This is a genomic window from Asticcacaulis aquaticus, from assembly GCF_028550415.1.
Taxonomy (GTDB): Bacteria; Pseudomonadota; Alphaproteobacteria; order Caulobacterales; family Caulobacteraceae; genus Asticcacaulis; species Asticcacaulis aquaticus.
Map to the genome: position 1 here is coordinate 1 of NZ_JAQQKX010000018.1, position 57,354 is coordinate 57,354.

Sequence of the window (57,354 nt, forward strand, 5' to 3'; positions counted from 1 at the left end):
TCGTCGCCGTCATGCGTAAGCTTATTGAAGCCGCAAACATCGTGCTTAAGCGACAATCACTCTGGATACAGCGCGCTTAACTCACATGGTTGCTCCCCATCAGAGATGGGGAGGAATGATAATGCGAAGATTTACCCCAATTTCCGCACTTCCAGATTTTCATATTCGGCCACCAGCGGGGCCATCTGGCGGAAGCCGATGCTGCCCCTGGTCGGCCATTGACGCTCCGGTCCGCCGGTCCAGTTAACCACCGGCAGGTCGTTGATCGTAAAGGCGACCGTCGCACCGGACTTGCGGATTTTCACGCGGTAGGGCGGCTTGGCGTCCTCGACATCAGGCAGGGGATCGGCACCCTGCGCCAGCATTTCGAACCCCGGCGCGTAACGCAGATTAGCGAGGTGGAAGGCGCGCTCCTCTTCCCAGCGGCGGCGGAAATAGGAGATTTGCAGGGCCTGCACGTCGCTCTTGGTATATTGGTCGTAGATCCCCGCGCGTGGTTTGAGTTTAGGGTCGAGGATATGCTCGCCATTGATGCCGCCCGCCGCGAAAAACAGGATGCACAGGCCGGGCTCCTTGAGGACGCGGAAGTCCCAGCTAATTTCGATATCGTCGGGGAAGACCTCAGGGCACCAGAAGACGAAGTTCGACGCCTGACCCTCGGCGGCGTCGCGCAACGCGCTCATCTGCATCCGGCCATTGGGGAAATCGACCTTCGCCTCGCCTTCCATTTTGAACTGCGCCACATCGGCGGGTGTTTTCAAAGGGTTGGCGTAGACCAGATCGCCCGTATCCTTGGCAAACAGCGGTGAGGCGGCACCGGTAGCGGCCAGCCCGGTCATAAATATCCGGCGGTCGAGTTTCATGGCCGATCTCCGTTTCGAGTTTTTGTGGCAATAAGACTTTTACGCGTGGATCAGCAAATCCCGCCGCGTTCGGCCCGGCGCGGCTGGCGTGCGCGGGCCTTTTCGGCGCGGTAACCCGTCGCCCGGAAAGCGGCCATAGGGTCGATGGCCCCGCCCTTGCGCCGCCGCGCCTCGGCCAGGGCCGGACGTACATCGGTTTCGAACGCCAGCCGCAGGCAGTTATGGCCCATCATGACATCGTTGGCGTCCTGATACGCCGCCATGGCCGCGCGGTCGACGATCAGGGCCTTGGCATAGGCGCCACCGATGGCACGCGCCGAGTTGAGGATGCTCTCCATCGGGTCGGTGACGTTGTGCGACTGATCCATCATGTAGGACGGGTCGAAGGCCGCCCCGCGCTTCGCCGCGCGCTCTTCGGCATGGACCAGTTCGTTGAAGATCAGGAACAGCTGGAACGGGTTGATCGACCCGGCATCCAGATCGTCGTCGCCGTATTTCGAGTCGTTGAAATGGAAGCCGCCCAGCTTGCCGAACTGCGCCAGCCGCGCGACGATCATTTCGATATTCACGTTCGGCGCATGGTGGCCCATATCGACCAGACACTGCGCCTTGGGGCCCAGTTGCTGGGCGCAGAGGATCGAGGTGCCCCAGTCCTGAATGACCGTCGAATAGAAGGCGGGCTCGTAGAGTTTATGCTCAAGGAAGACGCGCCAGTCGTCGGGCAGGGCGGCGTAGATTTCCGTCATGCTGTCGAGATAGCGCTCCAGCGTCTCGGCGAACTGGGCCTGACCGGCGAAGTTGGTGCCGTCCGAGAGCCAGACGGTCAGGGCATTCGACCCTAGCTTCTGCCCGATCTCGATACATTCGAGATTGTGCTCGATGGCCTGCTGGCGCGTGGCGCGGTCGGTGTGGCTGAGGGAGCCGTACTTGTACGACAGGGTCTGACCCGGCTGGTCCTGAAACGTGTTGGAATTGACCGCGTCGAAGCCGATGCCGTAGGCCTCGGCATATTGACGCACCTCGGTATAGTCGTAGGTCACGTCCCACGGAAAGTGCAGCGAGATACGCGGGGTCATGCCGGCGATCTGATGGACGGCGGCGCAGTCCTCGATCTTCTCGAAGATGTTGTTAGGCTCACCCGGCATGGGGAAGCGGGCAAAGCGCGTGCCGCCGGAAATCATGCCCCAGCTCGGCAAACCCACTTCCAGCGTCATAAGACGGCGGACGACCGTCTCGATATCGACATCGGAGCGCTCAAGCCGCACGCGCAGGCTCTCATAGTCGTACAGGTGCGCGGCCATGAGCTTGTCGTTTTCGGCGTCGATCACGTCCTGCGGCAGGGCCGACAGGTGTCTCTTGACGGCGATATCGTCCATGCGGGGGTCCCAGAAACTGACTTTGACCCGCTCAATAGGACCCAAAGCGGGAAGGTGTCAAATCAACAGCGCTGTGTGTGCTGTCGAGTGAAGATAACTGATGCGCAAATGCCAGACATGGCGGGTTTTTCATCCGTGCGCCTTTGCACAGCCATAGTTTTCCCCTAGGGTCGAATTCAACGAAGCCGGTGAAAAATAAGCGATCTTTGCCGATAGGTTTCGATCAGAAACGATCCGGAACCGAATGTCTTCGATCAGGGAGTGTGGTGACCTTGGCTGACCTTTGGCGTGACATAAGCTCTGTGGACGGGACGGCGGACGTTGTGCGCCCGGCCGCCGAGGTCGTGTCCCTGCGCGACGTGTCCGACGAGGTTCAGCGTCGCCGCACGGCGGGGACGGTCTGCGTCGTCTTCGATGTCGGCAAGACCAATGCCAAGGTCAGCGTCATCGATGCCGAGGGCCGCATCCTCAGCCAGTCGGCGATCCGCACACCGCACCTGCATACCCGTCTTTATGCGGCCTTTGACGTCGAGGCTTTGCACGACTGGTTCGTGAGCGAACTGAAACGCCTCGGCGCGCGCTATCGCATCGATCGCATCATTCCGGTGGCGCACGGCGCGGGTTGCGCGTTTCTCGGGGCCGACGGCGCGCTTCTGCAACCGGTGCAGGACTACGAAGCGGCGATCCCTCAGGCCTATGCGCAGGCCTATCAGGCCATTCGCCCGCCGTTCGAAGAAACCCTGTCGCCGCTGCTGCCCAACGGGCTGAATCTGGGCGCGCAAATCTTCTGGCACGCCCGGCGCGATCCGAAATTCATCGAGCGCGTCCACCACATCCTGTCCTATGCGCAATACTGGACGTGGCGGTTGTCGGGGGTGATGTGTTCGGAAATCACATCGCTGGGCTGCCATACCGACCTGTGGAACCCGACGATGGGCAGCTTTTCGTCGCTGGCTGTGCGCGAAGGCTGGGCGTCGAAGTTCGCGCCCCTGCGTCCGGCATGGGAGCGCGCCGGGCCATTGCGCACCGAAATTGCGCAGGCGGCGGGTATCGCGCACGACTGCCATATCCATGTCGGACTGCACGATTCCAATGCGGCCCTGGCGCTGGTCATTGCCCGTCACGCGCCCGACGACCGCGCCACCTTGCCGGTCATCCTGACGACCGGGACGTGGTATGTCGCTATGGCGCCGGGCGTGACTCCCGCCAGCGTCAAGGACGATTTGCAGCCCGATCGTGACTGCCTCGTCAATATCGACGTTCATGGTCAGGCCGTGCCGTGTGCGCGCTTCATGGGCGGTCGGGCGCTGGAGCTGATCACTAATGGCCGGGTCGATGTGCCGGTTAGTCTGGCGACCGCGCAGCGCGTACTGGCGTCGGGCGCGATGGCCCTGCCCAGCTTCGTCGGTGCGGGCGGGCCGTTTCCGGGACGGCAGGGTGAGATTCGCGGCCTTGACGACGACACGCCGGAAACGCGTCTGGCGCTGGGCCTGATCTATATCGCGCTGATCGCCGTCTCGTCGCTGGATATGATCGCGCCGACCGACCGGCCCTTGCTGATCGAAGGTCCGGCGGCGCATAATCCGGTCTTCTGCACGCTTCTGGCGGCCCTGCGCGACGGCGAGGTGTGGGTCTGCGATGCCTCGTCCGGGGTGACGCGCGGCGCAGGGGCCATGGCCTTTTTCGGTCAGCACACGCCGCCAGCGCCGGCCTATAAGTCCGTGACGCCGCAACTGGTTGCGGAAATGCGCGCCTATCGGGCCGCATGGGTGGCGGCGATGGATGCGGATTGATTGGTATCGCTAACATTTTGAATTTAACGTGTTCGACAAATCCAAAAAACCTGACTATAAGAATCAATCATAATCGATCACGACTTGCGCGGCAGACGCGGGCGTGGTCCACTCGCAAAAATATTCAGGGCGGATTTAACCTATGCACTTACAGGATCGCTGGAAGCTGATCATCGACGAACTCAATCCGGATCGGGTCACCTCGGTCGACGAATTGACCAGCCGTTTGGGGGTGTCGCCCGCCACGATCCGCCGCGATCTCAACGAATTGCATGAACTGGGGCACCTGCTGCGGGTGCGCGGCGGGGCCATGCGCGTCGAAGGCAAGCATTTCAACGGCAAGGCCGTCGCCGAAGCCGAGCCGCAGAAACATCGCCTCGACAGCCTGACGGGGCAGTCGAGCTTCCTCGATTCCACCATCGTCAACGCACCGGTCAAACGGGCCATTGCCCGCGCGGCGCTGGATTATCTGCGGCCGGGCATATCGATGATCATCGATGGCGGCACGACGACCTACACTATGGCCAACATGATGGCCAATGAGCCGTACCACGTGCTCACGACCTCAATCCCCATCCTGCAGTGCCTGCTCGACCGTTCGAAGGTCAAGGTGACCCTGCCGGGCGGCGAACTGTTCCGCGAACAGCGCATCATCCTCAATCCGTATGAGGACGGCATGTTGCAGAACTTCTCGGCCGCCAAGATATTCATCGGCTGTCAGGCCCTGACCAAGAACGGCCTGATGCAGTCCGACACGCTCCTGGTGCAGTCCGAGCGCCGCCTGATGGAGCGCGCCGATCAGGTGATCCTGCTGGCGGATTCGTCCAAGATCGATGCCCCGGCGTCCCTGTCGGTCTGTCCCCTGACGGCGATCGACGTGGTGGTGACGGACGAGGGGATCACGCCCGCGGCCCGCGGCTGGCTGGAAAACGCGGGCATCGAGGTGCGCATCGCGCGCGTGACGGCGGATGATCTGAAGGCGTTCGAGGTGGTTTGAACTCATCCTATACCTCCCTGCACTTTAGTGCGGGGAGGGGGACCGCGCCTGAAAGGCGTGGTGGTGGGGTGTCTTACTTTGTTGCCATCGTACGGCTTGATTTAAGTAAGCGAGAACCCCCACCACCACATCTCACTCACTGCGTTCGTTCGTGCGGTCCCCCTCCCCAACAAGTTGGGGAGGTATAAATTACGCCATATAAAACACGTGCTTCAGGTCCGTGGCGACCGGTGAATTGTCCGGATTGGTGTCCATGATATCGGCCATATAGGCCCACCACTTTTTCATCAGCGCCGTCGCGGGCAGGTCGGCCATGGTGTGATCGTCGGTGCGCTTCAGCACGCCGAACAGGGTCAGGGTCTCGGTATCGAGGAAGATCGAATAGTCCGACACGCCCGCCTCGTGCAGCAGGTCGGCCAGTTCCGGCCAGATTTCGTCGTGGCGCTTCTGGTACTCGGCCTCGAAGCCGGGTTTCAGTTGCATCTTGAAGCCGTGGATTTGGGTCATGGTGTGGTGCTTTCCTCTTAACATCCTCCCCTGTTTACGGGGGAGGTGGTTGCGAATGAAATGAGCAGACGGAGGGGGCAAAACAGTCGGTAAGGCCCCCACCACCGCATCTAGCGCTTCGCGCGTCGTGCGGTCCCCCTCCCCGGTACACCGGGGAGGTATTAAGTCAGTTCCCCGAGACTTTCGCCACGACTTCGCGCATCAGCGGCCAGTCGGCGGGTTGAATCTCAAAGGCTTTGGGATCGACCGGCTTGGCCGGGTCGAGCGCCACGAAATCGGCGGAGGCCCGAAGGTCGAGGCTATTGGCCGGATCGGTGATCGCCTGCGCCACGTAGTTGGCGATGGTGAAGGCCCCATAGGCGTTATGATGCGTGCCGTCCTTACCGGAATTGGCGAAGGCCAGCGGGCTGATCTCCGGCCCAAGGGCCTCATACAGCGTCTTCGTCTTCGCCGTGAGGTCGATAAACGGGATGCCCAGGTCCTTCGCGGTGTTGCGTACCGCATCGTCGTACCCAGCCAGCGTATTGTTGATCTTGCCGTCCTTGAACGAGCGGCGCGAGACAGGCGAAATCAGCACGACCTGCACGCCGTGGTCCTGCGCATCGGCGACCAGGGCCTTCAGATAGGCGGGATAGCCGCGCGCGGCGGCGACATAGGTGCGCGGCCACTGTTTTTTCTGGTCGTTATGGCCGAACTGGATGAGCAGGATGTCGCCGGGGCGGACCTCGCTCATCACCTTGTCCCAGCGTAAGCTCGTGATGAACGACTTCATCGTCTCGCCCGACCGCGCGTGGTTGGCCACCGAAAGCTCGCTCGACAGGAAGCGCGGCAGCATCTGCCCCCACGAGGCGTAGTCGGCGCCGCCCTGATCGGCAACCGTCGAGTCGCCGACGATAAAGACGCGGCGGGCGGGCGTTGCCTTTTGGATCTCTATGGCCTGAATGGCGAGGGCCGAGCCTGAAAAAGCGATGGTTAGCTTGTCGTCCCAGTCACGGCTCTGAGTCGGCTCATCACCGCGCAGCAGGACTTTCGGCGTCTTGATGACGTCCTGTTCGGAAACAACGAGGTTGGGATCACGGACATTGACGAAGAACTCAACGGTTCTAGATTCGCCTTTTTTCAGCACGACCGGGGCAAGCATCAGGCGGCGATCTTCGGCCCAGACCGAGGTGCGACTGCCGGTCTTCGATTTCGTCTTCTTGTCCTGCCCCAGCGTGACGCGGACGCGGTAATCGCCCGGCGCAGCCTTGAGGGCCAGCGCGATTTCGTTACCGCCCTTGGTATTGGTGAAGCCGTACCCTTTCGTCTCGTCATAGGCCTGATCGGGTGTGAGAGCGATGGCGTCCGGCGCCGCCTTATAGGCCGGGTCGAGGACGAAGCGGTAGGTGGGTGCAGGGGCGGTCACGGTTTTGGTGGCCTCCTGAGCCATCGATGGCGTGGTGAAACCGACGGCCATGATCACGGCCAGTCCAAACGCCGTCAGGCCGCCGTGAATCTCATTTTTTTGATTATTTTTGATCATATCAGCGGTTTCCCTGCTCAAATCTGGCATTTATATGCTCGCTTATGATATTTTTTCATTGATATGAGCAATAGTCAATGTCATCTTAACGCGCGACAAAAGGCGGCCATCGGCGTGCATACGGGCAAACAGGGCCTGTGTGGGTAAGTCCACCGACGGCAGGCCGGACAGAGGAAGCCCAGAAGAGGACCCCGGATGCCCTATTCCAAGACGCTGCGCGGCCGTGCAGCCTTTTCGCGTGTTTCGCAAATCGGCCTGATCGCCGCCCTGGGTGGGGCTCTGGCTTTCGGCAGTTTCGCTCAGGAACTGGGCATCCCGCAAGGATCGGACGTCAATAAGCAAAACGTGCAAAAGGCCGATGCGCAAAAAGACGCACCCGTCTTCCTTATGTCGAGCTTCATGGCCACGTCGCAAAACACGATGAGCCTGTTCACCTCGTCCGACGGCGTCACTTTCCATACTCTGGCGTCCGAAGCCTATACGCCTTCCAGCCGTCTGCTGCGCGATCCGTCGATCATCCGTCATACGGACGGCTATTATTACGTCGTCTATACGACCAACTGGGACGGGGCCGATTTCGGCGTTACGCGCTCGAAAGATCTGCGGAACTGGGAGTTCGTGCGGGAGGTCAAGATCGACCTGCCGGACGTGACCAATACCTGGGCGCCGGAATGGTTCCGCGACAAGGACGGCTCGCTCAAGGTCGTCGTCTCCCTGTCGAAAGGTGGCACCAAGGGGCCGTTCGGGGCCTATGTGATCGAGGCGAATGCCGACCTGACGCAGTGGTCGGCGCCCAAGGCGCTCAAGGGGCTTGAGGGCAATTTCATCGACACCTTCGTCGTGTCGACGGATAAGGGTTATACCGCTTTCGTCAAGAACGAGACGACCAAGTTCATCGAGCTGGCCACCGCCAAATCGCTCTACGGTCCGTGGACAATCGAGAAAAAGGGTGACTGGGCAGGCTGGGGCAACTGGCGCGAAGGTCAGGCGCTCGTGAAACTGCCTAATGGCGGCTGGCGCATCTATTTCGACGACTACCTGACCAAGCACTACTGGTATTCGGACAGCCTCGACGGCTTCAAGACCTGGACGCCGAAAAAGGAAATCGACGGCGTGTCGGGCGTGGTGCGCCACTTCACCGTCATGGCCGAAGACCCCAAGCTTTACGCCGAAGCGACCAAGCCCAAGGGCGCACCTAAGAAGGTGACCTGGGACGAGCATTCGATGATGGTCGACGGCAAGCGGATCATGGTGTGGTCCGGCGAGGTCCATCCGTTCCGCCTGCCCAATCCGTCGCTGTGGCGCGACGTCCTGCAAAAGATGAAAGCCGCCGGGTTCAACGGCGTCGCCTTCTATTTCGACTGGGGCTACCATTCGCCTGCACCGGGCGTCTATGACTTCTCGGGCGTGCGCAACGTCGAGCGGGCGCTGGAAATCGCCGAAGAAGAGGGCATGTACGTTATTGCCCGCACCGGCCCCTATGTGAACGCCGAACTGACCGGCGGTGGCTTCCCCGGCTGGATGCTACGTTCGCGCGCCGAGGCGCGTACCGACGACCCGGTCTATCTGGCCGCGACGGATGAATGGATGACCCAGATCAACGCCATCATTGCCCGCCATCAGATCACCGACGGCGGCGGCACGGTCATCGCCTATCAGCTGGAAAACGAACTGGGTAAGGTCGAGCCGAAGCACGTCCGTCAGATGGAGCATCTGGCGAAAAAGGCGCGCGAAGACGGCATCACCGTGCCCTTCTTCCACAATGCCGCCGGTCGTCTGCCGGACTGGACGCCGAAGAATTCGACCGCGCCGTGGGCCAATTCCGGCCCGACCGACATGTACGCCTTCGACGGCTATCCGGGCGGCACCTGCAACGTCCACGCCGACCCGTCGGGTCCGAACAAGGCCCCCGACTGGGGCATCTACGGCAAGAACGTGCCCAAGATCGGCTCGCTGTCTTCGCCGAAAACGCCCGGTTTCGCGGCGGAGCTGGGGGCGGGCTGGTTCGACTACTGGGGCTCGAACGGCACCTATAACTGCACCGCCGAGCGTCAGGGCAAGGGTTATCAGCGGGTCTTCTACGGCACCAACCTGATCAACCGCATCACCATCCATAATATCTACATGACCTTCGGCGGCACGTCGTGGGGCTGGCTGGCCGGTCCGGTGGTCTATACCTCCTACGACTACGGCGCGCCGATTTCCGAAGACCGCGGCCTGCGCCCGAAGGGTCTGGCGCTCAAGCAGCAGGGCATGTTCGTTCAGGCCGCCGAACAGGTGCTGGCCGAGATGGACAAGGGGCCGGAGATCAAGAGCTCGAACGAGAAGATCAAGGTCTATCACAACATCAATCCGACGCTGAAGACGCACATCCTGTTCGCGGTCCACAGCCCGTCGGATCAACTTACCGACGACAGCGCCACCTTTGAGGTCACCACGACCGACGGCACCTACAAGATCCCGGTGCGCGTCAACGGTCAGGACGCCAAGATGCTGCTGGCCGGGTACGACATGGAGCGTCAGCGCCTCGTCTATTCCAACTCGGAAATCCAGACGCACTTTAAAAACGGCGATCAGGATCTGGTTCTGCTGCAAGGCCGCACCAACGAGACCGGTGAGACCGTCCTGCGTTACGCTTCGGCGCCGAAGGTCGAGGTCCTGTCGGGCGTCGCGACCTCGAAATACGATGCGAAAACCGGCGACCTGAAGATCAGCTATACGCACAACGGTTTGATCCGCCTGCGTATCACCGACGGCGGCCGCGCGCCGCTGCTGCTGCTGATCGCCGATGAGCCGACCAGCTACAATTTCTGGAAGCAGGACACCGCCGAAGGGCCGGTCCTGCAACTGACCGCCGCTCTGGTGCGCGGGGCCAAGCTGTCGGGCGGCAAGCTCGATCTGACGGGCGATATCGCGACGGACAGCGCCCTGACCATCTGGGGGCCGAAGTCGATTCAGTCGGTGACCTTCAATGGCGAGGCCCTGAGCCTCGTGCCGCAGGCCGACGGCAGCGTCATGAGCGCCCAGCCCCTGCCGCGTCCGGCGACCGTTACCCTGCCGGACCTCGAAGCCCAGCAATGGATGCGCCGCACGGACAGCCCCGAAGCCCAGCCGGGTTTCGACGACTCCAAATGGGTCAAGGCCGATACCCGTCCGACCGCCGCCCAGACCTGGACGACGACCGAGCGGGGCCAGCCGACGCTCAGCATGAGCGACTACGGCTTCCACCACGGTGACGTCTGGTATCGCGGCCACGTCAAGATCACCGACCAGACCGCCGATCAGCTTGAGCTGTTCTACGGCGCGGGCGGTGCGGGTCTGATTCAGGTGTGGGTCGACGGCAAATATATCGGCCACGATGAGCTCGATACGGGCCGTCAGTTCCCCGAAACCACCGACAGCATCAAGTTCAAGCTCGACAAGCTGACCCCCGGCGATCACGTCATCTCGGTCATGGTGCGCAACAATTCGCACAACTGGGATCTGATGGCCGACGACGCGCATCGTGAAGCGCGCGGCCTGATCGCCGCCTCCCTGACCACGAAGGCGGGCCGTCGCTTCGCCGTGCCGATCGAGTGGCGCATCCAGGGTAATAAGGGCGGCGAGGAAATCGCCGATCTGGTCCGCGGGCCGATGAACAATGGCGGTCTCTACGGCGAACGCGAAGGCTGGTATCTGCCGGGCAAACAGGACGGCTGGGAAAACGCCAGCCCGACCGCGGCCCCGCCGGCGGCGGGCACCTACTGGCTGCGCACGCAGTTCAAGCTCGACCTGCCCAAGGGCCACGACGTGCAACTGGGCCTCAGCTTCGGCGACACCACCGTGCCGCGCTCGGAGCGTGAAAACCGCGTCTTGATCTTCGTCAATGGCTGGAATATGGGGCAGTTCATCGCCCATATCGGGCCGCAGCGCACCTTCGTCATTCCGCCGGGCATTCTCAATCCCAATGGCGACAACACCATCACTTTGGCGGTCACCACCGACGGCAAGCCTGAAAATGCCCTCGAACCCGTCAAACTCGTCAACCTGCGCACCGTGCGCGGCGGCGTGCCACTTGAAATCGTGGCCGCTCCCAACAAACTGCAAAGATAGTTCTTCCCCATGGCCGTCAATACCAAGAACCAGATCCTCACGCCGACCGATCCGTTCAACATCCACCCGCTGCTGCAGCATCAGTCGGCAGCGCTGGGGGCGGATCGTAACGACTACCTCGCCGCCATCGACGGCCTGATCGACAACCTCGTCAATATCGAGGACACCTCGGGCGAGTTCCTGCTGCGTCTGACCGACGGTCGCGTGATCGACACCAAGGCCTGGCACGGCTTCGAATGGACGCAGGGCATCGGCCTGTACGGCATGTACAAGGTGTGGGAGATGACCGGCGACAAAAAAGCCTGGGACATCATGATCAACTGGTTCGAGGACCGGTTCAAGGAAGGCTCGCCGTCGCGCAATATCAACACCGTCGCGCCGTTCCTGACGCTGGCCTACCTCTATGAGCGCACCGGCGACCGTCGTTACCTGCCGTACCTCGATGTGTGGGCCGAGTGGGTCTATAACGAGCTGCCGCGTACCGAAGAGGGCGGCTTCCAGCACATCGTCTATAACAGCGTCAACAATCAGCAGATGTGGGACGACACCCTGATGATGTCGGTCGTGCCGCTGGCCAAGATCGGCCTGCTGCTCAACCGTCCGCATTATGTCGAAGAGGCCAAGCGTCAGTTCCTCATCCACATCAAGTACCTGACCGACCGCAAGACCGGCCTGTGGTTCCACGGCTGGACCTTCGACGGGCGTCACAACTTCGCCGACGCCCTGTGGGGCCGCGGCAATTCGTGGGTCACGATCGTGATCCCGGAATTCATCGAGCTGCTCGACCTGCCGAAGGACGACGCCTTCCGCATGTTCCTCATCGAGACGCTGGAAGCGCAGGTCAAGGCGCTGGCCAAGGTTCAGGCCCCGTCGGGCCTGTGGCGCACCATCCTCGACGACGAGACGTCGTACGAAGAAGCCGCCGCGTCCGCGGGCTTCGCCTACGGCATCCTCAAGGCCGTGCGTAAGGGCTATATCTCGAAAGAGTATGAGGCCATCGGCATCAAGGGCGCCAAGGCCGTCCGCGCACACATCAACGAGGCGGGCGAACTGACTCAGGTGTCGTTCGGTACGCCGGTGTTCAACTCGATTCAGGAATACAAGGACATTCCGCTGACCTCCATGCCGTTCGGTCAGGCCATGGCCTTGCTGACCATGGGTGAGTTCCTGTATCGGTTTATCTAATGCATCCCCTCTCCCCTGCGGGGAGAGGGTGGTCCGTCAGGACCGGGTGAGGGGGAAAGGACAGAGTTTCAGGACTCCCCCTCACCCCGGCCCTCTCCCCACAGGGAGAGGGGGTATTTTACGGGGAGTGAAACGACATGGCCGAAGCGCCGACTGTACGTAAACCAAGCTGGATCAACTACTGGGGCTGGGGCTCCGGCGACATGCTGGGCGCGGGCGCTCAAGCGGTCATCACCGGCTGGCTGTTCTATTTCTTCACGACCTTCTGCGGCCTGACCGCCGTCGAAGCGGGCCTGATCCTCGGCCTGCCGCGTCTGCTGGAGGCGATCACCTGCCCGCTGATCGGCTATATCTCGGACAATCTGCGTCATACGTGGGTGGGCCGCAAGATCGGTCGACGCAAGATATTCCTGATGATCACCATACCGCTGCTGCCGTGTTTCGCCCTGATCTTCGTGTCGGGCCAGACCTTCTGGTACTACCTGATCACCTTTATCTTCTTCGAATTCCTCTACACCATGTTCCTGATCCCGTGGGAAACCTTGGCAGCTGAAATGACCAAGGATTACAAGGAGAAGGCCAAGTTTGCCGGGGCGCGGATGATCATCGCGCAGTCCTCGGCCATCCTCGCCTCCTACCTGCCGAAGTTCATCATCGACAATTTCGGCGGCAAGGGTTCGGCGGATACCTTCCTGATCATGGCGTCGATCTTCGGCGTTCTGTTCTCGCTGGTCGTCATTCTGGTCGTCATCTTCTCGTGGGAGCGCCCCTATACCGAGGAAGAAAAGCTGATCAAGCCGCAGCCGCTCAACCTCGGTGCGGCGCTGATGATCCCGGTCAATATGTTCCGCGACCTGTTCTCGACGCTTAAGCTCAAGGCCTTCCGTCAGCATCTGTCGGTCTATCTGGGCGGTTACCTGTCGCAGGACATCTTCAACACGGCCTTCCCGATCTTCGTGGCGACCGTTCTGGCGGCGGGTACGGTCCTGACCAAGGACGGCACGACCAGCCTGATCGCCGGGATGATGACGATGATGTACGTCGCCCAGCTCATCTCGGTCATGGTGGCCATTCAGGTCGTCATCAAGACGGGTCCGGTTCTGGCCTATCGCATCGCCATCAGCTTCGTCGCGGCATCGCTGATCCTGTTCCTCGCCTTCTACCTGACCCAGCCTGCCGGTTTCGCCGCCGGTCTGAACGGCATCAATGGCGACCTGTTCGCGGCGTTCAGCCAGTCGAACTTCGGCGTCGTCTTCTGGCTGTTCGTGCCGATCATCCTGGCGGGTCTGGGGCGCGGGACGCTGAACTTCGTGCCGTGGTCGGTCTATAACTACCTGCCCGATATCGACGAAGCTGTCACCGGTCAACGCCGCGAAGGTATCTTCGCCGGGGTCATGACGCTGGTGCGCAAGGTGGCTCAGTCGGGCGCCATCGTCGTCACCGGCTGGATCATCAATGCGGGTGGCTATGTGCCGCAACCGAAGGATCAGGCCGAACTGATCACCCAGACGCCGGAAGCCATCCACACCATCGTCCTGCTGCTCATCGGCGGTCCGATCGTGGTCATGGTGCTGGGGATGATCCTGTCGTGGAGCTTCGGGCTCAATGTGAAGAGCCACGCCGTTCTGGTGCACGAGGTCGAACGTCTGCGCGCCGGTGAAACCGAAGCGGAATCGGAAGAAAGCCGCAAGATCGTCGAAGGTCTCACCGGCTGGAAGTTCGAACACCTGTGGAACCGCAAGCCGAAGAAGCGTTAATCGCGCTTGTCCCAGCCAATAAAAAAGCCGCTCCTCACGGGGCGGCTTTTTTTGTGGTGCATGTCTAAAAATCATACCTCCCTGCACTTTAGTGCGGGGAGGTATGATTTTTGTCAGAGCTCAATCCCCAGCCGATATAGCCGGTTGGCATTGCCTGCGAACATGGCCAGACGCTCGGCCTCGCTGAAATCAGCCGTGACCGTGTCGAAGCTGTTCATGATCGTCGCATAGTCCGAGAACAGCTTGTCGGTCGGCACGTCCGACGCGAACATCACGCGGTCGACGCCGAAAATCTCGATGGTCTTCAGCACGATCGGGCGGATGCTCTCGGTGGTCCATTTGCGGTCAGCGAAGCCCATGCCGGAAATCTTGACCGAGACGTGCGGCATGGCGGCCAGACGGCGCATACCGGCTTCCCAGCGGTCCATATGGCCCTCGCCGTCATTGACCGGCATCCCGGCATGATTGAGCATGACGGGGATGTTCGGATGCTTGGCCGCCAGATCGGCCGCCGCCGCCATCTGGTTGGTATAGATTTGCAGGTCGAAGGACAGGTTATATTTGGCCAGCAGCGCATAACCGGCCTGCCACTGCGGGTCGTCGAGCAGGTTCTTCGGCGTGTAGCTGAAATAGCTGTCGGGGTGCCAGTTGAGGATATGGCGGATGCCGCGCACCGCCGGGTAACGTGAGTGCGCCGCCAGAAGTGTTTCGACCTCCGGATCGTTGAGCGCCGCAAAGGCCACGATGCCCGTCGGGATACCGGTCTCGTCCGACAGGCGCTGCAGCCACTGGGTTTCAGTCAGGGCGTCGTCGCCGTGCGCGCCCGCGTCGATATGGACCGTGCCGCGCACGTCAAAGCCCGTGGCGTCGGCCTGATAATGGGCGGGGAGGTAGGTCGAGGCGATGGCCTCGGTCGAGCCATTGACGCCTGAGTCGTCGAACGGGGCGCTGAGCCAGCCGTAACGGAGCAGGTCAAGGTCCCACAGGTGGATATGGGCGTCGATGAAGGGTGTTTTCACAGGGTATCCTCCGTATTCATCCTCCCCTGTGAAACGGGGGAGGTGTCAGCGCGAAGTCGCTGACGGAGGGGGCAATATCGGGTGGGGTGGCCCCCTCCGTCATCCGCTTCACTTTGTTTCGCGGATGCCACCTCCCCCGTTCGCAGCGCTCACAGGGGAGGATGTTAGCATTTAGAACGTCGTGCGGCCGCCCGAGGTGTCGAAGGTCGAGGCCGTGGTGAACGAGCACTCTTCCGACGCCATGAAGGTCACCATGGCCGCCGATTCGTCGACGATGCCCAGACGACCCATCGGGATCTTCGAGCGCATGTAGTCGACCTGCGACTGCGGCAACTGAGCCAGGATCGGCGACTCGAACGTCGCCGGGGTCAGGGCGTTGACGATGACGCCCTTGGTGGCCAGTTCCTTGCCGAGCGACTTGGTGAAGCCGATCACGCCCGCCTTGGAGGCCGAATAGGCCGAAGCGTTCGGATTGCCTTCCTTGCCCGCGACCGAGGCCACGTTGACGATACGGCCATAGCCGTTTTCCAGCATGTAGGGGATGATCTCACGGTTGCAGTAGAACAGGCCGTTGAGATTGATATCCATGACCTTAAGCCACGAATCGACGGGGAATTCCCACACCGGTACGGTGGCGCCGGTGATGCCCGCCGAAGCGATCAGGATGTCGATCTTACCCAGGATCTCAGCCGACTTTTTGGCGGCGGCGGTGACTTCCTCAAGCTTCGAGACGTCCAGCGCCACGAAACCGGCGGCGCCGATTTCCTTGGCGGTGGCTTCGAGCATTTCGGCGTTCAGATCCCACAGGACGACCTTACCACCTTCGGCGATGATGCGGGCGGCGGCGGCCTTACCCAAACCACCAGCAGCGCCGGTGATGACGGCGCAACGGCCTTTGTAACGATCAGCGTAAGCCATTACTCAATGATCTCCAGGCCTTCGAGGGTGAACGGCACGACGGTCTGGCGCTGTTCGCCGAGGCCGGTGATGCCGAGGTGCATGGTGTCGCCCGCGTTCAGATAGATCGCGGTCGGCTTCTGGCCTTCGCCGACGCCCGGCGGGGTGCCGGTGATGACGAGGTCGCCCGGTTGCAGGGTGATGAACTGCGAGATGTAGCTGATGCAGTGGGCAACGTTGAAGATCAGGGTCTTGGTGTTGCCGGTCTGACGGCGGACGCCGTTGACGTCGAGGAACATGTCGAGGTTGTGCACGTCGCCGATTTCGTCCGGCGTGACCAGCCACGGGCCGGTCGGGCAGAAGGTGTCGGCGCCCTTGCCCTTGACCCACTGCGTGCCGCGTTCCTTCTGGAAGGCGCGCTCGGAGATGTCGTTGACCAGCACGTAACCGGCGACGTGATCGAGCGCGGTGGCTTCGTCCACGTAACGGCAGGTCTTGCCGATGATCAGGCCCAGTTCGACTTCCCAGTCCAGCTTGGTCGCGTCACGCGGCTTGATGACCACGTCGTTCGGGCCGGTCAGCGAGGTGATGGCCTTGGTGAAGAAGATCGGCTCCGGCGGCACGGGCAGGCCGGCTTCGGCGGCGTGGTCGGCATAGTTCAGGCCGACGGCAATGATCTTGTTGATCTTGTTGACCGGCACGCCGTAACGGACGTCGCCTTCGACAACCGGCAGGGCCGACACGTCGGTGGCCTTCAGGCCGGCCAGCTTCGACAGGCGGACCTCTTCGGGGGTGATGTCGGCGACGACCGAGGACAGGTCGCGCAGCTTGCCGTCGGCATCGATAACGCCGGGCTTTTCCTGACCCTGCGGGCCAAAACGGACGAGTTTCATTAAATTTTCCTTCAAAATTAAAGCCAACTCAAAGCGAAGAAGCGCTTCGAGCTTTGGGTTGACCATATGGACCACCCCTGAATGCAAAGCATTCAGGGGTGAGTTTCACTCAGTGTTCGTAGGGACGATAAAGCTTTACTTCGGGGTTCAATTCGACGCCAAAGCCCGGCTTGTCAAGCGCCGTGACCTTCATGCGGCCCTTTTCCGGAATCGGCTCACCCAGCAGCTGTGGGTGGAACATTGGCGCGACGTGATCGGCCTTAGGCGCCATCATCAGGAACTCGGCGAAGGGCGAGTTGTGGCGCGTGATGACGAAGTGGTAGCTATACACCGACGAGCCGTGCGGCACGACCAGCGTGCCCTTGGCATCGGCCAGGGCCGAGATCTTCAGCAGTTCGGTGACGCCGCCGCACCAGCCGACGTCCGGCTGGATGATGTCGCAGCAGTCCATGTCGAGCAGCATACGGAAGCCCCAGCGGGTCGATTCGTGCTCGCCCGTGGTGACCAGCATGCCCGGAGGGGCGTTTTTCTTGAGCTGCTGATAGCCCCAGTAGTCGTCCGGGTTGATGGCTTCTTCGATCCACTTGAGGCCGTATTCGTGGCACTTGTGCGCCAGCTTGGTCGCGTAGTTGACGTCGAGCGCCATCCAGCAGTCGTACATCAGCCAGAAGTCTTCGCCGACCTTCGAGCGCATGTCAGCGATCAGTTCGACGTTCTTCTTGAGGCCTTCGTCGCCTTCGACCGGACCGTGGTACAGCGGCAGCTTGCCGCCGATGAAGCCCATTTCCTTGGCCAGGTCCGGACGTGCGCCGGTGGCGTAGAATTGCAGTTCGTCGCGCACCGCGCCGCCCAGCATGTGATAGACTGGCTCCTGACGCAGCTTGCCCATCAGGTCCCACAGGGCGAGGTCGACGCCGGAAATGGCGTTCACGACGATGCCCTTACGGCCGTAATATTGCGAGCCGAAGTACATCTGATCCCAGATGCGCTCGTATTCGAACGGGTTACGGCCTTCGAGGAAGCGCGCGAAGTGCTTTTCGACGAGGTAGCAGGCGGGCTCACCACCGGTGGTCACGGCGAAACCGACCGTGCCGTCATCGGCTTCGATTTCGACGACCAGCGTGCCCAGCACGTTGATGCCGAACGACTTGCGCGACTGACGGTATTCGGGATAGCGCCCCATCGAGGTGGCGATGTGATTGTCGATCCAGTGGCCTTCGCCCTGGTCGTGATAGTCGGCGCCACCGCCGCCCTCGCCACCTTTGATGACGAACGCGCGCACGTGCTTGATCTTGGGGTAACCCATCTTAGAAGCCTTTTTAACCCTGCATGTCGAAAGCGGAGCCGGAAGTCCGGCAATGATCGATTTGTGGCAGTTATGCTCATTTGTGAGCGCAAAAACCGTTGCCAATCGCTATATTCCAATATATGAAATTAACCCATAGCTTATCAAGCAAAAAACGTCAGCCGCGAACGTCAAAACGTCAAATCACGGGCCTTAACGCACAATGATCAAAGACACGGATGTTCAGGCGAAATCAGTCAGCGGCAGCCAGACCCTGGTGCGCGGCCTGATGATCGTCGAGGCCGTGGCGTCGGGGCTTGTGACGCTCAACGATATCGCCGAACGGGCCGGTCTGGCGCGGTCGACGGCGTACCGGCTGGCCTCGACTCTGGTCGAGCAGGGCTATCTCAGCGTCGCGCCGCGTGAGGCGGGCGGCGGCGGGTATCGTCTGGGGCAAAAGTTTTTGCGTCTGTCGCAACAGGCGAACGGCGTAAATTAAGTACATACAATCGATTGGAAACGCGGGGGTGGGGTTCAACGCTTCCCGGCAATACAGAGAGAAAAGACATGCTACTCAAAGACAAGGTTTTGCTGGTTACCGGCGGTTCCAAGGGCATCGGTCGCGGCATCGCGGTCGCCGCTGCGCGTCATGGCGCGAAGATCGGCATCAACTTCGCCGGTGACGAGGCCTCGGCCCAGTCCGCCGTCGAGGAAATCAAGGCCGCCGGCGGGCAGGCCTTTGCCCTGCGCGGCGATGTGTCGAAGCCCGAGTCGGCCACGGCCTTTGTCGCCGCCGCCGTCGAAGCCTATGGCCGCCTCGACGTGTTCGTGAACAATGCCGGCATCTGCCCCTTCCACGGCTTCCTCGACATGCCGGTCGAAACGGTGGACCGCACCATCGCCGTCAACCTGAACGGTGCCTATTATATGTGTCAGGCCGCCGCCAACCAGATGGTCAAGCAGGGCAAGGGCGCGAACGGCTTCGCCGGTTCGATCGTCGCCGTCTCGTCGATCTCGGCGCTGGTCGGCGGTGAGTACCAGACGCACTATACGCCGACCAAGGCGGGCGTCCTGTCGCTGATGCAATCGACCGCCATCGCGCTGGGCAAACACGGCATCCGCTGCAACGCCGTCCTGCCGGGCACGATCCTGACCGACATCAACAAGGACGACCTCGCCGACCTCAAGAAGCGCGAATATATGGAAGCGCGCATCCCGCTCGGTCGTCTGGGTCAGCCGGAAGATCTGGCCGGACCGGTCATCTTCCTCGCGTCCGACGAACTGGCCGGTTACGTCACCGGTGCGTCGCTGCTGGTTGACGGCGGCATGTTCGTAAACTTGCAGTAGTCTCTGGTTTTATCAGACAAATTGCTGCGTGAATGGAGGGCCGGTAGCGATACCGGCCCTTTGCCATGAGCGGTTAAAATATCGCCGCGAATGTCTCATTACGTGGTGACACGTCCCCTAAACCGGGATATGTCGCTTGACCAAAGGTTCAGACCTCTTCGCACAAAATTCGACCCTTCAAAGGACGTGATATTATGAAAATCGCTCTGATTAACGAGAACAGCCAGGCCGCCAAGAACAGCATCATCTTCGACGCGCTGAAGACGGTTGCCGAGCCGCTGGGCCACACCGTGTTCAACTACGGCATGTACGGCGCCGAAGACAAGGCCTCGCTGACCTACATCATGAACGGTCTTCTGGCCGGTATCCTGCTGAATTCCAAGGCCGCCGACTTCGTCGTCACCGGCTGTGGCACAGGTATGGGCGCCATGCTGGCCGCTAACTCGATGCCGGGCGTCTTCTGCGGTCTGGTCGTCGATCCGACCGACGCCTTCCTGTTCGGTCAGATCAATGACGGCAACGCCATCTCCATGCCGTACGCCAAGGGCTTCGGCTGGGCCGCCGAGCTGAACCTGCAGGACGTCTACCGCAAGCTGTTCGACGGCGAGCGCGGTCTGGGCTACCCCAAGGAGCGCGCCGAAATCATGGCCAAAAACCGCGGCATCCTGAAGACCGTGAAGAGCGTCACCTGCCACGACATGCTGACGGTCCTCAAGAGTATCGATCAGGACCTGCTGAAGGCCACCGTCGCCGGTGAAAAGTTCCAGGAATACTTCTTCGCCAACGCACAAGACGAAGGCATCAAGGCCTACATCAAGGGCGTTGTGGCGCTGGAAAACGCCTAAGCTGACCGAAGCCGGATTTTCGAATCCGGCTTCTTTCTTACCAGAGCCTTTACGCCAGAGCCTTCATAAACGGAGCGCGGCCATGTGCCAGAATTCCCTGTATCAGAAGATTTATCACGCGACCCATCCCGATATGATGGACTTCGCCGATACCGAAGACCTGCGCGACAAGTACCTGATGCAGGGCCTGTTCGTACCTGACTCGGTCATTCTGAACTACACGCATTTTGAGCGCTTCGTCGTCGGCGGTGCGGCCCCGGTGTCGGGCGAGCTTCGCCTGCCGGACCAGACCGAACCGGCCTCGGCCGCCGGTCACCCCTTCCTTGAGCGCCGCGAACTGGGCGTCATCAATGTCGGCGGCGGCACCGGTAAAGTGTCGGTCGACGGCGTAGTCTACGATCTGGCGCAAAAGGATGGCCTGTACATCCCGATGGGCACCAGGGACGTGGTTTTCTCTTCGGACGACGCGGCCAATCCGGCGCTCTATTACCTGACCTCGACGCCCGCCCACGCGCGCTACGAGACGGTCAAGATATCGATCGATCAGGCCGTGCCGCTGGCGCGCGGCTCGCTGGAGCAATCCAACGAGCGCGTCATCTATCAGTACATCGTGCCGACGACCGCCAAGTCGTGCCAGTTGCTGCTCGGCCTGACCATCCTGTCGCCGGGCTCGGTATGGAACACCATGCCGCCGCACCTGCACGACCGCCGCTCGGAGGTCTATTTCTACTTCAACCTCGGCGAAAACGACCGGGTGTTCCACTTCATGGGACAGCCGGACGCCGCGCGCCATATCGTCATCCAGAACAACGAAGCCGTCGTCTCGCCGCCGTGGTCGATCCACATGGGGGCCGGGACGTCGAACTATGCGTTCATCTGGGCCATGGGCGGGGAAAACCTCGACTATACCGATATGAACGTGCTGGATATCTGCCAGCTGGCTTAAAGAGCGCTCCCTACTCCCCCGGTGTACCGGGGGAGGTGGCGCGAAGCGCCGGAGGGGGGCTCGCGAAAGTTTAACGGGCGCAGTGCGTGTTGCGACACCACGAGCCCCCACCACCGCATCTAGCGCTTTGCGCGTCGTGCGGTCCCCCTCCCCGGTACACCGGGGAGGTATGAAGATAACGGGAGACTAATTATGACAAACGCATTCGATCTGTCGGGCAAGGTTGCCCTCGTTACCGGCGCCAACACCGGTCTGGGTCAGGGCATCGCGCTCGCCCTCGCCGAAGCCGGTGCCGATATCGCCGCCGTCGGCATCGTTCCGGCGGACGAGACCGGTGAGAAGGTCAAGGCGCTGGGCCGCCGCTTCATCAATATCGACGCCAATCTCGGCTCGGTCGAGCCCATCGAACGCGTCATCAAGACGACGATCGACGAACTGGGCGGTCTGCACATCCTCGTCAACAATGCCGGTCTGATCCGTCGCGCCGACGCCGTCGATTTCTCGGAAAAAGACTGGGACGACGTGATGAACGTCAACATCAAGGGCGCCTTCTTCGTCGCTCAGGCCGCCGGTCGTCACTTCATCGCTCAGGGTTACGGCAAGATCATCAATATCGCTTCGATGCTGTCGTTCCAGGGCGGTATCCGCGTCCCGTCCTACACCGCCTCGAAGTCGGGCATCGCCGGGATCACGCGCCTGCTGGCCAACGAATGGGCCAATAAGGGCATCACGGTGAACGCGATTGCGCCGGGCTATATGGCGACCGACAACACGGCGCAGCTGCGCGCCGATGCCGACCGTAACAAGTCGATCCTCGACCGCATCCCGGCGGGTCGCTGGGGTGAGCCGTCGGACCTCGGCGGTGCTGCGGTGTTCCTCGCCGCACCGGCGTCCGACTACGTCAACGGCGCGATCATTCCGGTGGATGGCGGCTGGCTGGCGCGCTAAACGTCAGACATACCAAAACAATAGGCGCGGCTCGAAAGGGCCGCGCTTTTTTGTTGAGGTTTTTCTCACGAGTTTTAGGTTGTTCGGAACGAGGTGGGGGCATGATTAAACGCTATCCGAAAAACGTTCCGGGCGATTTCTATGTCGAAGACGGCTGCTGCATGAGTTGCGGTGTGCCGGAAAGCGAAGCGGGCGATATGTTCGAATGGGATGAGTTGGAGACATACGTTCACTGTTACGTCAGGCGGCAACCTGAAACGCCTTCCGACACCGAGAAGATGCTGAATGTCGTATGGAATGCTGAGGTTGAGTGTATCCGGTATGCCGGGTCGGACCCGGAGATTATCCGCCGTCTGGTACAATCCGGTGAGGGTAGCGTCTGCGATGATAATTTGCGGCATCAATACCGGGCGGAAGCACGCGATGAGGTCTTATTCGTTCGTGACAACGCGACACCTGGTACGCTGGCCGCAGAGTTTCACGCTTACCTTTTCGGTATTCCGGGCTTCGACGAACGCCCACGCTACGCTGTCAGGATGGGGGCCGCATCGGAGCGTGAGGCGATCATACGGTTGTCGTGGTTTGCGCCGCATTTCCATCGGTTGCGATTTCGTCGTGGCAGTACGGAAAGCGAGTGGCGGGTTCAGATAGAGCCCGAAATCAAGGAGGCTGGTCGAGCTGTTTGCCGCATCCTACAGGGCTGGCTCGATAGCAACGCCAACATCAGGGATCAAAGATGGTCTTCGCGCGCCGAACGCATGGCCGGTATTGCTCAGCCATTTGCTTATTGACGCAGTGAAAGCCCCACCGTTGCCAGCGGGGCTCTTTTGTTCCGAGGTGCAGGAGGCGAGCCTCCTGCAATTACTCCGCCGGAGCCGCGCCGACGGGCATAACCCGCTTCTTTTCGGCGCGCAGTTGCCACCATATCCCCGCGATCAGCAGAAGCAGCAACACCCCGCGTACGGGGGCCAGTTCAGGCGCTTCGGGCGACGGCGAGAACGGTTTGCCGGCGGGGAGCCGGGTCAGGCCTTCGGTGGTCGTGAAGAACCACAGGAAGAAATAGGTGATCGACAGCCCGACGATTTCGATGGTGCGCGGCTTGAGGCGGGTGAAGGCGAGGTATTTCGCGCCGATGGCCGCCAGCAGCAGGACGATGAACAGGGCGCTGACGACGTGCGGGATGCCCGGACCACCATGATGGAAGATGGTGATGCCAGTCACGGCGCCGATGAGCGCGGTCCAGAAATAGAGCTTGCCCAGTTCGGTATCGAGGCGGATCGTGCCTTTGGTCAGGTAGAGATAGCCGCCCAGAAACAGCGGTACGCAACTGAGCGCCGTATGTGCGGCGCCGTACAGGGTGATGGTACTCGGCACAAAAGCTGCGACGGACATGGTAACCCCCTTTGGTTGAGCCCGTAACGAGCCTGTGCCGGAAAGTGGATTTTGTCAAACGGCGTTACACGAATATTCGGCGCGGTTATGCGAAAGCCAGAACCCCCACCACCACATCTCACCACTTCGTGGTTCGTGCGGTCCCCCTCCCCGGTACACCGGGGAGGTATAAGAAACAAAAAGCCTCGCCGTTGCCAGCAAGGCTCTTAAGTTATGAGGTGCAGGAGGCGAGCCTCCTGCATTCTTTCTTATAACTACTCCGCCGCGACCGTGCTGGCGACGTCGGCATATTCCTCGATCTGATCGAAGTTCATGTAGCGATAGACCTCCGCGCCCTTGGCGTTCAGCACGCCCATGTCGGCGTGGTATTCCTCAACCGTCGGCAGGCGGCCCAGTTTCGAGGCGATGGCGGAGAGTTCCGCCGACGCCAGGAAGACGTTCGAGTTCTTGCCAAGACGGTTGGGGAAGTTACGCGTCGAGGTCGAAACGACGGTCGCGCCTTCGCGAACCTGCGCCTGATTGCCCATGCACAGCGAGCAGCCCGGCATTTCCATGCGCGCCCCGGCAGACCCGAGGACGCCGTAATGGCCTTCCTTGGTCAGTTCGGCGGCGTCCATCTTGGTCGGCGGCGCAACCCACAGACGGGTCGGGATGTCACGCTTGCCGTTGAGCAGCAGCGAGGCGGCGCGGAAGTGACCGATATTGGTCATGCACGAGCCGATGAAGACTTCGTCGATGGCGGTGCCCTGAACGGTGGAGAGCAGGCGCGCGTCGTCCGGATCGTTCGGCGCGCACAGGATCGGCTCCTTGATATCGTTCAGGTCGATATCGATGACGTGGGCGTATTCGGCGTCGGCATCGGCTTCCATGAGGACCGGGTTGGCTAGCCAGTCTTCCATCGCCTTGATGCGGCGTTGCAGGGTACGGGCGTCGGCATAACCGTCGGCGATCATGTTCTTCATGAGCACGATGTTCGAGGTCATGTACTCGATGATCGGCTCCTTGTTGAGCTTCACGGTGCAGCCCGCCGCCGAACGTTCAGCCGAGGCGTCGGTCAGTTCGAAGGCTTGCTCGACCTTGAGGTCCGGCAGGCCCTCGATTTCAAGAATGCGGCCCGAGAACTCGTTGATCTTACCGGCCTTGGCGACCGTCAGCAGACCCTGCTTGATGGCGTAGTAGGGGATGGCGTGGACGAGGTCACGCAGCGTGATGCCCGGCTGCATTTCGCCCTTGAAGCGGACGAGGACCGATTCCGGCATGTCGAGCGGCATGACGCCGGTCGCCGCGCCGAAGGCCACGAGGCCCGAACCGGCGGGGAAGGAAATCCCGATCGGGAAGCGGGTATGCGAGTCGCCGCCGGTGCCGACGGTGTCCGGCAGCAGCAGGCGGTTCAGCCACGAGTGGATGACCCCGTCGCCCGGACGCAGGGCGACGCCGCCGCGGTTCGAGATGAAGGCAGGCAGTTCGCGGTGGGTCTTGACGTCGACCGGCTTCGGATAGGCGGCGGTGTGGCAGAAGGACTGCATGACCAGGTCCGCCGAGAAGCCGAGGCAGGCGAGATCTTTCAGTTCGTCGCGGGTCATCGGGCCCGTGGTGTCCTGAGAGCCGACCGTGGTCATCTTGGGCTCGCAATAGGTGCCCGGACGGATGCCCTGCCCCTCAGCCAGACCGCAGGCCTTGCCGACCATCTTCTGGGCCAGCGTATAGCCCGCGGTCGAACCGGCGGGCGGCACGGGCAGGCGGAACTCGGTCGAGGCGGCGATGCCGAGGAATTCACGCGCCTTGGCGGTCAGCGAGCGACCGATGATCAGGTTGATGCGGCCACCGGCCTGAACCTCGTCGAGGATGACGTGCGATTTCAGGGCGAATTCGGCGACGGTGGCGCCGTCCTTCTCGATCTTGCCCTCGTAAGGGTAGATGTCGATGACGTCGCCCATATTGAGGTTCGAGACATCGACCTCGATGGGGAGCGCGCCGGAATCTTCCTGCGTGTTGAAGAAGATGGGGGCGATCTTTCCGCCCAGAGTCACGCCACCGAAGCGCTTGTTCGGCACGAACGGGATGTCTTCACCGGTGGCCCAGATGACCGAGTTGGTCGCCGACTTACGCGACGAACCGGTGCCGACGACGTCGCCGACATAGGCGACGAGGTGGCCCTTGGCTTTGAGGTCGTCGATGAACTGCATTGGCCCGCGCTTGCCGTCTTCCTCAGGCGTGATGCCGGGGCGCGCGTTCTTCAGCATAGCGAGGTAGTGCAGGGGGATGTCCGGGCGCGACCAGGCGTCCGGTGCGGGCGACAGGTCGTCGGTATTGGTTTCGCCGGTGACCTTGAACACGGTGACGGTGATCTTGTCGGCGACCTTGGGGCGCGAGGTGAACCATTCGGCGTCGGCCCACGACTGGATGACACCCTTGGCGTTGTCGTTACCGGCCTTGGCCAGTTCCGCCACGTCGTGGAAGAAGTCGAACATCAGCAGCGTCTTTTTCAGCGCGGCAGCAGCGATCTGGCCCACGACCGCGTCGGTCAGCAGGTCGATCAGCGGCTTGACATTATAGCCACCGACCATGGTGCCGAGCAGTTCGGTCGCCTTTTCGCGGCTGATCAGGGCGACGGGGAAGTCGCCGTGTGCCACCGCCGACAGGAAGGAGGCCTTGACCTTGGCCGCGTCGTCCACACCAGGGGGGACGCGATAGGTCAGGAGGTCGAGCAGGAAGTCCTCTTCGCCCGCCGGCGGGTTCTTGATCAGTTCGATGACATCGGCGGTTTGCGGGGCCGACAGCGGCAGGGGCGGGATGCCCAGGGCGGCGCGCTCGGCGACGTGGGCACGATAGGCTTCAAGCATGGAAATGCACCTCGGAAAGGTCTGGGATATTTAGAGACGGCTAGGTTGTCTCTTCTTTTCCTCCGCATATCGCAGACGCGAACATTTGACCAGAGGACGGGGGTAAAATCACCGTGTCAGGGCGCAGATTTTTGCATGGGTGAAGTTTGTTTTTCACTCATGAATAATGCTTTTGGCCATGACGTTATCTTTACGAATGCGACTGATCCGCAGACAGATGATGCCAGATTTCATCGCGGATGTCGTTGGGCCAGTCGGCCATGTGCTTGGTCAGCGTCGTGTGGTCGTGGGCAAACAAGGCGCGGGAGGCCTCCTCGAAGCCCGGACTATCCCCTGCAAGCGCAAACATTACATTATAGGCGGCGGTGGTGCGCGCCTTGAGGTCCGGGCCGTCCTTGCGCGCGGCGTCGATCAGCTTGCGCAGCGTCACCGAGGCCCCGCCGGGCTGTTGGGCCAGCCAGTCCCAGTGGCGGGGCAGGAGGGTCACTTCGCGCGCCACGACCCCCAGCTTCGGACGTCCGCGTCTGGCGGTCTCCGGCTCCGGCGTGTAGCGGGCGCGGATCGCTTCATCGTCGCCGCGCAGGTCGAGGTCGATGACCTTGCCGGTGGTGCGGTCAAAGATAAGCACCGGATCGCCCACATGACGCGCGGCGACGGCGACCTCGGCCAGCGGTCCGATGGCGATACGCTGCGCCACCTGAAACACGACATAGGTGGTCTCGGAATCCATCATATCCTCGAATTATATTTACCCGGGTAAAAATATATGGCATGAGCGCATCTGTCAAAGGAGAATGTCATGGATAGCCATGAAAAGAAGGCCGCCATCGCGGCCTATAAGGAACGCAAATCGATCAGCGGCATCTATGCGGTGATCTGCAACGCGACGGGCGAGGTGTGGGTGGGCGCTAGCCGGAACCTTGAGTCGCAACAGAACGGGCTGTGGTTTACGCTCAGGCTGGGCCATCACATCCATAAGCCGTTGCAGGCGGCGTTCAGCGAACACGGTGCGGCGGCGTTCCGTTACGAGGAGCTGGATCGCATACCCGACGACTATTCGGATATGGCGCGCAAGGACGAACTGAAACGCCGCAAGGCCCTGTGGCAGGCGCGGTTGCAGGCAGACGGATTGTTGTGAAGCGCGAGTAAGGCTTACCCGCCCTTGAGCGAGTTCCACGAGCGATCGGTGCCGCCCGCCGGGGTGACCACCGGCTTCAACTGCGCCTGAAACCAGGCGAGGTTCTGATCGACCAGCTCCGGCGGCAGGTCCTGACGCAGCAGGGTTTCGGCCTCGCCCAGCTTGCCCTGCATCCCCAGGACGAGCGCCAGATTCTGACGGACGCGGATATCGGCGCCCGGACGCACCGCGGCCCGACGCAGCAGGGTTTCCGCCCCGGCCAGATCGCCATTGGCGGCCAGCGACATGGCCTTGTTGGTCAGGAGCGACGGGTTTTCCGGCGACAGGCCGAGCGCCTTGTCCCACATCGCTTGCGCTTCGTCACCGCGCTTGATCTGGTCGTAGGCGACGCCGAGCAGGGAATAGGCGCGCCAGTCCTTCGCATTGAGTTCGATGGCGTGTTTCAGCGGTTCGACGGCGTAGAAGGCATTGTTCTGACCGATAAAGGACTTCCCGGCGGCGAGCAGGGCATCGTAGTGGTTCGGTGCGAACATCAGGATGCGCTGGGCGGCCTCGGCGGCTTCCTTGTACTGGCCCAGTGCCCGCAGCGATTCCGACAGGGCCAGTCCGGCCTCGATATCGGTGGGGTCGCGCTCGAATTCGCGGTTGAAGAAGGCGGCGCGGGCCAGCGGCTCCATGCGCATGGCGGCGGCGCGGGCCTCGGCGGAGGCTTTCTGAACGGCGGGTGCAGCGGCCTTTTCCGTCGCCTTGACCTCCGTCTTTTCAGCCTCAGGCTTTTTCTTGCCCCACGCGGCGGCGGGACCGGCAACCGTCAGAAGGGCGGCGGCGATCAGAAGAAAACGGGACATGGGGTGGGCCTTGTGAACAAACCGGAGGCGTTCTGACCTCGAAAAAGCAAATGGGCGGTTTTAAGCTTTGGTTCACAGGCCTAAATATATGGTTAAACCTTGAGGCCTATCGTGGCCCGGCTGTCTGACATTCGAGTGATCCCCATGCCCAAGCCCCTGCCCAATACCGGCGTCAAACGCACCGAACATATCGTTTTCGGCGTTTTCGAAGACGAGGCGGAGGGTGTCATCGCGGCCCTGAAACCCGCCCATGCCGGGTTCCTGACGGCGCGCGGATTTACGGGCAAGGCCGGATCGATCATCGTGCTGCCGAGCGGTTTGGGGTCTAACGAGACCGGTGCCCTGTGGGTGTGGTTCGGTCTGGGGGCGCGCAAGGCCTATAACCCGCTGATCTTTCGCGCCCTGCCATCGCAGTTGCCGACGGGCGAGTGGCGGCTGAAGGTCGACGAGGCTTTGGATCGCAAGGCCATTCACGTGGCGTTCCAGTTAGGGTCATACGCCTTCGATCGCTATAAATCGGGCAAGAACCTGCGCGCCGAGGTGACGCTGGAAAGCGCCGACCTCAGCGAAGAGACCCGCACCGAGATCGCTCGCGAAGTGGCCGCGCACGACCTTGTCCGCGATCTGGTCAATACCCCGGCCAACGATATGGGCCCGGCGGAGATCGAAGCCGCCGCGCGCGGTATCGCCGACCGCTTCGGGGCCAAACTGACCGTCATCACCGGCGACGAATTGCTGACCGAGAACTTCCCCGCCGTGCATGCGGTGGGCCGCGGAGCCGTGGAAGCCCGCGGGCCGCGCTTTATCGAGATCGACTGGACGCCGCATGTGGAAGACATTTCCGCCGAACCGAAGCCGGTCATCGCTCTGGTCGGCAAGGGCGTGGCCTTCGACACCGGCGGCCTGAATATCAAGGGCGGCGCGGGCATGGCCCTGATGAAAAAGGACATGGGCGGTGCCGCCCACGCCCTGGCGCTGGCGCAATGGATCATGGAGTCGAACCTGCGCGTGCGGCTGCACGTCCTGATCAGCGCGGTGGAAAACGCCATTTCCGGTGATGCCTTCCGTCCGGGCGACGTCATCGCCTCGCGAGCGGGAAAGAGCATCGACATCGGCAATACGGATGCCGAAGGCCGACTGATCCTTGCCGACGCCCTGACGCGCGCCGGTGAACTGACGCCCGACCTGACGCTCGATTTCGCCACGCTTACGGGGGCCGCGCGCGTGGCGCTGGGGCCGGAGGTCATCCCGTTCTACACCGACGACGAAGAGATCGCCCGCCGTCTGGAGGTCGCCTCGATCGCCGAACACGACCCGCTGTGGCGGATGCCGCTGTGGGCCGGGTATCGCGACGCGCTCGACTCCGACATCGCCGATCTGCGCAACGATCCGCAAGGCTGGGCGCAGGCCGGATCGGTGACGGCGGCGCTGTTTTTGCAAAAATTCGCGCCTGAGACCGGTGCATGGGTGCATTTCGACGTCTATGCGTGGAACCCGCGCGGTCGTCCGGGCTTCCCCGTCGGGGCCGAGGCCCAGACGCTCAGGGCGTGTTTCAACCTGATCAAAGGATTGTGATCGTATCATCTATTCCCCCGGCGTGCCGGGGGAGGTGGCGGCGAATGAAATGAGCCGACGGAGGGGGGGCTCGCTGAGATGCCACGAATAAACCTGCGGCCCGATAAGGGCGGTACTCCTACTGCGAAGGCCCCACCACCACATCTAGCGCTACGCGCGTCGTGCGGTCCCCCTCCCCAGTAAACTGGGGAGGTATGATTGTTGATAGTCCCATTAACCCGACGTTCGCATCTTTGGGCTATCGTGGCTACATAAGTGCTTCTGCGTTAACGCTTTTTTACGAAGATTAAGCGGCGCAGAGCCGGTGATGGCTGCGAAGGCGAGACATATGGCTCACGACGATTTCGATCCGCGCATGACGCCGTTCAAGGACGGCAAGGCCGATCAGCTCCTCGAAGGACTGATGCGGGCGCAGACCTTTGTCGTCGGCGAAACCATGGGCTGCACCACGCCCGCGACCGCTTTGCGCGCCGGACCGAACGACAGCGCCGAACAATGGGACCAACTCCTGTTCGGCGAGCGCTTCCGCGTTATCGAACGCTCGCGCGACTATGTCTGGGGCCAATCCCTGCGTGACGGCTATTGCGGCTATGTGAAAGAGGCCGATCTGTCGCGTGACTGGTTCGTGCCGACGCATTTCGTCTCGACGCTGCGCAGCTACGTCTTTTCCCAGCCGAACCTCAAGTCGCGCATCGTCTGCGCGCTCAGCCTCAACGCGCTGGTCAGCGCCGGGGAAACCGACGGCAAATATACGCGCATCAATAATCTGGGCTGGATCTATACGGCGCACCTCGGCGATTTCGGCGCGTTCCACGGCGATTATGTCAGCGTCGCCGAAGCCTATCTCAATGCGCCGTATCAGTGGGGCGGCCGCGAAAGCGACGGGCTCGACTGCTCCGGCCTTGTCCAGCAGTCGCTCTATGCGGTGGGGCAGGCCTGTCCGCGCGATTCCGACATGCAGGCGGCCTTGGGCCACGCGCTCGATATCGGCGCGGATATGAAAGGGCTTTATCGCGGCGATCTGGTCTTCTGGAAGGGCCATGTGGCGATCATGTGTGACGAAGACCACATCATCCACGCCAACGGCTTCCATATGAAGACGGTCATCGAACCCCTGCGCGAGGCGGTGGCCCGCATCGAAGCGGCCGGTGTCGGACTGCCCACGGCGTTTCGTCGGTTGTAGAGTTTTATCGACGCTTACTGTGCTTGAGATGACGTCAGTAAGATTTGACCACGAAAAACACGAAAAGCACGAAAAACTCTGTTGAAACACCGTGCGAAGCGCCGAAAACCTGAGCGACCACACTATGGAAAAGCCCTGCGGGCAAGAAAAGTGCAGCCGCTTTTTTTGTGTTTTTCGTGTTTTTCGTGGTCAAATTTTTTTACGGCCTCTCACGCACTCAAACTACCCGTCTGAGCGCTCCCCGGTCTCATCCACGGCCTGACGCGCCCTGTCCTCGCTCTCGCGGCGCAGCGGCGCGCGCACGCTGCATACCTCCTGCAAATAGCCGTCCAGCGAATTGAAGATGTGCTCGGACACGATGCTGTAGTGGACGAACTTGCCCTTCTTGACGCCCGTGATCAGTCCGGCGTTTTCCAGAATGCTCAGATGCTTCGACAGGGACGGCTTCGACATGTCGAAGCGCTCGGCGATTTCTCCCGCCGTCAGTGAGGCCTTGGACAGATAGGCCAGAATCTTCAGTCGCGGCTCCGACGCCAGAGCCTCGAAGGTTTTTACCATACGCATCCACGCACCCCAACATTTAGACATTTAGCGTATTGACGAAATGAATTCACCCCGCTAACAATTCGTTTATTAGCTAATTGTAGTGCGAACTGCATAGGCGGTCAAGACATAAGGGGGCGGTCATGACGATCGCAAAAGAGACAGCTCTGTTGCCGCGCCTGATGGGGGCCGACTGGCACCTTTTGCATCCCGATGTGCAGCAACGCTTTGCCCACGATCCGGAGCCGGGGCATCCCAAAATCTATCAGGGCGTCATGGACATCGTCGCCTGTAATACCGCCGGGCGGTTGTTCGCGTTTCTGACGCGGCTGATCGGCAATCCACTGACCTCGCATACCGGGCAGGCTGTGCCCGCCGTCGTCACCCTGACCGCACAGGCCAAAGGCGGTGTCGCCTGGCATCGTCTGTATCGCTTCGACGGCAAGGCCCCGTGCCGCGTCACCTCGATCAAGCGCGCCGACGCCAGGGGCCGCCTGTGCGAATATGTCGGCTTCGGCTTCGGGATGCGGCTGGCGGTTTCAGTACAGGACGGGGCGCTGCATTTCATCAGCGAACATTATGTCTGGGAGATCGGTGGCTGGCAAATCCCCTTGCCGCACCTTCTGACCCCCGGACGCACCCATGTCGTGCATGAGCCCCTCAACGGCGGCCGCTTCCGTTTCAGCCTGAGCATGGATCATCCGTGGCTGGGGCGCACCTTTTATCAGACCGGTATTTTCGAGGCCGTACCATGACAACACTGCTTTGGCTGATGACGATTCAGGGCGTGATGGGCGCCTTCGACACGCTCTATCATCACGAATTCACCGAGCGCCTGCCGTGGAAACCGCAGGCCGGGCGCGAACTGTTCATCCACGGTCTGCGCAATCTGTTCTACGGCCTGATCTTCGCCTCTCTGGGCGGACTGAGCTGGGGCGGTGTCTGGGCGGGGGTGTTCGCCGCCCTGCTGATCGCCGAGATCGGTCTGACCCTGTGGGACTTCGTCGTCGAGGATCAGAGCCGCCACCTGCCGCCCAGCGAACGGATCACCCACACGCTTCTGGCCATCAATTACGGGCTGGTCCTGGCGTTTTTAGCACCTGAGCTGATGCGCTGGGAGACGTTGCCGAGCGGTTTCCACCCGCACGATTACGGGTTGGGGTCGTGGATCATGTACCTGTTTGCCGCCGGGGTGTGGGGATGGGCCGGGTTCGACCTGCTGCGGTCGCGGCGGTTTCGTAAACTCACGGCCGTGCCGTCCCTGCATCTCGATACGCCGAACCAGCGCGTCCTGATCACCGGCGGCACCGGCCTGATCGGGTCGCGTTTGACGCAGGGGCTGATCGACGACGGCCATCAGGTAACGATCCTGACGCGCGACAAGGCTCAGGCGGCGAAATTTCGAGGGCCTCTGACGGTGATCGACCATATCGACGACCTGCGGGCCCCGGTCGATCTGATCATCAATCTGGCGGGCGAATCCCTGAGCGGCGGCCTGTGGACCCGGCGGCGCATCGCCCGGTTCTACGACAGCCGACTGGGCATTACCGGTGCGCTGATCGACTGGATCGCGCGGCAGCCGGTCAAGCCGAAACGGCTGATCAATGCCTCGGCCATCGGTATATATGGCCGCAGCGAGACGGAGATCTTCGATGAGGCAAGCGCGCCTGCTGCGCCCGATCTGGCGACCGACCTGTGCACGAAATGGGAGACTCTGGCCCTGACCGCCCAGAATCACGGCGTGCCGGTCAGTCTGATCCGCTTCGGCCTTGTCCTGTCGGTCGATGGCGGCGCGCTGGCCCAGATGCTGTTTCCGTTCGAGTTCGGCATCGGCGGGCGGCTGGGCTCCGGCCGCCAATGGATATCGTGGATTCACATCGATGACGCCGTGGGGATGGTGGTTCACGCCGCCAATGCGGGACTGGATGGTACGGTCAATGCCACGGCCCCTGTCCCGGTGCGTAATGCTGGTTTTACCCGTGCCCTGGGACGGGCTATGCACCGTCCGGTGGTGCTGCCTCTGCCGGGGTTTGTGCTGAAACGCTTGTTGGGGCAGATGGCGGATATTCTGCTTCTTAACGGCCAACAGGTGCTGCCCGCGCGGGCGACGCACAGCGGTTACCGGTTCCGCTATCCGCAGATCGACGCCGCGCTCAACGCCCTGTTCCGGGGGCGGATGTAAGCCAAAAAAAGCCCCGGTGCGAACACCGGGGCTTTTTCGTTTAGTGTGCAGCGGGGGCGGGAGCCGCCGCAGGCGCGGCAGGCGCATCGCCCGCAGGCGGCGCACCGGCGGGTGCGGCACCGGGCTGACGCGTGGGGTCCGGCGCCGGGATGCCGAGGCTGGAGCCCTTGGTGTGCAGATAGGCGATCAGGTTGATGCGCTCTTCCGGCTTCTTGATGCCGGCGAAGCCCATCTTGGTGCCCTTGACCCACTTCGCCGGGTTGGCGAGGAAGTGATAGAGCTGATCGTAGGACCAGGTCGGAGCCTCGGCGGCGTGCGCCTTCATGCCGTCCGAATAGCCGAAGCCCGCGTGGCTGGCGGTCGGGCGACCGACGACGCCCCACAGGCCGGGGCCGGTCATGTTCGGGCCGCCTTCGTGGTCGTTGTGGCACGAGACGCACTTGGCGAAGACCTTTTCACCGGCGGCGATGTCCGCCGTCGGCAGGACCGTGCCCCAGTCCGGATCGAGTTCTACCGCGGCGACACCACCGGCTTCGGGCGCTTCGGCCACTTCGATGGCGTAGCCGGGCTTTGCCGGGGCTTCGGTGTGATAGAGCGCGTCGACGCCGATGCGCACACCCATGATGACCAGCGCGGTCGCCAGACCTGCACCCAGAATCTTGTTGAACTGAAGATTACCGCTCATGCCGCTTCGACGTCCTGACTCTTATATCTCGGTTGTGGCCGCGATGTTGACCGGATCGACAGGCAGTCGTCAATGCCGGTACGCGGACCGTTATTTTGTTTCCTCTGGCTCTCTGACACGCGAAACGCCAATACGCAAGATGGCAGAGCCCGCTTAAGGCCAAAATGAGGCCGCAAACGGGGCTACGTGTCAAATCGTCACACCCTCCGGCTGCGGGGAGGGGGCCTTTCCGCTTTATCGCGCTTTGCGAAACCTGTGAAGCGGTTTTCAGCCCGGCAAGGCGCATCGGGATAGAAGTGCTTGAAACCTGCCGTAAATAAAGGCACAGACGGCGCTCACCTCTGGTTATACGGCCCGTTTCATGACTTCGACCTCTCCCAAAAAGATCGCCTATCAGGGCGAACCCGGCGCTTTCAGCCATCAGGCCTGCAAACGCTGGTTCCCCGACCACGTACCGACGCCTTTTCCGACGTTTGAGGCGGCGTTCGCGGCGGTCAATGCGGGCGAGTGCGACCTGGGTATGATCCCGGCGGAAAACGCCCTGGCGGGACGCGTCGCCGACGTGCATCAGCTGCTGCCGCATTCGGGGCTGAAGATCATCGGCGAGCGCTTTTTGCCGATCGAGATGATGCTGATGGGCGTGCCGGAAACCGAGCTGGCCAACATCACGGTGGCCTTTTCGCACACCATGGCCCTGCTTCAGTGCCGCAACTCGCTGCTGGCGCTCAACATCAAGCCGGAAATGTTCCACGATACCGCCGGTTCGGCGCGGGCCTTGAGCGAGACGCGCGAACTGAACCGTGCCGCCATCGCGCCGGAAATCGCCGCCGAGCTGTACGGGCTGAAAATCCTCCAACGCAATATGGAAGACGCGCACAACAATACGACGCGATTCCTGGTCCTGACCGCGCAGGATCAGGTCGTTGAACCGGCCGCCGAAAAGATACTCACCAGCTTCGTCTTCGGCGTGCGCAACATCCCGGCGGCGCTGTACAAGGCCCTGGGCGGTTTCGCGACCAATGGGATCAACATGATCCGTCTGGAAAGCTATATCCGCGACGGCATCTTCGCCTCGACCTTCTTCTATGCCGAGGTCGAGGGGCGTCCAAGCGACCGCCTGCTAAAACTGGCCTTCGAGGAGCTGGCGTTTTTCGCCGAAGAAGTCGAGATTCTCGGCGTCTATCCGATGGACCCGTTTCGCGCGACGCAAGGGGCGTAACTTTTCATACCTCCCCATCTCTGATGGGGAGGGGAACCGCACGAGATGACCGAAGGTCAGCGAGATGTGGTGGTGGGGGTTCTTGCTTACTTACTGAACCGCGCCAGTGGTACCAAAGCAAGAAACCCCACCACCCCTTTGCTGCGCAAAGCGGTCCCCCTCCCCGACAAGTCGGGGAGGTATGATTTACTGAAGTTTCCTATTTTCACGCACAGCATCATACACCTTCCCAACCGTTTCCGGCAGGATCGGGCCGGTGATCTTGTCGATCACCACACCGTCAGGGCCAACGATAAAGGTCTCCGGCACGCCTGAAATCCCCAGATCGAGCCCCATCGCCCCGTCTTCGTCGGACAGGATTTTCGCGTACGGATCGCCGTGCGTATTGACGAAGCTCAGGCCGTTGATCGGCGTGTCCTTATGGTCGATGCCGATGATGACCACGCCCTTGGTTTTCAGGTCCATCAGATAGGGGTGTTCGGCCAGACATGGCGTGCACCATGAGGCGAAGACATTGATCAGAACCGGTTTGTTATAACCCGCGACCAGCGTTTTCAGCGTCATGGCGGAGCCGTCGTGCAGGTCGGTCAGGGCGCGTTCCGGCACCGGCTTTCCGACCAGTTCCGCCGGGGCGTATTCGGCCTTTTTGTGGAAATTGTACCAGCCGAGCACGCTTAAAGTCCCGACCAGTACGACCAGAGGCACGGCGAGGATCAGGCGCTTCACGCGTCCACCTTCTGCGCTTTTTCAGCGGCCAGTGTCTCTTGCAGGGCCTTGAGTTTCGCCGCCCGGTCGCGGTGCGCCACGACGCTCAGCACGGTCAGGCCGATCAGCGCCACCGCCGAGACGCCGTAGCAGCCCCAGACGTAAAAGGCGTATTTGCCGAAATCGAAATCCATTACGCCCCTCCTTCGCGGAAGCTGATCCGCGCGCGCAGACCGTTATATTTGCGGCTCAGGATTTCGCAGTCGATGCGCACCAGCCACAGCCAGACGAACAGCAGATGATAGGCCAGCGCCATGATCAGCAGCGGCCACAGCATGGCCGGCGCGACGGTGGGGCCATCGGCGCGGAACACCGATGCTCCCTGATGGAGCGTGTTCCACCAGTCGACCGAAAACTTGATGATCGGCAGATTGACCAGCCCGATCAGGGCCAGAATGGCGGTCGATTTCGCCGCCCGGGTTTCGTCTTCGATCGAGGCGTGTAGCGCCATGTAGCCGATATAGAAGAGGAACAGGACCAGCACCGAGGTCATCCGCCCGTCCCACTCCCACCAGGTGCCCCACATGGGCTTGCCCCACAGAGACCCGGTGATCAGGGCCAAAGCCGTGAACACCGCGCCGATGGGGGCGGCGGCCTTGGCGGCGGCATCGGCCAGCGCGTGGCGGAAGATCAGGCCGAAGAAGCTGGAGACGCCCATGACGAGATAGGTGAACAGGCCCATCCACGCCGCCGGGACGTGTATGTACATGATGCGCACCGTGTCGCCCTGCTGGTAGTCTTCGGGCGAGGCAAAACACAGGTAAAGCCCCCAGACGAACAGGATCGCGGTCGCCGCCGCAAGGTACGGACGCACGGGCGCGAACACCTTGGAGAAGCGCTCGGGATTGGCCAGCCAGCTAATGATCATGGGATTTTCATAGGCGTTTCGCGGGAAGGCGGCAAGTGCCTCAGTTGAGGGCGCTGCGCAATGCCGCACCCATGGCGATGGGCGACAGAGCCAGCGCGAACAGCCCATAGGCCCCCAGCAACCCCAGCGCCTGAGCGATCGGCGCACCCGTAACATAGGCGTCCATCAGGCCTGCGCCGAAAATGACCGGCGGCACGTAAAACGGCAAGACCAGCAGCGCGATCAGCACCCCGCCTTTGCGGGACCCCAGCGTCAGCGATGCCCCGACACCGCCGATCAGCGCAAAGCTCAGAGACCCGATCAGGGCGGCGATCAGGCTCAGGCCCGCCGCATCGACCGGCGCGCCGAGGATGATCATCACCACCGGCGTCATCAGCGACAGGATCAGCCCGGTCCCCAGCCATTGGGCCAGACATTTGAGCAAGGCCACGGCTTCGAGCGCCAGCGGCCCGGTGCGCAGCAGGTCGAACACCCCGTCCTCGTAATCGCGCTCGAAGAGGCGTTCCAATGACAGGAGAGAGGCAAGCGCCAGACACAACCACGTCAGCCCCGGCGCGATACGCGACAGGGTCTGCGCGTCGGGTCCAAGACTCAGCGGCACCATGGCCATCAGGGTGATGTAGAATCCTGCCGCCAGCACTGGTCCGCCGCCACGTGCGAACGCCAGCGATAGATCGCGTTTGAGAAGAGCAAGAGCGGCGGGGATCATAAGGCAAGAGCCCCCACCACCACATCTTGCCTGCCTTCGGCAGTCTCGTGCGGTCCCCCTCCCCAGCAAGCTGGGGAGGTATAAGAAATGTTCACTAAATCATACCTCCCCAGCAAGCTGGGGAGGGGGACCCCGCCCGCAGGGCGGGGTGGTGGGGGTTCTTGAGGCAGCGCCACGATCTCCCAATCATGCCATGAGAGCGCTCTACCCATAAACCACCTCCCCCACTTCGGCGCGCGTCAGTCGCAGTTCCCGAGTCTCGAACGGCAGCGGATCGTGCACCGCGCACACGATCAGCCCGCCGTCACTCAGATGCGCCTGCATCATCCCCGCCAATAACGCGCGGTGTTCGGTATCGAGCGGCGACATCGGCTCGTCCAGCAACCACACAGGCCGTTCGACCATCAGCAACCGCGCCAGAGACAAGCGCCGCTTTTGCCCCGCCGACAGCATTCTCACCTCTAAATCGAGCAGGCTGTTCAACCGCAGCTTCCCGACGGCCTCAGCCAATGACCCGGCGGTCCCGCCAAGGTACTCACACTGAAACGACAACTCCTGATCCACGCGCCGCGAAGGGCTCAGCGACTCCGCATGACCAAGATAATGAGAATTACTCGCAACAATACTATCGTCACTGTTGTCATCGCCGATGCGAATACTTCCCGCATGCGGCGGTGCAAACCCCGCCAGGGCTCGCAAAAGCGTCGTTTTGCCCACGCCATTGGCCCCGGTCAGCGCCACGCACTCACCCGGCCCAACCTCAAAATTCAAGTCTGAAATCAACAGTTTATAGCCTTTTTTCAGGCTCAAACCCTCGACCCTTATGGCAAACGGCATCAAATAAACTTTCAAATAGTCCCTTACCTTACATAGACGTGTTCATTGAACAAGTTTAGTAAGACAAGGGACCGCACCACCGTCCGGCCTTGCGCGACCTTTGGCGAACCCTGTGTGTCCGCCTGCGGGGCGCGCGCCGGCATTTCGACGCCCATTGTGGGCCATGCGGTCGCACCGAAGGAACCGCATATGTCCGTTGACAGTTTCGTATCGAAGGCCGAACTCAGCGTTGGCGATAAGACCTACACCTATTACAACCTCAAGGCCGCCGAAGCCAATGGCCTGCCTAATATTTCCAAGCTGCCCGCCTCGCTGAAGGTGCTTCTCGAAAACCTGCTGCGCAACGAAGACGGCGTGTCGGTGACCAAGGCCGACATTCAGGCGCTCGCCAACTGGATCGACAACAAGGGTTCGGTCGAACACGAAATCTCCTTCCGTCCGGCCCGCGTCCTGATGCAGGACTTTACCGGCGTCCCGGCCGTCGTCGACCTGGCCGCCATGCGCGACGCGATGGTGAAACTCGGTGCCGATCCGGCCAAGATCAACCCGCTCAACCCCGTCGATCTGGTCATCGACCACTCGGTCATGATCGACTATTTCGGCACCGCCGACGCCGCCAAGAAGAACGTCGACCGCGAATACGAGCGCAATATGGAGCGCTACAACTTCCTGCGCTGGGGTTCGTCCGCCTTCAACAATTTCCGCGTCGTGCCGCCGGGCACCGGCATCTGCCACCAGGTCAATCTGGAGTATCTGGCTCAGACCGTGTGGACCAACGTGTCGTCGGGCGGCGAAGTCGCCTATCCGGACACCGTCGTCGGCACCGACTCGCACACCACCATGATCAACGGCCTGAGCGTGCTCGGCTGGGGCGTCGGCGGCATCGAGGCCGAAGCCGCCATGCTGGGTCAGCCGATCCCCATGCTAATCCCCGAAGTCATCGGCTTCAAGCTGACCGGTAAGCTGCCGGAAGGCGCGACCGCCACCGACCTCGTCCTGACCATCACCCAGATGCTGCGCAAGAAGGGCGTGGTCGGCAAGTTCGTCGAATATTTCGGCGACGGCCTGCTGACCATGACGCTCGAAGATCAGGCGACCATTGCCAACATGGCCCCGGAATACGGCGCGACCTGCGGCTTCTTCCCGGTGTCGCAGGCGACCATCGACTACCTCACGGCGTCGAACCGCGAGCCGGAACGCGTCGCCCTCGTCGAAGCCTATGCCAAGGCGCAGGGCCTGTGGCACGATGCCGAGGTCGATCCGGTCTTCACCGACACGCTGGAGCTGGACCTCGGTTCGGTCCTGCCGTCGCTGGCCGGTCCGAAGCGTCCGCAGGACCGCGTCCTGCTGACCGACGCCGCCTCCGAATTCGCCAAGGCCCTCAGCGGCGAGTTCAACAAGGGCGGGGATGAGACCCGCGCCGCCGCCGTTGCCGGGACCGATTTCAGCGTCCGCCACGGCGACGTGGTCATCGCCGCCATCACCTCGTGCACCAATACCTCGAACCCGTCGGTGCTGATCGCCGCCGGTCTGGTGGCGCGCAAGGCCCGCGCGCTCGGCCTCACGAGCAAGCCGTGGGTCAAGACCTCGCTCGCCCCCGGTTCTCAGGTCGTCACCGACTATCTCGATGCGGCGGGCCTGTCCGAAGACCTCAATGCGCTGGGCTTCAACCTGACTGGTTACGGTTGCACGACCTGCATCGGTAATTCCGGCCCGCTTCCCGACGCGATTTCCGCCGCCATCAACGAAGCCGACCTCGTCGCCGCCTCGGTCCTGTCGGGCAACCGCAACTTCGAAGGCCGCGTCAATCCGGACGTCCGCGCCAACTATCTGGCCTCGCCGCCGCTGGTCGTCGCCTACGCCATCGCGGGCTCGCTCAATGTCAACCTGACGACGGATGCGCTGGGCACCGGTTCGGACGGCAACCCGGTCTATCTCAAGGACATCTGGCCCTCGAACGCCGAAATCGCCGAGATCCAGCGCGCCAACGTCACCAACGACAAGTTCAAGACCCGCTACGCCGACGTCTTCAAGGGCGACGAACACTGGCAGGCCATCGCTGTCTCCGGCGGTCAGACCTATCAGTGGGACGCCACCTCGACCTACGTCGCCAACCCGCCCTATTTCGAAGGCATGTCGATGACCCCGGACAAGGTCACGGACATCGTTGAAGCCCGCGTGCTGGGCATCTTCGGCGACTCGATCACCACCGACCACATTTCGCCGGCCGGTTCGATCAAGAAGACCTCGCCCGCTGGTCAGTGGCTAACCAACCACGACGTCCCGGTGTCGGAGTTCAACTCCTACGGCGCCCGTCGCGGCCACCACGAAGTCATGATGCGCGGGACCTTCGCCAATATCCGCATCCGCAACAAGATGACGCCGGAAATCGAAGGCGGCGTCACCAAGCACTTCCCGTCGGGCGACGTCATGCCGATCTACGATGCGGCCATGCGCTACAAGGCCGAAGGCCGCAACATGGTCATCTTCGCGGGCAAGGAATACGGCACCGGCTCGTCGCGCGACTGGGCGGCCAAGGGCACCAAGCTGCAAGGCGTGCGCGCCGTCATCGCCGAGTCGTTCGAGCGCATCCACCGCTCGAACCTGGTCGGCATGGGCGTCCTGCCGCTGCAGTTCAAGATCGACGGCTGGCAGAAGCTGGGCCTGACCGGTGAGGAAATCGTCACCATCCGCGGTCTGGAGAACGTCTCGCCGCGTCAGGAACTGATCGTCGAGCTGTTCCGCGCCTCGGACGGCAAGGTCGCCCGCTTCCCGGTCCGTTGCCGCATCGATACCCCGACGGAGCTGGAGTATTTCAGGAACGGCGGCGTCATGCCGTACGTGCTGCGCAACCTCGCGCGCGGCAAGGAAGCGTAGCAGGGTCGCGGACCCTGCACCCCTAACTTGGAGCCCCACTGGCAACAGTGGGGCTTTTTCCATGCGTCCCCAGCTTTCGGACTCAACAGGTCCCGTCACCTGTGTTAACGATACTTAACCGCTGATTCACGCCGCGTATCGGAGTCTGCGACAAAATATCCATAAATTATGACCACTATATCTGGGACGTTAGGCTTCCCTTAACCACAAAATGTGGTGATATAGGCGTCACCCTGTCACCGCGTAACGATTCGGACGTTCCCCATGAGCCTCATCCTGCCGACCCCGAAAGCCGGTCTTCTGACCCCCTCGATCGCCTATAAGCCGTTCCGCTATCCGTGGGCCTTCGACTTCTGGCAGAAGCAGCAGCAGGTCCACTGGCTGCCCGAAGAGGTGCCGCTGGGTGAGGACTGCAAGGACTGGGCGTCCAAGCTGAACGACAACGAACGCAACCTGCTGACCCAGATTTTCCGCTTCTTCACGCAGTCGGATATCGAGGTCCAGGACAATTACATGGAAAAATACGGTCGGGTGTTCAAACCGACCGAGATCAAGATGATGCTGTCGGCCTTCGCCAATATGGAGACCGTCCACATCGCCGCCTACGCCCTGCTGCTGGAAACCATCGGCATGCCCGAAGCCGAGTTCGGCGCGTTCATGGAATACGAAGCCATGCGCGACAAGCACGACTTCATGCAGAAGTTCGGCGTCGACAGCGATGCCGACATCGCCCGCACGCTTGCCATGTTCGGCGGTTTCACCGAAGGCTTGCAACTGTTCGCCTCCTTCGCCATGCTGATGAACTTCCCGCGCTTCAACAAGATGAAGGGCATGGGCCAGATCGTCTCGTGGTCGGTGCGGGATGAGAGCCTGCACTGCGAAGGCATTATCAAGCTCTATCACGCCTTCAACAAGGAAACCGGTGCGGTGACCAAAGCCGTCGCCGACGATATCGTCGATTGCTGCAAAACCGTCGTCGGCCTTGAGGACAAGTTCATCGACCTGTCGTTCGAAATGGGCCCGGTCGAAGGCATGACGCCGGACGACATCAAACAATATATCCGCTACATCGCCGACTGGCGCCTGCGTCAGCTGGGCCTGCCCGAGGTCTATGGCGTGCAGGAAAACCCGCTGCCGTGGTTGCAGGTCCTGCTGTCGGGCGTCGAACACGCCAACTTCTTCGAGGCCCGCGCCACGGAATATTCCAAGGCCGCGACCAAGGGCCAGTGGACCGGCGGCGAAGGCGTCTGGGATGCCTTCGATACCCTGCTCAAGAAGCGCGCCGAAGCGACCAAGGCCGGGGTTTAAGGGTTAAGACTCCGGGGGCCTGCGCTCAAGCAGCGAAGCGGTAGCGCACAAAACAGCCCCCAAACCCCATAAATTAAAGCGCGCCATCGGTTGCCGGTGGTGCGCTTTTTTTTCATCCTTCCCCGTTTACGGGGAAGGTGGCAGGGCAGCCGTAAGGCTGAACTGACGGAAGGGGGAAACCGTGGTAACTCCAAACATTGTCAGACTTGTTTGAAGCTCCGCATCCCCCTTCCGTCTCGTCGCTCCGCGCCGATCCACCTTCCCTTTAAAAGGGGAAGGATGTTTTTTCCCCGCTTCGGGTTTGAATGCGCTATAGACCGCGACCTCATTCGTTTTGAAAGCCCACCATGAAAAACCCTGACTTCAACCGCTCCGCGCCCAAGCCCGCCGCGATCGCCCGCAAGAACCCGGCTCAGGCGGCGAAGAACCGCGAACTGGCGCTGGAAGCCCTCAAGGGCAAGGTCGCGCTGAACCTGACCTATGAAGGCGCGGCCATCGTCGCGGAAGTGCACACCGTCGGCCAGACCAAGACCTTCCGCCCGGCCATGCTGGTTTTTGTGAATGACGCTTTCCGCGTCCTCTATTTCGACGAAGCCTTCGATGTGGCCCTGAGCGAGATGGCATCGTCGGCCCCGCGTGACGGTTTCAAGGCGCACGCCCGCGATTTCCGCAAATTCGACGCGGTGGCTTAGTATTCCCCTCTCCCTGAGGGAGAGGGTCGGGCGGTGAAACTGACCGGGGTGAGGGGGAACTGGTAATTCCGCGCTCGGCTCAAACATTTCCCCCTCACCCGGCTTCACTTCGTTCTGCCACCCTCTCCCTCAGGGAGAGGGGATTAAGACGTGATCTTTAAAACAGCTTATCCGGCCGTGACTGCGGCTGGCAGTAGCCCTGCTCGTATTCGCCCAACTTTTCGTCGGCCCTGATCGGCAGGGGGATGATATCCTTGCCGTCGACTTTGCGGGCCAGAAACGCACCGGTATGGCGGTCCAGCGTCACGCGCAGTTGTGCCCCGCGTTTGGTGCGCGAATTATAGAGATCGTAGAAGTTCGGGCTGATCTTCACTGCACAGGTGATGGTTTCGCACACCGTGTCTTTCAGCAGGCTGTCGTGGCGCGGATCGGCCATCAGCACCTTGAAGCGCGCATTTTCGTCCGGCGAGACCTCCGACAGGCTGACCTCCAGATAGAAGCTGCCTTTCGAAATCAGACCCTTCGGCCCGACGACCTGAGTTTCGCATTTGAGGTCGTGCGTTTTGGCGCTGAGGACGTAAACCGGCGGCTCGGGCGGTGGGGGCGGGGCGGGCTCGACCACCGGGGCGGCGGGCTTATGGACCGGGGGAAGATTATTGACCACCACGGCCACCGGCGGATCATCGTGAGACACGACAGGTGCTTTTTCAGGCGCCTTATCCGCCGTCTTGACGGGGACTTTTTCAGTTGTCTTTTCGGGGGCCTTCAACTGGCTGTACGGGATCGGCGCATCGGGTAATTTGGCTGGCAATTTGGCAGCAGGTTTGGCCGCCGGTTTCGGTGCCACTGCCTTGGGTTTCGGTTTTGGCTTAGGCTTGGCGGCGGGTTTGATCACCTCTTCGATGACCACTTCGCCGTCCTCCAGCTCGGCATGAGCCGAGCCCGCGCCGAACGCCAGAAGACACACCAGAGTGAAACCGCGTATGGTCATCTACGACTCTTCACCAAAACGATCGGAGACCAGCGCCACCAGCGCAGCCACGGCCTCGGCCGCCTGCGCGCCTTCGGATTCGATATCGATATGGGTGCCTTTGGACGCCGCCAGCATCAGCAGGCCCATGATCGATTGGGCGTCGACGCGCGAATCGTCCTTGATGACGTAGGTTTGGGCATCGAACAGGGCGGCGGTCTTGACGAATTTCGCCGAGGCCCGCGCGTGCAGGCCTTTGTCATTGACGATTTCGACGCGCGCTGTCGTGTGGGAAGAGGTATCGGTCATGGGGTTTCTACACTGCGTAACGAAGACTTTTAGCGTCTTCTGATTAGCAGCGTCTTAACGCTTGTTTACCATGCGCGACAATCGGGAAATTTTGTGAGATGCGCCTCGGCTTATACCTCCCTGCACTTGTGCGGGGAGAGGGACCGCGCCTGAAAGGCGTGGTGGTGGGGTGTCTTGCAGAGGTTAAAACAAAAACAGGCGAGGAAAAAGTAAGCAAGAACCCCCACCACCACATCTCACCGCTTCGCGGCTCGTGCGGTCCCCCTCCCCGGCATAGCCAGGGAGGTATAATTTAGCTATCGCCCGACAGGACGTAGGAGGCCACGGTCACGTATTTGCGCCCGGCTTCCTGAGCGTGCTGGACGCAGTCGGCCAGCTTCTCGATCTTGCGCAGAGTCGCCAGCTTGATCAGCATGGGCAGGTTGAGCCCGGCGATAACCTCGGCCTTGGTCTGCTCCATGACCGAGATGGCCAGGTTCGACGGCGTGCCGCCGAACATGTCGGTGAGGAGAATCACCCCGTCGCCGGTGTCGTTGGCAAAGGTGGCTTTCAGGATGTCCTGACGGCGCTGGGCCACGTCGTCGTCCGGCCCGATGCAGATCGAGGTCACGTAATCCTGAGGGCCCACAACGTGTTCCATGGCGGCAACGAACTCTTCCGCCAGTCCCCCGTGGGTCACGATTACCAGTCCGATCATATAAACGTCTTCCTTACACGCGTCCCCTCGACGGTGGACCGTCCGGGACACAAGACTACCATTATAGACTAACTGCGGTGCACCGCAAAAAGGGATTTATGGTTTAGGCGCAATTTCGCCCGATTCCAAGCCTGTCTGTGGATTTACGCCAACTGTCTCAGGCGGGTAAGCAGTTTGGCCACAGTCGAAGCTTCCCTAGGGTTAAGCCGCAGCGTCGGCAGGTCGTGCCCCAGAACAGGGGTCAGTTCTTCGGCGGGCAGGCGCTCCGGCGTGGAAATCTGGCATTGAACACAAAGGCTTATGCGGGTGAGGGGGCGGCGCGGGCGGGCGGTGATGCCGATGCCGCGGACCTCCAGCTTGCCGGCGATGGTGTCCGGTGCGCTGGCGAAAATGTGATCGCCCGACGCCCAGAGCACGGAGTAGTCGTCGCTGATCAGGCTGAACCCGGCCTCCAGCGCGCGCAGGGCGAGGTCGCTCTTGCCGACGCCGGACGGCCCCATGATCAGCACGCCGTGCCACACGCCGTTCAGCGGTACGGACAAGGACGTGGCGTGAAGGATGATGCGGCTCAAGCGTGGCTCCCGGATTTCCTATACCTCCCTGCGCTTTAGTGCGGGGAGGGGGACCGTGAGCAGAGCGAGCGGTGGTGGGGTGTCTTACGGAGGTTCAACGACCCCTGACGCAAGTAAGCAAGAACCCCCACCACCGCATCTAGCCGCGCAGGCGCGGCGTCGTGCGGTCCCCCTCCCCAACAAGTTGGGGAGGTATGTATTCTCATTGATACACGCTCGGCAGGGCGATGGTAAAGCGGGCGCCGACGATTTTGCCGTCGGCGTCCTCACGGTTCTCGGCCCAGATGCGGCCGCCGTGCGCCTCGACGATCTGGCGCGAGATCGACAGGCCCAGCCCCGAATTGCGCCCGAAGTCGGTGCCCTTGGGCCGCGACGTATAGAAGCGCTGGAAGATGGTCTCCAGATTCTCCGCCGGGATGCCCGGGCCGTCGTCCTCGATGCTCAGGCACAGGGGGCGGGCCGCGTCGTCGTCGGAATGGCCCAGCACCACCCGCACCTCGCCATCGGGCGGCGAGAAGGAGCGGGCATTGTCGATCACATTACGGAAGACCTGCCCCAGCGGCCCTTCGCGGCCCTGCACGCGCGACGAGGCGGGCGTGACGTTGCGCGTCAGGCTGACCCGCGCGCCGGACCCTTCGGGCATATGCTGATAGAGCGAGACGATATCGTCGAGCAGCGCCCCCACATCGACGGGTTTCGGCACGTCGCGGGCCAGTTCGGCATCGAGGCGCGAGGCGTTGGAAATGTCGGTGATCAGGCGATCGGCGCGGCGGACGTCCTGATTGATGACGGCCATCAGGCGGGCCTTGGCGGCGTCGTCCTTGACGAGGCTGAGGGTTTCCAGAGCGCTGCGGATCGAGGTGAGGGGGTTCTTGATCTCGTGTGATACGTCGGCGGCGAAGCGGTCGATTTCGTCCATCCGCCGCGACAGCGCATCGGTCATCGACTCCAGCGACCGGGCCAGAATGCCGATTTCGTCGCGGCGCGCCTCAAGGTCGGGCAGAGACATGGCGCGCGATTTTTGCAAACGCACGCTGTCGGCGGCGGCGGAGAGGCGGTGGATCGGGCGGCTGACCAGCCAGTAGAGCAGCAGCGACGAGAAGATGCTGGTCCCCAGGGCCACCAGAATGAACGGCAGCAGGGCCCAGCGCTGGGCGGCGACGATGGAATCGACGTCGCCGGCCTCGATGGTCAGAACGCCGAGGATCGCCTTGACGCGGCGCAGCGGCACCGAGACCGACACGACCTTCTGGCCCTTTTCGTTGTAGCGGACGGTGGCGACCTTTTCGCCGCTCAGGGCCTGCCGGACTTCGTCGGACAGGGCGGCTTCGTAATCCTTCTGGCGCGCGCCCCGGCTGTCGCCGGTTTCGGACGCGGGTTCGCTGGCCAGGGGTGGTAGGGGGCGGACATCGACGGTTTCGGAGACGGCGTAGGAATCGACGATGGGGTGGCCGTTGGCGTCGAACAGGCGGGCGCGCTGCTCGCCGGGAATGAAGCGCCCCAGCACCAGCACGGCGTTCTGCGGTTCCAGATAGGGGGCGGGGTCACCGGCGGTGGCCACCACGGCGATGATCTCGCCCATGGTTTCGGCCTGCGCCATCAGCGACTCCTTGCGGTTGTCGATCAGGCCCTGACGGAATTCGTTGAGCACCAGCGCGCCGATGACCAGCACCAGCAACCCGGCCAGATTGAGCAGCAGGATCAGCCGCCCGAGGCGCGATTGCCCCCAGCGGAAGCGGGGCAGACGGTAGGGGTGTTTGTCTGTACTCATCTTATACCTCCCTGCGCTTGCGCGGGGAGGGGGACCATTGGCAGAGCCAATGGTGGTGGGGTGTCTTGCGAAGATTCAATGGCCGCTGACGTTGGAAAGTAAGAACCCCCACCACCACATCTCAATGACCTTTGGTCATTTCGTGCGGTCCCCCTCCCCAACAAGTTGGGGAGGTATGAAGGGGGGATTACCTGCATCAACTACACTTCGCGGTAGCGGTAGCCGACACCATACAGGGTTTCGATCGAATCGAACTCCTGATCGACGACACGGAACTTCTTGCGCATCCGCTTGACGTGGCTGTCGATGGTGCGGTCGTCGACATAGACCTGATCGTCATAGGCGGCATCCATCAGGTTGTCGCGGCTCTTGACGAAGCCCGGACGCTGCGCCAGCGCATGCAGCAGCAGGAACTCGGTCACCGTCAGGCGCACGGGCTTGCCGTCCCAGGTGCATTCGTGACGGGCGGCGTCCATGACCAGCTTGCCGCGCTTGAGCGACTTGGCGTTCAGGGCCTCGGTTACCTCGACGGGCTCGCCCTGTTCGACGATACCGGCGCGGCGCAGGACCGCCTTGACGCGCTCCAGCAGCAGGCGCTGCGAAAACGGCTTGTGCATATAGTCGTCGGCGCCGAGATTGAAGCCCAGCACCTCGTCGATCTCGTCGTCCTTCGAGGTCAGGATGATGACCGGCAGGTTGGAGTTCATGCGCAGGCGGCGCAGGACTTCCATGCCGTCCATGCGCGGCATCTTGACGTCGAGAATGGCCAGGTCGGGCGGGTCCTTTTCGAGGGCGGCCAGACCGGCGACGCCGTCGTGATAGGCCTGAATCGTGTGCCCGCCGCTTTCCAGCGCCAGTGACACGCTGGTGACAATGTTTTCGTCGTCGTCGACTAAGGTAATGCGGGCCATTCAGACGGTTTCCCTGTTGTTAAAACCTAACCTACGCAAGACGCTCAATTATTGACCTAATAAGGGCGTCATAGCGGTCTTAATCGGGCATAACAGCGTCTTCAACCTTAATTTAACAGGATTCGTCTATATTTCGACGGGATTGATCCCGTTTGTAACAAGCGGGACATAAGCGTCGCCGAATCCGGCGAAAGTATCGCCCGAGAGTACCGCATGTCCGGCCAGATTCACTACGAGGTTTTTGCGCGCAAGACGCCCCAGTCGGGGTGGGCGCTGCAAATGGCGCTGGAAGACCGCGACGGCGCCATTGCCGCCGCGCAGGACATGCTGACCACCCGCCATGCCGCCGCCGTTAAGGTGACCAAGGAGGTCTTTACCGACGGCGAATTCCGAAGCTATGTCCTGCTGACCGAAGGCGCGCCGGAAACGAAGAGCAAGCTCAAGGTCGCGCCGCTGACCGACTCGGTGTGCACCGCGCCGCAGGACTTCTATACCAAACACGCCCGCGAACGCATTTCGCGCGTGCTCGAAGACTGGCTGAAACGGCAGGGGGTGACGGCGTTCGAACTGCTGCACCGGCCCGATCTGGCCGAACGGCTCGATGCCTCGTCGAACGAACTGACCCACGCCATCCAGAAGATCGCCGTGCCCGAAGCGCAGGAGACCTCGGCCTCGGTGCACGAACTGATGCGGCGCTGGACGGCGCTGGTCGATAAGGCCATCGCCCGTGTCGTCGCCGACGGGCGGCGCAAGCTGTTCCCCGATCTCGACCTGTCGCGCGATATCCTGCCGCAGATCGCCAAAATCGCCGCGCAACCCGAACGCGGCTATGTGCTGGGCGGGGCGGTGGCGAAGCTGATGGCCGTCGAACGCAGCCCGGCGCGCAAGCTGGCGCACCTGACCGCGCTGGTGACGGCGGTGACCCACGTCTCCCCCGGAGACGGTCCCGACCTGAGCTGGGCGCGCGAGGTGATCGAGGTGCCGGTGGCCGAACTGTTCGCCAAGCGCAACGGGCTGGGCGAAATCATGGGGACGGATCTCGATCCCGGTCAGGGCATGGCCATTCTGGCGCGCATGGTCGTGGGCGACGCGGTCGAAAAGATCGGTACGATCGACGCCCATATCCTGAGCGTCCTGCCGCCCACGCCCGACCATCTGGAAGCCTTCGGCGGCCTGATCCGGCAGGGGCATTTTCACGATCTGCGCAGCCAGTCGGTGCGCAACATGCTGAGCGAACTGCGCGGGGTGAAGCGGCTGAAGCCCGGCGACCCGATGGCCGAGATCGACCTGCTGCGGGCGCTCGCCATGGCACTGACGGCGGGCTGTGCCGAAGAGCACGAGCGCGACGATATCGGCAACGCCTTCATCGAACGGTCTAAAATGCTGGTGTCCAGCCCGTTCATCGAATCGCTGCTCGACGGGGTCGATGACGCGATAGAGGGGATCGAACGTTTGTTGTGGCTGAGCGAAAATATAGCCGGTCCGGTCAACAAGAAGCAGGCGGCGCGCTGGCTGATGTCGTCGCTGACGGCGCAAAAGTTCGAACGCGACCTGCGCGACCCGAAGCGTCCGGCGGGCGCGAAACTGGCGCAGCTGGCGACCCTGCAAAAGCGCGTCGCCAAGGCGCAACTGAGCGAGGCCGATGCCGAGGCGGCGCGGACAAAGCTCGGCCAGATCGGCCACCTGATCGCGCAGGATGTGCACCTGATCGCCCATATCGTCAGGGGTGCGAAATCGCCGATGCAGCGGGTCATGGCGCTGCTGAGTTTCGCGACGGCACAGGCGGGACCGGAAGGCCCTCTGTCCGAAGACGCGAAGACCGAGGTGATGAAGCAACTGCGCTCTGCGGACGTGCGCGCGGCCCTGATGGGCGATCCTCAGGGACTGATGACCCTGCGCCCCTTGCTGGTCCGGGCCGGACTGGCGGCTTGATATATAGTTCCCTGTTTACGGGGCCAGAGAGCGCTTACATCCTTCCCCGATTACGGGGCCAGAGACGCTGATAATCCTTCCCCGATTACGGGGCCAGAGACACTGATAATCCTTCCCCGTTTACGGGGCCAGAGACACTGATAATCCTTCCCCGTTTACGGGGCCAGAGACACTGATAATCCTTCCCCGTTTACGGGGAAGGTGGATCGACGTCGACAGACGGCGAGACGGAAGGGGGAAAACCGTAGAGGCCCTAAAACGCCATCAGTCTTTATTGAAACACCGTTTCCCCCTTCCGACGTTCAACCGCTTCGCGCTTGCCCGCCACCTTCCCCGTGAACGGGGAAGGATTTCAAGTCAGTCTTGGCCCCGCAAATGAGGAAGGGGCAAAGCAAAAGGCCGCCTCCGTTACCGGAAGCGGCCTTTGTTTTAACCCATATACAAACCTTACGCCGCACGGACCTGCGCCAGGAAGCCGTTAACCTGCGCGCGCAGATATTCCGCCTGCTGGGCCAGTTCGGACGAGGCGTTGAGCACCTGAGTCGCCCCCATGCCGGTCTCTTCGGCCATGCGGGCGACGCCGGTGATGTTCATGGTCACCTCGGTCGTGCCCATCGAGGCCTGATTGACGGCCTGAACGATCTCGCCCGTCGCTGCGCCCTGCTGTTCGACAGCCGCCGCGATGGTGGTCGAGGAGTCGTTGACCACGCGGATCAGCCCGGCAATGCTCTCGATGGCCTTGACGGCGCGGTCGGTCGTGCTCTGGATGGCGGCGATCTGCTGGTTGATTTCGGTCGTGGCGCGGCCCGTCTGGGTGGCCAGCGTCTTCACTTCGGCGGCGACGACCGCGAAGCCCTTGCCCGCCTCACCGGCGCGCGCCGATTCGATGGTCGCATTGAGCGCCAGCAGGTTGGTCTGAGACGCGATGCCGGAGATCATATCGACGATGCCGGTGATCTTGCCCGCCGCTTCCGACAGTTCGTGGACGATGACCGTGGTGGCGTCGGCTTCGCGCACGGCCTCACGCGCCTTGACCAGCGAGTGATCGACCTGACGGCTGATTTCGGCAACGCTGGCGCCCAGTTCTTCGGCCGAACCGGCGACCGAGGTCACATTGGTCCCGGCTTCTTCGGCGGCGGCGGAGACAGACGTCGCCTGAGCGGCGGACTCCTGCGCCGAGGCGGTCAGTTGCGCTGCTGTGGCCTGCATTTCGGTGGCGGCGGACGACACCATGTCGACGATGCCGCCGATGGCGCCTTCGAACTGCGTGGCCAGTTCCGACATGGCCTGCTTGCGCTGGTATTCGGAATCTTCGCGCGCTTTAACGGCTTCGGCCTCAAGGGCCTTGTTGCGAATCAGGCCGTCGCGGAAGACTTCGACGGTGGCGGCCATCTCGCCGATTTCGTTGCGTTCGCCAAGGTTCGGCACCTTCACGTCGGTGTGGCCGTCGGCGAGGCGGCGCATGATCGCCGCCATACCGGCGACCGGGACCGAAACGCCGCGCACGATCATCAGGCCGACGACGACGGTAAACAGGGCGGTGATGCCCAGCGCCACGAAGATCATCGTCGTGGCCTGTTTGCCCAGCGCTATGCCAGCCTCGGCGGCGGCGTTGCCGGCCTTGAGCTGGAAGGCACGATCGGCGCGGATGGCGTCACGCAAAGTGCGGGCCTGATCCTGCATGTCGGTCATGAAGAAGGTCGTCGCCCCGGCGATATCACCCGCATTGACCTTGTCGAGATAGAGCTGGCTGTTGGTGCGATAGGTTTCCATATTATGGAAAACCTGATCGGCCAGGGCCTGTTCCTCACCCGGCGTGACCAGAGGCTTATAGTCGGCCAGCGTCTTTTCCAGCGCGTCCGACGCCTTGCCGATATTGGTGACGATCTCGGACCGCCCGGCCTCGTCGCTGGTCAGGAGCTGCAATTGACGCAGGCGCATCAGTTCGAAGCTCTGCGACATGTCGCCCAGCGTGTTGGCGGTCGGCAACCAGTTGGACCCCAGTTCATCGACGGCCTTGTTCACCGCGCTCAGACGGTTCACGGCGAACAGGCCCAGCGCCACCGTGCTGATCAGGAGAAGGGCAAAGGCCGCCACGATGCGGCTGCGGATGGTGATGTTGCGGAACATGACGAGGCTCCTGATGCGGGACGCGGAAAAGACGAGAGCGTGACGGGTATAGGTAACCCTGTTGCTTCTCCATCTCACAGGAACGGTAAATCAGCCGTTAATCATCTTATAGTTTCTTTATTAAAAACAACAAGATGAGTTTCGTTTGCAAATTCTGCGGTATCATATCGCCGTTAATGAACGGCGGCGAGTTCACCGTTCGTTAATTCCCGCGAAAATTGAGTTCGAGCAGGACATTGTTCGGGTCGGCGACAAAGACCTGACGCAGGCCGATGCGCGCCACGACGTTGGTGGCGTAGTAGAGGCCTTTGGCTTCGATCTTCGCGATGGTCTCGTCGTGACCGTCGCATTCGAACGCGATATGGTGGATGGCTCCGGTCGGATTGCCCGGTACGACCTCGCGCGGGATGGTGTTGTCGGTGCCGAAACGGTTGAGGTGAATCACCGCCCGGTCGCCGGAATCGTAGAGCCACATTCGGTCTTCCGGGTCGCGCTCCGGCGCGGTGCGGGCGTCGAGATTGAGCAGGTCGGCATAGAAGGCGATGGTGCCCGCCATGTCGTGAGTCTGGATATTGAAGTGGTCGAGGCGTTTGACGACGGTCATTTTGATCTCAGTTTGTCGATAAGTTTGAGGACTTCGGTACGGTTCTTGGCCTGCTTGACCCACAGGGGCAGACGCGAGGTAATGGAGGCGTTTCTGACGCCGGTTGGCGATGGGGCCATCTGCCGGAGGTTCGAGGCGATATAGGTGGCAATATGGTCTAGGTGAGCATCATTATAGGCGTAAAAACGCCCGTGACGGCTCTCGATATCGTACCACAGTGACAGACCGTTGCAGAGATTATTCGTCGGCGGATAGGTGGTGACGCGGGCATCACGTGGTTCGACGTCGCGGTTGTGCCCGCACGCAGAGCAGACCAGCCGCCGCGCCGTCACGCCTTCGATCTTTGTCATCTGCGCCCGCCCCCCGCACGCCGGACAAACGACCAGAATAAGGTCGAGAAACTCGCTGTCATGGCGGTGGACGAGCGCGGTCACAGTGTCAGGCGCGCCGTTTGAGATCGGCCAGCATTGCCTTTCGCAGGATGGCGTTCAGGCGCGTCTGGTAGCCCTTGCCGGACGATTTGAGCCACGCCATCACATCGGCATCGAGCCGCACGGTCGCCTGTTGTTTGACAGGACGCCTAAACGGATTGCGTACGGCGTTTTTCCAAAAGTCGTCGGTCAGTGGTGGAATGTCGCTGACGTCGATTTCATTGTCCGGACGCGCTGCCAAGGCGTTGATTTCAGCTTTCTGCTTATCTGTCAAAGGCGGCGGATTGGTGGGATCGAATTGATATCGAACGATTTTTGATTTCATGGTGTGGATGGCGCTCTTTATTTTATTCGGCGCGGTAATCTACGATAATGCAGATAGAGCAAATAATCGAGAGCAGATTCCATTTCTGAATGGCTATCCGTGAAAACGGCAAGGTTTACCTCGCACCTGACGGGCACGTGACCGTAGCCGCTAAGATTTGACCACGAAAAACACGAAAAGCACGAACTTCTTTGCGTGAAACCACCGCGCGAAGCGATCAAATGTTTCATGTGTCGCAATGACATAAGGCCCTTCGGGCGAAGATGTATTCGTCTACTTTTTCGTGCTTTTCGTGTTTTTCGTGGTCAAAATCTTACTTAATTTACCAAAGACTAAGCCATCGGCTAGTGCGCCTCGTCCCAGTTGAGCGCGGCCTTGGCTTCGACGTCGAGCGGTACCGAAATGTCGATGGCGGGCAGGGCGGCGTTCTTCATCACATTGATGATTACCGCCTTGGCTTTTTCGACCTCGGCGTCCGGCGCTTCGAAGATCAGTTCGTCGTGGACCTGTAATAGCATCTTCGTGCTCAGGTCCGCGGCCTCAAGCATGGCAGGCATGCGGATCATGGCGCGGCGGATAATGTCGGCGGCCGTCCCTTGAATCGGCGCATTGATCGCGGCGCGTTCGGCGAAGGCGCGCTGGGCCGCCGACTTGGCATTGACGTCAGGGATATTGATGCGGCGGCCGAAGATCGTCTCGACATAGCCCTTCGCTTTCACCTGATCGCGGGCGGCGTCCATATAGGCCTTGATGCCGGGGAAGCGCTCGAAATAGGTCTTGATATAGCGTCCGGCTTCGCCGTTATCGATGCCGAGCTGGTTGCCGAGACCGAAGGCCGAGATGCCGTAGATGATGCCGAAATTGATGGCCTTGGCACGGCGGCGGACCTCGGACGGCATGCCTTCGATCGGCACATCGAACATTTCCGACGCCGTCATGGCGTGGATGTCGAGCCCGTCGGTAAAGGCCTTTTTGAGCTGTTCGATGTCACCGATATGGGCCAGCAGGCGCAGTTCGATCTGCGAATAGTCCGCCGAGATCAGCTTATGGCCGTCCTTGGCGATAAAGGCGGTGCGGATCTTGCGCCCTTCCTGCGTGCGGATGGGGATATTTTGCAGGTTTGGCTCGTTCGACGACAGGCGGCCCGTCGTCGTCGCGGCCAGTTGGTACGAGGTGTGGATGCGTTGCGTCTTCGGATCGGCATATTCGACCAGGGCGTCGGTATAAGTGCCTTTCAGCTTGGCCATCTGCCGGTAATCGAGCAGCAGGCGGGCGAGGGGCTGGCCTTTTTCGGCGAGGTCTTCGAGGACTTTAACATCGGTCGCCCACTGGCCAGAGGCGGTCTTCTTACCGCCGGGCAGGGCCATTTCGTCGAAGAAAATGGCGCCGAGTTGCTGCGGCGAATTGAGGTTGAACGGTCGCCCGACCAGCTTATGCGCTTCGGCCTCGATATCACCCATGCGCGCGCCGAAATCCTGGGACAGGAGACGCAGAACCTGCGGATCGACGCGGACCCCGGCCAGTTCCATGTCTGACAGGACAGTGGGCATGTCGCGCTCCAGCGTCTCGTAGACGGTGAGCAGGCGCTGCTGAACCAGTTGCGGCTTAAGCACGTGCCACAGGCGAAGCGTGATGTCGGCGTCTTCGGCGGCGTAGTGCGTGGCGGGACCGAGGTCGACGAACTTGAACGATTTGGCGCTCTTACCCGTGCCGGCGACCTGCTTGAACGGGATCGGCGTGTGACCGAGGTGCAGTTCCGACAGTTCGTCCATGCCGTGGCCGTGCATCCCGGCCTCAAGCACGTAGGAGATCAGCATGGTGTCGTCATAGGGCGCGACGCGGATGCCGTAGCGGGCAAAGACCGACAGGTCGTATTTGATATTCTGCCCGACCTTGAGCACCGCCGGGTCTTCGAGCAGCGGCTTCAGAACAGCGAGCGCCTCATCGAGCGGAATCTGCTTCAGCGTGTCGCCGGATAACGCCAGACCGCCCTGATCGGATTCGTGGCCCAGCGGGATATAGATGGCCGAGCCGACGCCGCAACTCAGCGACACGCCGACAAGGCCCGAGCTGGTGGCCGACAGGGCGTCGGTTTCGGTATCGACGGCAAAGACGCCTGCGGCCTTGCACTGCGCGACATAGGCGCTCAGGGTGCCGATATCCTGAACGCACTGATAGGCGTCGTAATTGACCGGGGTCAGCAGGGCCTCGGGCGTGGCGGCCTTCGGTGTCGGCGCCTGACCCGTGGTGCCGAACAGCGGTTTGGATACCGGGGCCTTCGGCAGGTCTCCGGCCTTAGATTGCGCAGTTTCCAGCACGCTGAGCGAACCGCCGACGCGACGGGCCAGAGAGGTGAACTCCATCTCGGCCAGGAAGGCCCCAAGCTCTGTCGCGTCCGGGTCTTTCAGGGCGAATTCGTCGATGGGGCAGGGCGGCGGCACGTCGGCGCGCAGGCGGACCAGTTCGCGCGACAGCAGGATCTGGTCGCGGAACTCGGTCAGGGCCTCGCGGCGCTTGGGCTGTTTGATTTCCTGCGCGCGCTCAAGCAACGCATCGAGCGAGCCGTATTCGAGGATCAGTTGCGCGGCGGTCTTGACGCCGATACCCGGCGCGCCGGGGACGTTGTCGGTCGAGTCGCCGATCAGGGCCTGAGCATCGACGACCAGCTCCGGCGGGACGCCGAACTTTTCGATGACCTGATCGCGTTTGACCGGCGTGCCCTTGACCGGATCGAGCATGGAGACGTGGTCATTGACCAGTTGCATC

General features: G+C 61.8%; 51 protein-coding genes (1 of these 51 only partly in view). 21 read left to right on the forward strand and 30 right to left on the reverse strand.

All coding sequences use genetic code 11. The annotated features are described in order from the left end of the window. Window positions 1-131: 131 nt before the first annotated feature. Both PQU92_RS16835 and rhaI read right to left on the reverse strand, forming a co-directional pair. Complete coding sequence (locus PQU92_RS16835) at window positions 132-863, reverse strand: DUF1961 family protein (protein WP_272749441.1); 732 nt, start codon at window positions 861-863, stop codon at window positions 132-134. Window positions 864-913: 50 nt separating this feature from the next. Beyond that, window positions 914-2,239: an L-rhamnose catabolism isomerase gene (rhaI, locus tag PQU92_RS16840; RefSeq protein ID WP_272749442.1), complete on the reverse strand. Its 1,326-nt coding sequence runs from the start codon at window positions 2,237-2,239 to the stop codon at window positions 914-916. A gap of 272 nt (window positions 2,240-2,511) precedes the next feature. Here rhaI and PQU92_RS16845 point away from each other — a divergent pair, with 272 nt between their 5' ends. Further along, a complete protein-coding gene (locus tag PQU92_RS16845; RefSeq protein ID WP_272749443.1) occupies window positions 2,512-4,032 on the forward strand; it encodes an FGGY-family carbohydrate kinase in 1,521 nt (506 codons plus the stop codon). 142 nt (window positions 4,033-4,174) lie between these two features. Beyond that, window positions 4,175-5,029: a DeoR/GlpR family DNA-binding transcription regulator gene (locus tag PQU92_RS16850; protein ID WP_272749444.1), complete on the forward strand. Its 855-nt coding sequence runs from the start codon at window positions 4,175-4,177 to the stop codon at window positions 5,027-5,029. 189 nt (window positions 5,030-5,218) lie between these two features. Here PQU92_RS16850 and rhaM read toward each other — a convergent pair whose 3' ends face one another. Further along, window positions 5,219-5,536: an L-rhamnose mutarotase gene (rhaM, locus tag PQU92_RS16855; RefSeq protein ID WP_272749445.1), complete on the reverse strand. Its 318-nt coding sequence runs from the start codon at window positions 5,534-5,536 to the stop codon at window positions 5,219-5,221. Between the two features lie 166 nt (window positions 5,537-5,702). After that, entirely contained in the window at window positions 5,703-7,058 is a 1,356-nt protein-coding gene (locus PQU92_RS16860; RefSeq protein WP_272749446.1) for a rhamnogalacturonan acetylesterase, read from the reverse strand. Between the two features lie 195 nt (window positions 7,059-7,253). Between PQU92_RS16860 and PQU92_RS16865 the strand changes: the two genes are divergently transcribed. The 3 genes from PQU92_RS16865 to PQU92_RS16875 all read left to right on the forward strand — a co-directional run bounded on the left by PQU92_RS16865 (window position 7,254) and on the right by PQU92_RS16875 (window position 14,092). Next, the gene (locus PQU92_RS16865) at window positions 7,254-11,150 is read left to right on the forward strand and encodes a beta-galactosidase (RefSeq protein ID WP_272749447.1); all 3,897 of its coding nucleotides are present in this window, start codon (window positions 7,254-7,256) and stop codon (window positions 11,148-11,150) included. 9 nt (window positions 11,151-11,159) lie between these two features. After that, a complete protein-coding gene (gene bglB / locus PQU92_RS16870) occupies window positions 11,160-12,335 on the forward strand; it encodes a beta-galactosidase BglB (protein WP_272749448.1) in 1,176 nt (391 codons plus the stop codon). A 137-nt stretch (window positions 12,336-12,472) separates the two neighbouring features. Next, on the forward strand, window positions 12,473-14,092 hold the full coding sequence (locus PQU92_RS16875) for an MFS transporter (protein ID WP_272749449.1): 1,620 nt from the start codon (window positions 12,473-12,475) through the stop codon (window positions 14,090-14,092). A 113-nt stretch (window positions 14,093-14,205) separates the two neighbouring features. On the opposite strand, the gene PQU92_RS16880 is transcribed toward PQU92_RS16875, so the two are convergent. The 4 genes from PQU92_RS16880 to rhmD all read right to left on the reverse strand — a co-directional run bounded on the left by PQU92_RS16880 (window position 14,206) and on the right by rhmD (window position 18,207). Further along, entirely contained in the window at window positions 14,206-15,111 is a 906-nt protein-coding gene (locus tag PQU92_RS16880) for an amidohydrolase family protein (RefSeq protein ID WP_272749451.1), read from the reverse strand. A 171-nt stretch (window positions 15,112-15,282) separates the two neighbouring features. Next, a complete protein-coding gene (locus PQU92_RS16885; RefSeq protein WP_272749453.1) occupies window positions 15,283-16,029 on the reverse strand; it encodes an SDR family NAD(P)-dependent oxidoreductase in 747 nt (248 codons plus the stop codon). After that, window positions 16,029-16,901 carry a 2,4-didehydro-3-deoxy-L-rhamnonate hydrolase gene (locus PQU92_RS16890; RefSeq protein ID WP_023462994.1) on the reverse strand — a complete coding sequence of 291 codons (873 nt, stop codon included), beginning with the start codon at window positions 16,899-16,901 and terminating at the stop codon, window positions 16,029-16,031. Before PQU92_RS16890 ends, PQU92_RS16885 begins: the two co-directional genes overlap by 1 nt. A 109-nt stretch (window positions 16,902-17,010) precedes the next feature. After that, window positions 17,011-18,207 (reverse strand): L-rhamnonate dehydratase, encoded by a 1,197-nt coding sequence (rhmD, locus tag PQU92_RS16895; protein ID WP_272749456.1) that lies wholly within the window; start codon window positions 18,205-18,207, stop codon window positions 17,011-17,013. Window positions 18,208-18,409: 202 nt separating this feature from the next. On the opposite strand from rhmD, the gene PQU92_RS16900 reads away from it, so the two are divergent. From PQU92_RS16900 to PQU92_RS16925, 6 genes are all read left to right on the forward strand, one after another. Further along, window positions 18,410-18,685 (forward strand): helix-turn-helix domain-containing protein, encoded by a 276-nt coding sequence (locus tag PQU92_RS16900; RefSeq protein WP_272749457.1) that lies wholly within the window; start codon window positions 18,410-18,412, stop codon window positions 18,683-18,685. A 68-nt stretch (window positions 18,686-18,753) separates the two neighbouring features. Further along, on the forward strand, window positions 18,754-19,533 hold the full coding sequence (lra1, locus tag PQU92_RS16905) for an L-rhamnose 1-dehydrogenase Lra1 (RefSeq protein WP_272749458.1): 780 nt from the start codon (window positions 18,754-18,756) through the stop codon (window positions 19,531-19,533). A gap of 194 nt (window positions 19,534-19,727) precedes the next feature. Next, the gene (locus PQU92_RS16910) at window positions 19,728-20,378 is read left to right on the forward strand and encodes an RpiB/LacA/LacB family sugar-phosphate isomerase (RefSeq protein WP_272749459.1); all 651 of its coding nucleotides are present in this window, start codon (window positions 19,728-19,730) and stop codon (window positions 20,376-20,378) included. A 97-nt stretch (window positions 20,379-20,475) separates the two neighbouring features. Then, window positions 20,476-21,324, forward strand: coding sequence for a 5-dehydro-4-deoxy-D-glucuronate isomerase (gene kduI / locus PQU92_RS16915; protein ID WP_272749513.1), 849 nt, complete (start codon window positions 20,476-20,478; stop codon window positions 21,322-21,324). Window positions 21,325-21,516: 192 nt separating this feature from the next. Next, window positions 21,517-22,272 carry a 2-dehydro-3-deoxy-D-gluconate 5-dehydrogenase KduD gene (gene kduD / locus PQU92_RS16920; RefSeq protein WP_272749460.1) on the forward strand — a complete coding sequence of 252 codons (756 nt, stop codon included), beginning with the start codon at window positions 21,517-21,519 and terminating at the stop codon, window positions 22,270-22,272. 101 nt (window positions 22,273-22,373) lie between these two features. Beyond that, entirely contained in the window at window positions 22,374-23,063 is a 690-nt protein-coding gene (locus PQU92_RS16925) for a hypothetical protein (RefSeq protein ID WP_272749461.1), read from the forward strand. 70 nt (window positions 23,064-23,133) lie between these two features. Here PQU92_RS16925 and PQU92_RS16930 read toward each other — a convergent pair whose 3' ends face one another. The 3 genes from PQU92_RS16930 to PQU92_RS16940 all read right to left on the reverse strand — a co-directional run bounded on the left by PQU92_RS16930 (window position 23,134) and on the right by PQU92_RS16940 (window position 27,240). Further along, window positions 23,134-23,664, reverse strand: a complete 531-nt coding sequence (locus tag PQU92_RS16930; protein WP_272749462.1) for a hypothetical protein — start codon at window positions 23,662-23,664, stop codon at window positions 23,134-23,136. 254 nt (window positions 23,665-23,918) lie between these two features. Further along, on the reverse strand, window positions 23,919-26,507 hold the full coding sequence (gene acnB, locus PQU92_RS16935; protein WP_272749463.1) for a bifunctional aconitate hydratase 2/2-methylisocitrate dehydratase: 2,589 nt from the start codon (window positions 26,505-26,507) through the stop codon (window positions 23,919-23,921). 190 nt (window positions 26,508-26,697) lie between these two features. Then, a complete protein-coding gene (locus PQU92_RS16940) occupies window positions 26,698-27,240 on the reverse strand; it encodes a DUF2239 family protein (RefSeq protein ID WP_272749464.1) in 543 nt (180 codons plus the stop codon). Window positions 27,241-27,306: 66 nt separating this feature from the next. Between PQU92_RS16940 and PQU92_RS16945 the strand changes: the two genes are divergently transcribed. Further along, a complete protein-coding gene (locus PQU92_RS16945; protein WP_272749465.1) occupies window positions 27,307-27,645 on the forward strand; it encodes a GIY-YIG nuclease family protein in 339 nt (112 codons plus the stop codon). 14 nt (window positions 27,646-27,659) lie between these two features. Here PQU92_RS16945 and PQU92_RS16950 read toward each other — a convergent pair whose 3' ends face one another. Next, window positions 27,660-28,493, reverse strand: coding sequence for a tetratricopeptide repeat protein (locus PQU92_RS16950; RefSeq protein ID WP_272749466.1), 834 nt, complete (start codon window positions 28,491-28,493; stop codon window positions 27,660-27,662). A gap of 144 nt (window positions 28,494-28,637) precedes the next feature. Here PQU92_RS16950 and PQU92_RS16955 point away from each other — a divergent pair, with 144 nt between their 5' ends. Both PQU92_RS16955 and PQU92_RS16960 read left to right on the forward strand, forming a co-directional pair. Continuing rightward, window positions 28,638-30,068, forward strand: coding sequence for a leucyl aminopeptidase family protein (locus tag PQU92_RS16955; RefSeq protein ID WP_272749467.1), 1,431 nt, complete (start codon window positions 28,638-28,640; stop codon window positions 30,066-30,068). Between the two features lie 328 nt (window positions 30,069-30,396). Further along, entirely contained in the window at window positions 30,397-31,251 is an 855-nt protein-coding gene (locus PQU92_RS16960; protein WP_272749468.1) for a C40 family peptidase, read from the forward strand. 222 nt (window positions 31,252-31,473) lie between these two features. Here PQU92_RS16960 and PQU92_RS16965 read toward each other — a convergent pair whose 3' ends face one another. Further along, on the reverse strand, window positions 31,474-31,815 hold the full coding sequence (locus PQU92_RS16965; protein ID WP_272749469.1) for a metalloregulator ArsR/SmtB family transcription factor: 342 nt from the start codon (window positions 31,813-31,815) through the stop codon (window positions 31,474-31,476). 122 nt (window positions 31,816-31,937) lie between these two features. On the opposite strand from PQU92_RS16965, the gene PQU92_RS16970 reads away from it, so the two are divergent. Both PQU92_RS16970 and PQU92_RS16975 read left to right on the forward strand, forming a co-directional pair. Beyond that, window positions 31,938-32,549 carry a DUF4166 domain-containing protein gene (locus PQU92_RS16970; protein WP_272749470.1) on the forward strand — a complete coding sequence of 204 codons (612 nt, stop codon included), beginning with the start codon at window positions 31,938-31,940 and terminating at the stop codon, window positions 32,547-32,549. Further along, window positions 32,546-33,976: a TIGR01777 family oxidoreductase gene (locus tag PQU92_RS16975; protein WP_272749472.1), complete on the forward strand. Its 1,431-nt coding sequence runs from the start codon at window positions 32,546-32,548 to the stop codon at window positions 33,974-33,976. Before PQU92_RS16970 ends, PQU92_RS16975 begins: the two co-directional genes overlap by 4 nt. Before the next feature lie 40 nt (window positions 33,977-34,016). Here PQU92_RS16975 and PQU92_RS16980 read toward each other — a convergent pair whose 3' ends face one another. Next, window positions 34,017-34,661 carry a c-type cytochrome gene (locus PQU92_RS16980; protein WP_272749473.1) on the reverse strand — a complete coding sequence of 215 codons (645 nt, stop codon included), beginning with the start codon at window positions 34,659-34,661 and terminating at the stop codon, window positions 34,017-34,019. A 361-nt stretch (window positions 34,662-35,022) separates the two neighbouring features. Here PQU92_RS16980 and PQU92_RS16985 point away from each other — a divergent pair, with 361 nt between their 5' ends. Next, on the forward strand, window positions 35,023-35,880 hold the full coding sequence (locus tag PQU92_RS16985) for a prephenate dehydratase (RefSeq protein WP_272749475.1): 858 nt from the start codon (window positions 35,023-35,025) through the stop codon (window positions 35,878-35,880). Window positions 35,881-36,066: 186 nt separating this feature from the next. Here PQU92_RS16985 and PQU92_RS16990 read toward each other — a convergent pair whose 3' ends face one another. The 5 genes from PQU92_RS16990 to ccmA form a co-directional block, all read right to left on the reverse strand. Next, entirely contained in the window at window positions 36,067-36,606 is a 540-nt protein-coding gene (locus tag PQU92_RS16990; RefSeq protein ID WP_272749476.1) for a DsbE family thiol:disulfide interchange protein, read from the reverse strand. Then, window positions 36,603-36,779 (reverse strand): heme exporter protein CcmD, encoded by a 177-nt coding sequence (gene ccmD, locus PQU92_RS16995; RefSeq protein ID WP_272749478.1) that lies wholly within the window; start codon window positions 36,777-36,779, stop codon window positions 36,603-36,605. Before ccmD ends, PQU92_RS16990 begins: the two co-directional genes overlap by 4 nt. Continuing rightward, a complete protein-coding gene (locus PQU92_RS17000; RefSeq protein ID WP_272749480.1) occupies window positions 36,779-37,513 on the reverse strand; it encodes a heme ABC transporter permease in 735 nt (244 codons plus the stop codon). The genes ccmD and PQU92_RS17000 overlap by 1 nt, the downstream gene beginning before the upstream one ends. Before the next feature lie 40 nt (window positions 37,514-37,553). Next, window positions 37,554-38,222, reverse strand: coding sequence for a heme exporter protein CcmB (ccmB, locus tag PQU92_RS17005; RefSeq protein WP_272749482.1), 669 nt, complete (start codon window positions 38,220-38,222; stop codon window positions 37,554-37,556). Between the two features lie 204 nt (window positions 38,223-38,426). Further along, window positions 38,427-39,059 carry a heme ABC exporter ATP-binding protein CcmA gene (ccmA, locus tag PQU92_RS17010; protein ID WP_272749483.1) on the reverse strand — a complete coding sequence of 211 codons (633 nt, stop codon included), beginning with the start codon at window positions 39,057-39,059 and terminating at the stop codon, window positions 38,427-38,429. Between the two features lie 189 nt (window positions 39,060-39,248). On the opposite strand from ccmA, the gene acnA reads away from it, so the two are divergent. The 3 genes from acnA (at window position 39,249) to PQU92_RS17025 (ending at window position 43,936) form a co-directional block, all read left to right on the forward strand. Further along, window positions 39,249-41,936: an aconitate hydratase AcnA gene (gene acnA, locus PQU92_RS17015; RefSeq protein ID WP_272749484.1), complete on the forward strand. Its 2,688-nt coding sequence runs from the start codon at window positions 39,249-39,251 to the stop codon at window positions 41,934-41,936. A gap of 264 nt (window positions 41,937-42,200) precedes the next feature. Next, window positions 42,201-43,244: a ribonucleotide-diphosphate reductase subunit beta gene (locus PQU92_RS17020; protein WP_272749485.1), complete on the forward strand. Its 1,044-nt coding sequence runs from the start codon at window positions 42,201-42,203 to the stop codon at window positions 43,242-43,244. Between the two features lie 347 nt (window positions 43,245-43,591). Further along, window positions 43,592-43,936 carry a hypothetical protein gene (locus PQU92_RS17025; RefSeq protein ID WP_272749486.1) on the forward strand — a complete coding sequence of 115 codons (345 nt, stop codon included), beginning with the start codon at window positions 43,592-43,594 and terminating at the stop codon, window positions 43,934-43,936. A 157-nt stretch (window positions 43,937-44,093) separates the two neighbouring features. Here the strand turns inward: PQU92_RS17025 and PQU92_RS17030 are convergent, their stop codons facing one another. The 6 genes from PQU92_RS17030 to chvI form a co-directional block, all read right to left on the reverse strand. Continuing rightward, a complete protein-coding gene (locus PQU92_RS17030) occupies window positions 44,094-44,927 on the reverse strand; it encodes a hypothetical protein (protein ID WP_272749487.1) in 834 nt (277 codons plus the stop codon). Then, window positions 44,928-45,215 (reverse strand): HPr family phosphocarrier protein, encoded by a 288-nt coding sequence (locus PQU92_RS17035; protein WP_272749488.1) that lies wholly within the window; start codon window positions 45,213-45,215, stop codon window positions 44,928-44,930. Between the two features lie 292 nt (window positions 45,216-45,507). Further along, on the reverse strand, window positions 45,508-45,912 hold the full coding sequence (locus PQU92_RS17040; RefSeq protein WP_272749489.1) for a PTS sugar transporter subunit IIA: 405 nt from the start codon (window positions 45,910-45,912) through the stop codon (window positions 45,508-45,510). 143 nt (window positions 45,913-46,055) lie between these two features. Next, on the reverse strand, window positions 46,056-46,484 hold the full coding sequence (locus PQU92_RS17045) for an HPr kinase/phosphorylase (RefSeq protein ID WP_272749490.1): 429 nt from the start codon (window positions 46,482-46,484) through the stop codon (window positions 46,056-46,058). Between the two features lie 202 nt (window positions 46,485-46,686). Further along, complete coding sequence (gene chvG / locus PQU92_RS17050; RefSeq protein ID WP_272749491.1) at window positions 46,687-48,255, reverse strand: two-component sensor histidine kinase ChvG; 1,569 nt, start codon at window positions 48,253-48,255, stop codon at window positions 46,687-46,689. A gap of 200 nt (window positions 48,256-48,455) precedes the next feature. Further along, window positions 48,456-49,166: a two-component response regulator ChvI gene (gene chvI, locus PQU92_RS17055; RefSeq protein WP_272749492.1), complete on the reverse strand. Its 711-nt coding sequence runs from the start codon at window positions 49,164-49,166 to the stop codon at window positions 48,456-48,458. A 213-nt stretch (window positions 49,167-49,379) separates the two neighbouring features. Between chvI and PQU92_RS17060 the strand changes: the two genes are divergently transcribed. Then, a complete protein-coding gene (locus tag PQU92_RS17060) occupies window positions 49,380-51,098 on the forward strand; it encodes a hypothetical protein (protein WP_272749494.1) in 1,719 nt (572 codons plus the stop codon). 447 nt (window positions 51,099-51,545) lie between these two features. On the opposite strand, the gene PQU92_RS17065 is transcribed toward PQU92_RS17060, so the two are convergent. From PQU92_RS17065 to polA, 5 genes are all read right to left on the reverse strand, one after another. After that, window positions 51,546-53,228 (reverse strand): methyl-accepting chemotaxis protein, encoded by a 1,683-nt coding sequence (locus tag PQU92_RS17065; RefSeq protein ID WP_272749495.1) that lies wholly within the window; start codon window positions 53,226-53,228, stop codon window positions 51,546-51,548. Between the two features lie 202 nt (window positions 53,229-53,430). After that, complete coding sequence (locus tag PQU92_RS17070) at window positions 53,431-53,832, reverse strand: VOC family protein (protein WP_272749496.1); 402 nt, start codon at window positions 53,830-53,832, stop codon at window positions 53,431-53,433. Beyond that, a complete protein-coding gene (locus tag PQU92_RS17075) occupies window positions 53,829-54,266 on the reverse strand; it encodes a hypothetical protein (protein ID WP_272749497.1) in 438 nt (145 codons plus the stop codon). The genes PQU92_RS17070 and PQU92_RS17075 overlap by 4 nt, the downstream gene beginning before the upstream one ends. A gap of 4 nt (window positions 54,267-54,270) precedes the next feature. After that, entirely contained in the window at window positions 54,271-54,588 is a 318-nt protein-coding gene (locus PQU92_RS17080) for a BrnA antitoxin family protein (RefSeq protein WP_272749498.1), read from the reverse strand. A 344-nt stretch (window positions 54,589-54,932) separates the two neighbouring features. Continuing rightward, window positions 54,933-57,354, reverse strand: the 3' portion of a protein-coding gene (gene polA / locus PQU92_RS17085) for a DNA polymerase I (protein WP_272749500.1). 428 nt of this gene lie beyond the right edge of the window; only the last 2,422 of its 2,850 coding nucleotides appear in the window; its start codon lies off the right edge, out of view — the gene reads right to left on this strand; the stop codon is at window positions 54,933-54,935.

Coding starts and splice junctions, on each gene's coding strand:
- PQU92_RS17035 (WP_272749488.1), bottom strand. CDS start 45,215: ATGACCGATACCTCTTCCCACACGACAGCGCGCGTCGAAATCGTCAAT.
- PQU92_RS16960 (WP_272749468.1), top strand. CDS start 30,397: ATGGCTCACGACGATTTCGATCCGCGCATGACGCCGTTCAAGGACGGC.
- PQU92_RS16980 (WP_272749473.1), bottom strand. CDS start 34,661: ATGAGCGGTAATCTTCAGTTCAACAAGATTCTGGGTGCAGGTCTGGCG.
- acnA (WP_272749484.1), top strand. CDS start 39,249: ATGTCCGTTGACAGTTTCGTATCGAAGGCCGAACTCAGCGTTGGCGAT.
- lra1 (WP_272749458.1), top strand. CDS start 18,754: ATGCTACTCAAAGACAAGGTTTTGCTGGTTACCGGCGGTTCCAAGGGC.
- PQU92_RS16835 (WP_272749441.1), bottom strand. CDS start 863: ATGAAACTCGACCGCCGGATATTTATGACCGGGCTGGCCGCTACCGGT.
- PQU92_RS16850 (WP_272749444.1), top strand. CDS start 4,175: ATGCACTTACAGGATCGCTGGAAGCTGATCATCGACGAACTCAATCCG.
- PQU92_RS16970 (WP_272749470.1), top strand. CDS start 31,938: ATGACGATCGCAAAAGAGACAGCTCTGTTGCCGCGCCTGATGGGGGCC.
- rhaM (WP_272749445.1), bottom strand. CDS start 5,536: ATGACCCAAATCCACGGCTTCAAGATGCAACTGAAACCCGGCTTCGAG.
- kduD (WP_272749460.1), top strand. CDS start 21,517: ATGACAAACGCATTCGATCTGTCGGGCAAGGTTGCCCTCGTTACCGGC.
- ccmA (WP_272749483.1), bottom strand. CDS start 39,059: ATGCCGTTTGCCATAAGGGTCGAGGGTTTGAGCCTGAAAAAAGGCTAT.
- ccmD (WP_272749478.1), bottom strand. CDS start 36,779: ATGGATTTCGATTTCGGCAAATACGCCTTTTACGTCTGGGGCTGCTAC.
- chvI (WP_272749492.1), bottom strand. CDS start 49,166: ATGGCCCGCATTACCTTAGTCGACGACGACGAAAACATTGTCACCAGC.
- PQU92_RS16940 (WP_272749464.1), bottom strand. CDS start 27,240: ATGATGGATTCCGAGACCACCTATGTCGTGTTTCAGGTGGCGCAGCGT.
- PQU92_RS17070 (WP_272749496.1), bottom strand. CDS start 53,832: ATGACCGTCGTCAAACGCCTCGACCACTTCAATATCCAGACTCACGAC.
- PQU92_RS16890 (WP_023462994.1), bottom strand. CDS start 16,901: ATGAAACTCGTCCGTTTTGGCCCGCAGGGTCAGGAAAAGCCCGGCGTT.
- chvG (WP_272749491.1), bottom strand. CDS start 48,255: ATGAGTACAGACAAACACCCCTACCGTCTGCCCCGCTTCCGCTGGGGG.
- PQU92_RS16975 (WP_272749472.1), top strand. CDS start 32,546: ATGACAACACTGCTTTGGCTGATGACGATTCAGGGCGTGATGGGCGCC.
- PQU92_RS16910 (WP_272749459.1), top strand. CDS start 19,728: ATGAAAATCGCTCTGATTAACGAGAACAGCCAGGCCGCCAAGAACAGC.
- PQU92_RS17000 (WP_272749480.1), bottom strand. CDS start 37,513: ATGATCATTAGCTGGCTGGCCAATCCCGAGCGCTTCTCCAAGGTGTTC.
- PQU92_RS17060 (WP_272749494.1), top strand. CDS start 49,380: ATGTCCGGCCAGATTCACTACGAGGTTTTTGCGCGCAAGACGCCCCAG.
- acnB (WP_272749463.1), bottom strand. CDS start 26,507: ATGCTTGAAGCCTATCGTGCCCACGTCGCCGAGCGCGCCGCCCTGGGC.
- PQU92_RS17020 (WP_272749485.1), top strand. CDS start 42,201: ATGAGCCTCATCCTGCCGACCCCGAAAGCCGGTCTTCTGACCCCCTCG.
- PQU92_RS16860 (WP_272749446.1), bottom strand. CDS start 7,058: ATGATCAAAAATAATCAAAAAAATGAGATTCACGGCGGCCTGACGGCG.
- PQU92_RS17065 (WP_272749495.1), bottom strand. CDS start 53,228: ATGTTCCGCAACATCACCATCCGCAGCCGCATCGTGGCGGCCTTTGCC.
- bglB (WP_272749448.1), top strand. CDS start 11,160: ATGGCCGTCAATACCAAGAACCAGATCCTCACGCCGACCGATCCGTTC.
- PQU92_RS17030 (WP_272749487.1), bottom strand. CDS start 44,927: ATGACCATACGCGGTTTCACTCTGGTGTGTCTTCTGGCGTTCGGCGCG.
- PQU92_RS16900 (WP_272749457.1), top strand. CDS start 18,410: ATGATCAAAGACACGGATGTTCAGGCGAAATCAGTCAGCGGCAGCCAG.
- rhmD (WP_272749456.1), bottom strand. CDS start 18,207: ATGGGTTACCCCAAGATCAAGCACGTGCGCGCGTTCGTCATCAAAGGT.
- PQU92_RS16950 (WP_272749466.1), bottom strand. CDS start 28,493: ATGTCCCGTTTTCTTCTGATCGCCGCCGCCCTTCTGACGGTTGCCGGT.
- ccmB (WP_272749482.1), bottom strand. CDS start 38,222: ATGATCCCCGCCGCTCTTGCTCTTCTCAAACGCGATCTATCGCTGGCG.
- PQU92_RS16865 (WP_272749447.1), top strand. CDS start 7,254: ATGCCCTATTCCAAGACGCTGCGCGGCCGTGCAGCCTTTTCGCGTGTT.
- PQU92_RS17025 (WP_272749486.1), top strand. CDS start 43,592: ATGAAAAACCCTGACTTCAACCGCTCCGCGCCCAAGCCCGCCGCGATC.
- PQU92_RS16875 (WP_272749449.1), top strand. CDS start 12,473: ATGGCCGAAGCGCCGACTGTACGTAAACCAAGCTGGATCAACTACTGG.
- PQU92_RS16930 (WP_272749462.1), bottom strand. CDS start 23,664: ATGTCCGTCGCAGCTTTTGTGCCGAGTACCATCACCCTGTACGGCGCC.
- PQU92_RS16885 (WP_272749453.1), bottom strand. CDS start 16,029: ATGGCTTACGCTGATCGTTACAAAGGCCGTTGCGCCGTCATCACCGGC.
- PQU92_RS16985 (WP_272749475.1), top strand. CDS start 35,023: ATGACTTCGACCTCTCCCAAAAAGATCGCCTATCAGGGCGAACCCGGC.
- PQU92_RS17040 (WP_272749489.1), bottom strand. CDS start 45,912: ATGATCGGACTGGTAATCGTGACCCACGGGGGACTGGCGGAAGAGTTC.
- PQU92_RS17080 (WP_272749498.1), bottom strand. CDS start 54,588: ATGAAATCAAAAATCGTTCGATATCAATTCGATCCCACCAATCCGCCG.
- PQU92_RS16925 (WP_272749461.1), top strand. CDS start 22,374: ATGATTAAACGCTATCCGAAAAACGTTCCGGGCGATTTCTATGTCGAA.
- PQU92_RS16965 (WP_272749469.1), bottom strand. CDS start 31,815: ATGCGTATGGTAAAAACCTTCGAGGCTCTGGCGTCGGAGCCGCGACTG.
- PQU92_RS16955 (WP_272749467.1), top strand. CDS start 28,638: ATGCCCAAGCCCCTGCCCAATACCGGCGTCAAACGCACCGAACATATC.
- PQU92_RS16945 (WP_272749465.1), top strand. CDS start 27,307: ATGGATAGCCATGAAAAGAAGGCCGCCATCGCGGCCTATAAGGAACGC.
- rhaI (WP_272749442.1), bottom strand. CDS start 2,239: ATGGACGATATCGCCGTCAAGAGACACCTGTCGGCCCTGCCGCAGGAC.